This window comes from Aquabacterium sp. (assembly GCF_036279655.1).
Lineage (GTDB): Bacteria > Pseudomonadota > Gammaproteobacteria > Burkholderiales > Burkholderiaceae_C > Aquabacterium.
The window spans coordinates 1-48,471 of record NZ_DASUIT010000003.1; the positions used below are offsets into that span (position 1 = coordinate 1).

Annotated in this window: 45 protein-coding genes and 1 pseudogene; 19 read left to right on the top strand and 27 right to left on the bottom strand. The window is 66.0% G+C overall.

Going from position 1 to position 48,471, the window contains the following annotated elements:
* A partial coding sequence (locus tag VFW84_RS00145; RefSeq protein ID WP_329678395.1) for an NUDIX domain-containing protein occupies positions 1-374 on the top strand: 374 nt, incomplete at its 5' end.
* Between the two features lie 28 nt (positions 375-402).
* Here the strand turns inward: VFW84_RS00145 and xth are convergent.
* The 3 genes from xth to VFW84_RS00160 all read right to left on the bottom strand — a co-directional run bounded on the left by xth (position 403) and on the right by VFW84_RS00160 (position 4,126).
* Positions 403-1,170 (bottom strand): exodeoxyribonuclease III, encoded by a 768-nt coding sequence (xth, locus tag VFW84_RS00150; RefSeq protein WP_329678396.1) that lies wholly within the window; start codon positions 1,168-1,170, stop codon positions 403-405.
* Positions 1,171-1,412: 242 nt separating this feature from the next.
* The gene (gene cueR, locus VFW84_RS00155) at positions 1,413-1,859 is read right to left on the bottom strand and encodes a Cu(I)-responsive transcriptional regulator (protein WP_329678436.1); all 447 of its coding nucleotides are present in this window, start codon (positions 1,857-1,859) and stop codon (positions 1,413-1,415) included.
* A gap of 8 nt (positions 1,860-1,867) precedes the next feature.
* A complete protein-coding gene (locus VFW84_RS00160; RefSeq protein WP_329678397.1) occupies positions 1,868-4,126 on the bottom strand; it encodes a heavy metal translocating P-type ATPase in 2,259 nt (752 codons plus the stop codon).
* A gap of 177 nt (positions 4,127-4,303) precedes the next feature.
* Between VFW84_RS00160 and VFW84_RS00165 the strand changes: the two genes are divergently transcribed.
* Positions 4,304-4,558, top strand: coding sequence for a heavy-metal-associated domain-containing protein (locus tag VFW84_RS00165; protein ID WP_329678398.1), 255 nt, complete (start codon positions 4,304-4,306; stop codon positions 4,556-4,558).
* 95 nt (positions 4,559-4,653) lie between these two features.
* On the opposite strand, the gene VFW84_RS00170 is transcribed toward VFW84_RS00165, so the two are convergent.
* The 6 genes from VFW84_RS00170 to VFW84_RS00195 form a co-directional block, all read right to left on the bottom strand.
* Complete coding sequence (locus VFW84_RS00170) at positions 4,654-5,577, bottom strand: alpha/beta fold hydrolase (protein ID WP_329678399.1); 924 nt, start codon at positions 5,575-5,577, stop codon at positions 4,654-4,656.
* 116 nt (positions 5,578-5,693) lie between these two features.
* Positions 5,694-6,455, bottom strand: coding sequence for a TerC family protein (locus VFW84_RS00175; RefSeq protein ID WP_329678400.1), 762 nt, complete (start codon positions 6,453-6,455; stop codon positions 5,694-5,696).
* Positions 6,456-6,576: 121 nt separating this feature from the next.
* Positions 6,577-7,062 (bottom strand): dihydrofolate reductase, encoded by a 486-nt coding sequence (locus tag VFW84_RS00180; RefSeq protein WP_329678401.1) that lies wholly within the window; start codon positions 7,060-7,062, stop codon positions 6,577-6,579.
* A 12-nt stretch (positions 7,063-7,074) separates the two neighbouring features.
* Positions 7,075-7,905 (bottom strand): thymidylate synthase, encoded by an 831-nt coding sequence (locus VFW84_RS00185; RefSeq protein WP_329678402.1) that lies wholly within the window; start codon positions 7,903-7,905, stop codon positions 7,075-7,077.
* Positions 7,906-7,984: 79 nt separating this feature from the next.
* A complete protein-coding gene (locus tag VFW84_RS00190) occupies positions 7,985-8,641 on the bottom strand; it encodes an OmpA family protein (protein ID WP_329678403.1) in 657 nt (218 codons plus the stop codon).
* Positions 8,642-8,721: 80 nt separating this feature from the next.
* Complete coding sequence (locus VFW84_RS00195) at positions 8,722-10,554, bottom strand: ABC transporter transmembrane domain-containing protein (protein WP_329678404.1); 1,833 nt, start codon at positions 10,552-10,554, stop codon at positions 8,722-8,724.
* An 85-nt stretch (positions 10,555-10,639) separates the two neighbouring features.
* On the opposite strand from VFW84_RS00195, the gene VFW84_RS00200 reads away from it, so the two are divergent.
* Genes VFW84_RS00200 through VFW84_RS00215 form a run of 4 tightly spaced genes read left to right on the top strand, consistent with a single transcriptional unit; the run spans position 10,640 to position 15,479 of the window.
* Positions 10,640-11,170, top strand: a complete 531-nt coding sequence (locus VFW84_RS00200; RefSeq protein ID WP_329678405.1) for a MarR family transcriptional regulator — start codon at positions 10,640-10,642, stop codon at positions 11,168-11,170.
* Positions 11,167-12,582: an efflux transporter outer membrane subunit gene (locus VFW84_RS00205; RefSeq protein WP_329678406.1), complete on the top strand. Its 1,416-nt coding sequence runs from the start codon at positions 11,167-11,169 to the stop codon at positions 12,580-12,582. Before VFW84_RS00200 ends, VFW84_RS00205 begins: the two co-directional genes overlap by 4 nt.
* Positions 12,583-12,639: 57 nt before the next feature.
* Positions 12,640-13,875, top strand: a complete 1,236-nt coding sequence (locus tag VFW84_RS00210; protein ID WP_329678407.1) for an efflux RND transporter periplasmic adaptor subunit — start codon at positions 12,640-12,642, stop codon at positions 13,873-13,875.
* 2 nt (positions 13,876-13,877) lie between these two features.
* Positions 13,878-15,479, top strand: coding sequence for a DHA2 family efflux MFS transporter permease subunit (locus VFW84_RS00215; protein ID WP_414638837.1), 1,602 nt, complete (start codon positions 13,878-13,880; stop codon positions 15,477-15,479).
* A gap of 29 nt (positions 15,480-15,508) precedes the next feature.
* Here the strand turns inward: VFW84_RS00215 and miaA are convergent, their stop codons facing one another.
* Genes miaA through mutL form a run of 4 tightly spaced genes read right to left on the bottom strand, consistent with a single transcriptional unit; the run spans position 15,509 to position 20,814 of the window.
* The gene (miaA, locus tag VFW84_RS00220) at positions 15,509-16,516 is read right to left on the bottom strand and encodes a tRNA (adenosine(37)-N6)-dimethylallyltransferase MiaA (RefSeq protein ID WP_329678408.1); all 1,008 of its coding nucleotides are present in this window, start codon (positions 16,514-16,516) and stop codon (positions 15,509-15,511) included.
* Positions 16,513-17,775, bottom strand: coding sequence for a multidrug effflux MFS transporter (locus VFW84_RS00225; protein WP_329678409.1), 1,263 nt, complete (start codon positions 17,773-17,775; stop codon positions 16,513-16,515). Before VFW84_RS00225 ends, miaA begins: the two co-directional genes overlap by 4 nt.
* 4 nt (positions 17,776-17,779) lie before the next feature.
* On the bottom strand, positions 17,780-18,781 hold the full coding sequence (locus VFW84_RS00230; RefSeq protein ID WP_414638838.1) for a pseudouridine synthase: 1,002 nt from the start codon (positions 18,779-18,781) through the stop codon (positions 17,780-17,782).
* 26 nt (positions 18,782-18,807) lie between these two features.
* On the bottom strand, positions 18,808-20,814 hold the full coding sequence (mutL, locus tag VFW84_RS00235; protein WP_329678410.1) for a DNA mismatch repair endonuclease MutL: 2,007 nt from the start codon (positions 20,812-20,814) through the stop codon (positions 18,808-18,810).
* Between the two features lie 11 nt (positions 20,815-20,825).
* Between mutL and VFW84_RS00240 the strand changes: the two genes are divergently transcribed.
* A complete protein-coding gene (locus VFW84_RS00240) occupies positions 20,826-21,473 on the top strand; it encodes a DedA family protein (RefSeq protein ID WP_329678411.1) in 648 nt (215 codons plus the stop codon).
* A gap of 6 nt (positions 21,474-21,479) precedes the next feature.
* Here the strand turns inward: VFW84_RS00240 and VFW84_RS00245 are convergent, their stop codons facing one another.
* Both VFW84_RS00245 and tsaE read right to left on the bottom strand, forming a co-directional pair.
* A complete protein-coding gene (locus tag VFW84_RS00245; protein WP_329678412.1) occupies positions 21,480-23,072 on the bottom strand; it encodes an N-acetylmuramoyl-L-alanine amidase in 1,593 nt (530 codons plus the stop codon).
* Positions 23,069-23,671, bottom strand: a complete 603-nt coding sequence (gene tsaE / locus VFW84_RS00250) for a tRNA (adenosine(37)-N6)-threonylcarbamoyltransferase complex ATPase subunit type 1 TsaE (protein ID WP_329678413.1) — start codon at positions 23,669-23,671, stop codon at positions 23,069-23,071. The genes VFW84_RS00245 and tsaE overlap by 4 nt, the downstream gene beginning before the upstream one ends.
* On the opposite strand from tsaE, the gene queG reads away from it, so the two are divergent.
* Positions 23,666-24,820, top strand: coding sequence for a tRNA epoxyqueuosine(34) reductase QueG (gene queG / locus VFW84_RS00255; protein WP_414638839.1), 1,155 nt, complete (start codon positions 23,666-23,668; stop codon positions 24,818-24,820). The genes tsaE and queG overlap by 6 nt on opposite strands.
* Here queG and VFW84_RS00260 read toward each other — a convergent pair whose 3' ends face one another.
* Positions 24,821-25,798: an NADPH:quinone oxidoreductase family protein gene (locus VFW84_RS00260; protein WP_329678414.1), complete on the bottom strand. Its 978-nt coding sequence runs from the start codon at positions 25,796-25,798 to the stop codon at positions 24,821-24,823.
* Positions 25,799-25,848: 50 nt separating this feature from the next.
* Complete coding sequence (gene ypfJ / locus VFW84_RS00265) at positions 25,849-26,736, bottom strand: KPN_02809 family neutral zinc metallopeptidase (RefSeq protein ID WP_329678415.1); 888 nt, start codon at positions 26,734-26,736, stop codon at positions 25,849-25,851.
* A 91-nt stretch (positions 26,737-26,827) separates the two neighbouring features.
* Here ypfJ and nadB point away from each other — a divergent pair, with 91 nt between their 5' ends.
* Together nadB and VFW84_RS00275 are read left to right on the top strand one after the other, a co-directional pair.
* Positions 26,828-28,468 (top strand): L-aspartate oxidase, encoded by a 1,641-nt coding sequence (gene nadB, locus VFW84_RS00270; RefSeq protein WP_329678416.1) that lies wholly within the window; start codon positions 26,828-26,830, stop codon positions 28,466-28,468.
* A gap of 143 nt (positions 28,469-28,611) precedes the next feature.
* Positions 28,612-29,355, top strand: coding sequence for a hypothetical protein (locus tag VFW84_RS00275; protein ID WP_329678417.1), 744 nt, complete (start codon positions 28,612-28,614; stop codon positions 29,353-29,355).
* Here VFW84_RS00275 and VFW84_RS00280 read toward each other — a convergent pair.
* From VFW84_RS00280 to VFW84_RS00310, 7 genes are all read right to left on the bottom strand, one after another.
* A complete protein-coding gene (locus tag VFW84_RS00280; protein WP_329678418.1) occupies positions 29,331-29,615 on the bottom strand; it encodes a late competence development ComFB family protein in 285 nt (94 codons plus the stop codon). The genes VFW84_RS00275 and VFW84_RS00280 overlap by 25 nt on opposite strands.
* A gap of 83 nt (positions 29,616-29,698) precedes the next feature.
* Positions 29,699-30,604 (bottom strand): carboxylating nicotinate-nucleotide diphosphorylase, encoded by a 906-nt coding sequence (gene nadC, locus VFW84_RS00285; protein WP_329678419.1) that lies wholly within the window; start codon positions 30,602-30,604, stop codon positions 29,699-29,701.
* A gap of 23 nt (positions 30,605-30,627) precedes the next feature.
* On the bottom strand, positions 30,628-31,746 hold the full coding sequence (gene nadA / locus VFW84_RS00290; RefSeq protein WP_329678420.1) for a quinolinate synthase NadA: 1,119 nt from the start codon (positions 31,744-31,746) through the stop codon (positions 30,628-30,630).
* A 67-nt stretch (positions 31,747-31,813) separates the two neighbouring features.
* Positions 31,814-32,584: a phosphatase PAP2 family protein gene (locus tag VFW84_RS00295; protein WP_329678421.1), complete on the bottom strand. Its 771-nt coding sequence runs from the start codon at positions 32,582-32,584 to the stop codon at positions 31,814-31,816.
* The gene (locus VFW84_RS00300) at positions 32,581-34,434 is read right to left on the bottom strand and encodes a glycosyltransferase family 39 protein (RefSeq protein WP_329678422.1); all 1,854 of its coding nucleotides are present in this window, start codon (positions 34,432-34,434) and stop codon (positions 32,581-32,583) included. The genes VFW84_RS00295 and VFW84_RS00300 overlap by 4 nt, the downstream gene beginning before the upstream one ends.
* 21 nt (positions 34,435-34,455) lie before the next feature.
* Positions 34,456-35,472, bottom strand: a complete 1,017-nt coding sequence (locus tag VFW84_RS00305; RefSeq protein WP_329678423.1) for a glycosyltransferase family 2 protein — start codon at positions 35,470-35,472, stop codon at positions 34,456-34,458.
* Between the two features lie 50 nt (positions 35,473-35,522).
* A complete protein-coding gene (locus VFW84_RS00310; RefSeq protein ID WP_329678424.1) occupies positions 35,523-36,524 on the bottom strand; it encodes a lysylphosphatidylglycerol synthase domain-containing protein in 1,002 nt (333 codons plus the stop codon).
* Positions 36,525-36,671: 147 nt separating this feature from the next.
* Here VFW84_RS00310 and rraA point away from each other — a divergent pair, with 147 nt between their 5' ends.
* Both rraA and VFW84_RS00320 read left to right on the top strand, forming a co-directional pair.
* Positions 36,672-37,166 (top strand): ribonuclease E activity regulator RraA, encoded by a 495-nt coding sequence (rraA, locus tag VFW84_RS00315; RefSeq protein ID WP_329678425.1) that lies wholly within the window; start codon positions 36,672-36,674, stop codon positions 37,164-37,166.
* Positions 37,167-37,277: 111 nt separating this feature from the next.
* Entirely contained in the window at positions 37,278-38,144 is an 867-nt protein-coding gene (locus VFW84_RS00320; RefSeq protein WP_329678426.1) for an HDOD domain-containing protein, read from the top strand.
* 14 nt (positions 38,145-38,158) lie between these two features.
* Here the strand turns inward: VFW84_RS00320 and serB are convergent, their stop codons facing one another.
* Positions 38,159-38,857: a phosphoserine phosphatase SerB gene (gene serB, locus VFW84_RS00325; RefSeq protein WP_329678427.1), complete on the bottom strand. Its 699-nt coding sequence runs from the start codon at positions 38,855-38,857 to the stop codon at positions 38,159-38,161.
* A gap of 70 nt (positions 38,858-38,927) precedes the next feature.
* On the opposite strand from serB, the gene VFW84_RS00330 reads away from it, so the two are divergent.
* Positions 38,928-39,296 (top strand): hypothetical protein, encoded by a 369-nt coding sequence (locus VFW84_RS00330; RefSeq protein ID WP_329678428.1) that lies wholly within the window; start codon positions 38,928-38,930, stop codon positions 39,294-39,296.
* A 21-nt stretch (positions 39,297-39,317) separates the two neighbouring features.
* Here VFW84_RS00330 and VFW84_RS00335 read toward each other — a convergent pair whose 3' ends face one another.
* Positions 39,318-40,016 carry a Bax inhibitor-1/YccA family protein gene (locus VFW84_RS00335; protein WP_329678429.1) on the bottom strand — a complete coding sequence of 233 codons (699 nt, stop codon included), beginning with the start codon at positions 40,014-40,016 and terminating at the stop codon, positions 39,318-39,320.
* A gap of 100 nt (positions 40,017-40,116) precedes the next feature.
* Between VFW84_RS00335 and VFW84_RS00340 the strand changes: the two genes are divergently transcribed.
* The 6 genes and pseudogenes from VFW84_RS00340 to VFW84_RS00365 all read left to right on the top strand — a co-directional run.
* Complete coding sequence (locus tag VFW84_RS00340) at positions 40,117-41,022, top strand: LysR family transcriptional regulator (protein WP_329678430.1); 906 nt, start codon at positions 40,117-40,119, stop codon at positions 41,020-41,022.
* Positions 41,023-41,072: 50 nt separating this feature from the next.
* On the top strand, positions 41,073-41,999 hold the full coding sequence (locus tag VFW84_RS00345; RefSeq protein ID WP_329678431.1) for a histone deacetylase family protein: 927 nt from the start codon (positions 41,073-41,075) through the stop codon (positions 41,997-41,999).
* A 5-nt stretch (positions 42,000-42,004) separates the two neighbouring features.
* Positions 42,005-44,698: a bifunctional acetate--CoA ligase family protein/GNAT family N-acetyltransferase gene (locus VFW84_RS00350; protein ID WP_329678432.1), complete on the top strand. Its 2,694-nt coding sequence runs from the start codon at positions 42,005-42,007 to the stop codon at positions 44,696-44,698.
* A 66-nt stretch (positions 44,699-44,764) separates the two neighbouring features.
* Positions 44,765-44,932, top strand: a complete 168-nt coding sequence (locus VFW84_RS00355) for a hypothetical protein (protein WP_329678433.1) — start codon at positions 44,765-44,767, stop codon at positions 44,930-44,932.
* A gap of 46 nt (positions 44,933-44,978) precedes the next feature.
* On the top strand, positions 44,979-46,649 hold the full coding sequence (locus VFW84_RS00360) for an NAD(P)/FAD-dependent oxidoreductase (protein ID WP_329678434.1): 1,671 nt from the start codon (positions 44,979-44,981) through the stop codon (positions 46,647-46,649).
* Positions 46,650-47,254: 605 nt separating this feature from the next.
* Positions 47,255-47,548: pseudogene (locus tag VFW84_RS00365) on the top strand (transposase); the annotation flags it as partial.
* 13 nt (positions 47,549-47,561) lie between these two features.
* Here VFW84_RS00365 and VFW84_RS00370 read toward each other — a convergent pair.
* Positions 47,562-48,377, bottom strand: a complete 816-nt coding sequence (locus VFW84_RS00370) for a DUF4399 domain-containing protein (RefSeq protein ID WP_329678435.1) — start codon at positions 48,375-48,377, stop codon at positions 47,562-47,564.
* Positions 48,378-48,471: the final 94 nt, after the last annotated feature.

Consider the following 48,471-nt stretch of genomic DNA (forward strand, 5'->3'; position numbering starts at 1 on the left):
GCCAGCGTGAGAACTGGTGGCTGTGGCTGGAGCACGAGGGGCACATCTGGCTGACACAGCGCCCCGAGACCGGGGTGTGGGCGGGTTTGTGGACCTTGCCTTTGCTGGAAGACGAAGCTGCGGTCTCACGGGTGGTGTCGGCCCTGGGGGCGGTGCAGATCGAAGTGCAGCCGGCCATCAAGCATGTGCTGACGCATCTGGATTGGCATCTGCACCCCCGGCGGGTGATGCTGGCGGTGCGGCCTGACCCGGTGGTCTTGCCCGGGGTGGATGGGGCACTGCCGCAGGGCGGCGAGGCCCATGGCCGATGGGTGCCGATCGGTCAACTGACGGCATGGGGTCTGCCAGCGCCGCTGAGGCGTCTGTTGCCCTGAGCTTTGGGCTTGAGTGTGGGCGGGGCGCTCAATCGCCCAGCGTCACCACCACCGGTGCATGGTCGCTGGGCCGCTCGTTTTTGCGCGGGGTCTTGTCGATCACGCAGGCGCTGACCTGGGGCTTGAGGGCGTCGCTGACCAGGATGTGGTCGATGCGCAGGCCCTGGTTCTTGCGGAAGGCCAGGTTGCGGTAATCCCACCAGCTCCAGGGCTTGGGTGGCTGCTCGAACAGGCGGAAGGCATCGTGCAGGCCCAGGCCGCACAACTGCTGGAAGTGGGCCCGCTCTTGTGGGGTGCAGTGGATCTGGTCCTTCCAGGCCACCGGGTCGTAGACATCGGCATCGGTGGGGGCGATGTTGAAGTCGCCCATCAGTACCAGCCTGGGGTGGCGGGTGAGTTCGTCCTTCACCCAGGCCTGCAGGGCATCGAGCCAGCTCATCTTGTAGACGAACTTGTCGCTGTCGGGCGCCTGTCCGTTGGGGAAGTAGGCGCCGATCACGCGCACACCGTCCACGGTGCCGGCAATCACGCGGGCTTGCTCGTCGGCCAGGCCGGGGATGTTGCGGACGATGTCGGTGCTGGGTGTGCGGCTGAGCAAGGCCACGCCGTTGTACGTCTTCTGGCCAAACCAGGCCGAGTGGTAGCCGGCCGCTTCCAGGTCAGCCTGAGGGAACTTGTCATCCGTGAGCTTGGTTTCCTGAAGCACCAGGGCATCGACCGGGTTGGCGGCCAGCCAGTCGAGCAACTGGGGCAGACGGACGGACAGGGAGTTGACGTTCCAGGTGGCGAGTTTCATGGCTTTTCCAGCACGTTGACTTGATGGATGTTTTGGGGAGTGTGGCTGATTTGTGCAGTTGGCCACCCACTTGGCTACCCAAATATTCCTTGCATCGCGAGGTGCTCATCGGGTCCCAACGGGCGACTGCATTATCTCGTCGGGAAGTGCCGGTCATCTGGGTGTCAGCAGCGGTCCCCCGTCGGCGGTCGTCACGTGCAGGAGTGGGGCGCGATGGAGCGCACTCCTGGCCGGTCAGATGGTCAACGTGTTCGGCCAGAGCGTAGCCCGCTCCTCGATGGCGTCTTCTCGGCTTGGGTATGCGGAGCTGCCAAAATGTCGAGGATGGGGCAGTCCGGTCTGTCGTCGCCATGGCAGCAATGAACGAGGTGTTCAAGGGTGGCCTTCATGGCAAGCAGTTCCTGGAGCTTCTGATTGAGCTCCTGCAGATGAGCCTGGGCCAGAGCTTTCACCTGGCGGCTTGGGCGTCGACGGTCTAGCCAAAGTCCCAGCAGTTCGCGGATCTGATCTAGCGAGAACCCGAGGTCTCTGGCTTGCCGAATGAAGCGCAATGTGCTGACCTCCTTGTCGGTGTACTGGCGGTAACCAGCATCGGTTCGCAAAGCGCCAGGGAAGAGCCCTACGCTTTCATAGTGTCGGATCATCTTGGCTGAGACGCCTGAGGCCTTGGCGGCGTCCCCGATGTTCATGTGTTTGCTCATCCAGCGGCTCCTTGTGGGTCGACAGTGATAGGCTTGGTTTGCTGTGGCAAATCGCTTTCCATCACACCCCGCCAGCGGCGCAGCAAGAGCGCATTGGCGACGACGCTGAGGCTGCTCAGTGCCATGGCGGCGCCCGCGATGACCGGGTTGAGCATGCCCAGTGCTGCCAGTGGGATGCCCAGGACGTTATAGGCAAAGGCCCAGAACAGACCCTGCTTGATCTTGGCATAGGTTCGCCGTGACACGTCCAGGGCGTCGGCCACCAGCCTGGGATCGCCGCGCATCAGCGTGACGCCTGCGGTCTCGGTCGCCACGTCGGCGCCGCCGGCCATCGCAAAACCGCAAGATGCCGCAGCCAGTGCTGGACCATCGTTCAAGCCATCGCCCACGAAGGCCACCACTTCACCGCTGGCGCGCAATGCCTGTACGATCGCCGCTTTGTCGCCCGGCAGGACCTCGGCTCGCACATCAGGAATACCCAAGGTCTGCGCTACCGCATCTGCACTGCCCCGATTGTCGCCGGTCAGCATCAGGGTTCTGATTCCCAGTTGGTGCAGCTTCCTCACCGCGTCAGCTGCTGTTGGCTTGACGGTGTCCCCGAAGGCCATCAGCCCCAAGAGGTGAAAGCCGCTGGCATCTTGTTGCACAAGCCATGACAAGGTTCGTCCTTGCCGCTCCAGTACCGCGGCTTGCGTGCCGAGCGCACCTGCATCCACCCCCAGTTCGTTCAGGAGTCTGGTATGGCCCAGCATCAGCTTGGTGCCTTTCACCATGCCCTGCACGCCGCGACCTGCCAGTGCCTTGGCGTCTTGCACGGGCGGGATCATGAGGCCGGCATCGCGGGCATGGGTCGTGACTGCCAGCGCCAGCGGATGGCTGCTCACTTGTTGCAACGCTGCTGCCAGAGTGACGACGTCGTCACTGACGGTACCTTCGACCGGTACAACGGTGACCAGCGTCGGTTTGCCTTCTGTCAGTGTGCCTGTCTTGTCGAACGCCACGACGGTCACCGAGTGCGCGATCTCCAGTGCCTGAGCATCCTTGATGAGGATGCCTCGGCGTGCGGCGGCCCCCGTTCCGACCATGATCGCCGTGGGTGTGGCCAGGCCCAGTGCACATGGGCAGGCGATCACCAGGACGGACACAGCGTTGATCAGTGCATGCTCCCAGTCTCCGTGGATGCCAAGCCAAGCCAGGAAGGTGAGCAGCGCGATCCCCAACACCACGGGAACGAACACGGCGCTGACACGGTCCACGATGCGCTGAATGGGCGCCTTGCCCGCCTGGGCCGACTCGACCATTCGGATGATGCGTGCCAGGGTTGTTTCGGCTCCGACAGCCTGCGTCCTGACAATCAGCATGCCCTCGGCGTTGATGGCCCCGCCGGTCACCTGATCGCCCACTTGTTTGGTCACGGGCAGGCTTTCGCCGGTGATGAGCGATTCGTCCACGTGGCTGCGCCCCTCCATGATTTCGCCATCGACGGGCACGCGGTCACCCGGGCGTATGCACACCAGGTCACCGACCCTCACGCTGGTCACGGGCACTTCGACGTCAACGCCATCGCGCCGTACCCGAGCCGTGCTTGGCCGCAAGGCGTTGAGAGCGCGAATCGCGTCGGTGGTCTGTCGCTTTGCGCGATCCTCCAGCCACTTGCCCAGCAGGACGAGCGTGATCACGGCAGCCGAGGCTTCGAAGTACAGGTGTGGCGTACCGTGCTGTGAGTGCTGAAGCTGCAGGTAGACGGACAGGCCAAAGGCCGCGGAGGTGCCAAGCGCAACCAGCAGGTCCATGTTGCCGGCCTTGGCCTTGACGGCCCGCCATCCTGCGCGGTAGAAGCGCCAACCAAGCCAGAATTGCACGGGCGTGGCCAGTGCGAGTTGCAGCCAGCCATTGAGCACCCAGTCGATCCCCACCAACTGCAGCACCATGGGAAACACCAGAGGCAAGGTTAAAACGGACGCAATGGCCACAGGCCGCCATGTGGGCCGAGTGTCGGGCCGTGCTGGCTCGGCTTCCTGCTTCCATTGGGTCACATAGCCTGCCTTGGTGATCGCTGCAACGAGAGATGCAGGGGGGACGGTGGAGAGTGCACGCACGGTGGCCTGTTCGGTTGCCAGGTTGACAGAGGCCGACAAAACGCCGGGAATCGTCAGCAAGGCTTTTTCTATGCGGTTGACGCAAGAGGCGCACGTCATCCCGGAGATGGGGATGTCGATTCGCAACGAGGCAGGCTGCTTTGGCGAGGAGATCATGGTGTGCTCACGGAAGGTGGTGATGTGTGCCGTTGATCCTCAAGCTTCCTATCGTGGGAATGTAAAGCCATCCCGAAATTGGGCGTGTCAATAGCGTGGTTATTGAAAGCAGGGCCTTGACCTTCCCACTGTGGGAGGCTTGAAAGTGGACTGATCTCAAACCAACCGGAGTGTCTGATGATCACTTTTGAAGTCAAGGACATGACTTGCGGCCATTGCGTCAGCACCATCGTCCAGGCGGTTCGGGCAGTCGATAGAGGGGCCGACGTACGAATCGAGTTGCAGTCGCACCAAGTCCAGATCGACCCCACCGAGGCAGATACAGATGAACTTCGCGACGCCATCCAGGAGGCAGGCTACACGCCTGTGGTCGTGACAACAGGATCGCTCAAACCCGACGGGGTCATGCGAAGTGACGGTTGTTGCGGATGACCTTGCATCTGCAAATTCGAGTCGACAACCGCAGGATTCGATGCTGACCCAATCGCGAGAGCAGCGATCATCGATCATCGATGACGGTGTGGCGATCAGTAGTTCTCAGGCACCCGATCATGGTGCCCGCGCAGCCAGTGCAGCAGCAACTGGAAATGCTCCTGCGCGGCATCGGGGTGGGTGAGCAGGCTGATGTGATCGTAGTCGTGACGGTAGCCCGTGCGGCGGCCCAGCAGGTGCACGCGCGAGACGTGGGGCCCCGATTCGTCCCGGAAGCGCTTGACGTCGTGCGGGTGGCCGCGGCAGGGGTCGTTCTGGGCTGCCAGGTACAAGGCTGGGGGCAGGCGGGTATGGCGTGCGGCCGCGCCATAGTCGAAGCCGTCATCGCTGTCGATCCAGGGGCTGGCCTTGGCCCAGCGCTTGATCTGCCAGTGGGTCTTGTTGGTTTCGTTGTCCGCGCCGAACTTCAGGCGTCGGGCTGGCAGATAGCCGACCCGGCGGGTGACGCCGCGCAGCACCCAGTTCCACATCAGATCGATTTCAATCAGCTTGTGGATGTTGCGCACCTGCACGCTGCGTTTGGCGGCAAAGTGGACCAGGCTGGCCACCTGATCGATCAACTCCGGGTAGCGCAAGAGGGTGCTGTTGAGCAGCACACCACCCCAGGAGTGCGACATCCAGTGCACCGGCTGGTCTCCGCTCAGGCGCCGCACGGTGGCGTGCAGGGCGGGCAGATCCTCGCAGATCATCTCGGTCTGGCCATGGCGCGCATCGGCATCGATGCGGGGCGTGCTTTTGCCCTTGCCCCGCAGGTCGGCCACGAACACGTCATAACCCTGGCGAGCCAGGAAGTGGGCCAGGCCCTTGCCGCCGTGGCTGTAGAACACCCGGCCGTTGGACATCATGCCGTGGATCATGAGCACGGGCGGCCCCTGGCGCTCGGCATGTCGGATGCGCTTGAGGAAGAGGGTGTCTCGGTCGTTGATCGGGACCCGAAGGTCTTCCTGACGGTTGCTCATCACATCCTGCGGGCCTGTGCGCCGTGATGGCAGGGATCACGCGCGGGAGGTGATTCTAGTGCGACGCCTGGTCAGCAGGCCGAGGCGTCTCGGACGCACTCGGCCGCCACCGGGGTTCAGGCCTGAGTGGCCTGTTGCTTGGCGGCCAGCCGCTTGGCCCGCGAGCGGATGTTGAGCGCCTCGACCGACAGCGAGAAGGCCATGGCGGCGTAGATGTAGCCTTTGGGCACATGCATGTCCAGCGCTTCGGCGGTCAGGGCCATGCCCACCATCACCAGGAAGGCCAGGGCGAGCACCTTGACGGAGGGGTGGCGGTCGACGAAATCACCAATGGGCTTGGCCGCGAACAGCATCACAGCCACCGAGGTGATCACGGCGGCGATCATCACGCCCAACTGGTCGACCATGCCCACGGCCGTGATGACCGAGTCCAGCGAGAACACGATGTCGATGATGGCGATCTGACCGATGATGCCCCAGAACAGGCGATTGCCGGCGGACTTGAGCAGGGCCGGGTCGGTCTCGGGGGCGTGGTCGTCCTCGCGCGCTTCGACTTCAACGAAGATCTCGTGCGAGGCCTTCCACAGCAGGAAGAGGCCGCCGAAGAGCAGCACCAGGTCACGACCGCTGATGCCCAGGTTGAACACGTGGAACAGGTCGGCCTTGAGACCCATGACCCAGCTCAGCGAGAAGAGCAGCAGCAGGCGCGAGACCATGGCAAAGCCCAGGCCCAGGCGGCGGGCCTTGTCGCGCACATCGGCAGGCAGGCGGCCCACCAGGAGGGAGATGAAGATGATGTTGTCCACGCCCAGGACGATTTCCAGGGCGGTGAGCATCGCGAAGGCGATCCAGAGATTGGGGTCGAAGAGGAAGTCCATGGGGCGGTGCGGTGTTCGATGGCGTGACACCGTTTGAAAGGCTGAATCGCGGACGATACCGCCTTTAAACGCCCCCGTAAAGACAGCTTTCAGGGATGAATACTTCCAAAAAACAGAAGTATCAGGCCTTCTTGCGCTTGTAGATCACGAAGTGATAGGCCCAACCTGCGTCGGCTTGATGGGTTTCGCGGCTGTGCTCGACATAGGCCTGCCGGTCCCACGGTGGGAAGAAGGTGTCGCCCTCGAAGTCGGCGTCGACCTCGGTCAGGATCAGCTCGTCCGCCCGGGGCAGGGCCTGGGCATAAAGCTCGCCCCCCCCGATCACGAAGATGCGGTCTTGGGGCCCGACTTGCGCCAGAGCGTCGTCCAGCGAGTGGGCGACGTCGACCCCCTCGTGTTGCCAGGCGGTGTTGCGGGTGATGACGATGTTGCGGCGACCCGGCAGGGGGCGCCCGATGGACTCGAAGGTCTTGCGGCCCATGAGGACCGGACAGCCCAGGGTGGTGCGCTTGAAGAACTTGAGGTCTTCGGGCAGGCGCCACAGCAGGGCGTTGTCCTTGCCGATGGCGCCATTGCGGGCCACGGCGGCGATCAGGATCAAGGGCATGGGGGTGCTCGGTCAGACGGCCACGGGGGCCTTGATGGGGGCGTGGTGCTGGTACTCCAGGACCTCGAAGTCTTCGTACTCGTAGTCGAAGATCGACTCCGGGCGGCGCTTGATGTGGAGCACCGGGTAGGGATAGGGAGCGCGGCTGAGCTGCAACTCGACCTGTTCGGTGTGGTTGCTGTAGATGTGGCAGTCGCCGCCTGTCCAGACAAAGTCGCCCACGTCCAGGTCGCATTGCTGGGCCAGCATGTGGGTGAGCAGGGCGTAGGAGGCGATGTTGAAGGGCACGCCCAGGAAGATGTCGGCACTGCGCTGGTAGAGCTGGCAGCTCAGCTTGGGGCGCGCACCCTCGGTCTGGGGCGGGGCGACGTAGAACTGGAAGAAGGCGTGGCAGGGCGGCAGGGCCATCTGATCGATCAGGCCGGGGTTCCAGGCACTGACGATGATGCGGCGCGAATCCGGGCTGGTCTTGAGCTGCTTGACCACGTCGGCGATCTGGTCGACGTGGGTGCCATCGGGCTTGGGCCAGTTGCGCCATTGCACGCCATAGACGGGGCCGAGCGAGCCGTCTTCGCGGGCCCACTCGTCCCAGATCGTCACGCCGCGCTCTTGCAGCCACTGGACGTTGTCGTCGCCGCGCAGGAACCACAGCAACTCGACGATGATGGACTTGAGGTGGACCTTCTTGGTGGTCACCAGCGGGAAGCCCTCGCTCAGGTCGAAACGCATCTGGTGGCCGAAGACGCTGCGCGTGCCCGTGCCGGTGCGGTCGGTCTTGAGCACGCCGTGCGTGTGGACGTGGCGCATGAAGTCTTCGTACTGGCTGCGAATGGGACGGGTCACCGTGAGGCCTTCCAGAAAAAACAGTTCAGCCGGGATTATCCCGGCTGAATGACACCAATTTCAGGTGAAGGGTTGACGCTCAGCGCGGTTCGCGCAGGAAGATCTCCACGCGACGGTTGCGGCTGCGACCTTGCTCGGTGTCATTGCTGGCCACGGGTTCGCGCGAACCGCGTCCGACGGTCTCGACGCGGCTGCTGGGCACGCCCCGGTCTTCCAGGAAACCCTTGACCGTGTCGGCACGGCGCTGGGACAGCGGATCGTTGATGGCGTCGCTGCCGGTGCTGTCGGTGTGGCCCACGATGCGCACCAGCATGCCCGGGTTGTCCGTCAGGCCTTTGGCGAAGGTGCTCAGCACCTCGCGCAGGTCGGGCTTGAGGGTGGCGCTGTTGGTGTCGAAGGAGATGTCGCTGGGGATCTGCAGCTTGAGCTGGTTGTCCGGGGTGCGGGTGACCTCGACGCCCGTGCCTTGTGTGGCCTGCTCCATGGTCTTTTTCTGCTCTTCGAGGCGGCGGGACCAGACATTGCCGATGACGGCGCCGGCCACGCCACCCACGACGGCCCCGGTGCCCGCATCGTTGCCGGTGACTTCGCTCAGTACGGCACCGGCCACGGCACCGATGGCCGCGCCTGTGGCTGTGCGCCGTTCGGTGTCGTTCATGTTGGCACAGCCGGCCAGCAAGGCGGCGGCCAGGGTGCTCAGGGTCAGAAGACGCGTGCCGCGTGCTGGGGTGTTCATGATGTGCTTCTCCAGGGTTGGGGGAATGGACAAGCCTACTCCCTCCAAGCATGGCAGCGCCAGCCCCCGGGGAATGTGTTTCATGGTTCGAGCTGTGCCGAGGCCAGCCGCTGGTAGAGCGCGCAGCGCGACAACAGCTCGGCGTGGGTGCCCACATCCACCAGTTGGCCTTGGTCGAGCACGGCGATGCGGTGGGCATTGATGACGGTGCTCAGGCGGTGCGCGATGATCAGGGTCGTGCGGCCTTTCATGGCCTCTTCGAGGGCGGCCTGCACGGCGCGCTCGCTCTCGGTGTCCAGGGCGCTGGTGGCCTCGTCGAGCAGCAGCAGCGGGGCGTTCTTGAGGATGGCGCGTGCGATGCTGATGCGCTGGCGCTGGCCGCCTGACAGACGCACGCCGCGCTCGCCCAGGAAGGTGTCATAGCCTTCGGGCAGCTTCAGCAGGAAGTCGTGGGCATGGGCGGCCTTGGCGGCCGCGATGACCTCGTCGTCGGTGGCGTCGGGGCGGCCATAGCGGATGTTGTCCATGGCGCTGGCCGAGAACACCGAGCTGTCCTGGGGGACCACGCCGATGCGCTCGCGCAGGGCATGCAGGCTCAGTTGTCGAATGGGCGTGCCGTCCAGCAGGACGCGGCCTGACTGCGGATCATAGAAACGCTGCAGCAGTTGGAAGACCGTGGTCTTGCCTGCGCCGCTGGGGCCCACCAGCGCGATGGTTTCGCCTGGCTGGATGGTCAGGCTCAGGTCCTGCAAGGCCGCCTGCCTGGGGCGCGAGGGGTAGTGAAAGCCGATGTGCTCCAGCTCGATCAAGGCACCGCCCGTGCTGGCGGGCAGGCTGAGCGGCTGGGCCGGGTTGTCGATGGATGAGCGGCTGTGCAGCAGCTCGATCAGGCGCTCGGTGGCACCGGCGGCGCGCAGGATCTCGCCGTAGATTTCAGACAGGGCGGCCGTCGAGCTGATCAGCAAGATCACGTAGACCACCGTCTGGCCCATGTGGCCTGCGCTGATGCGGCCTTCCACCACGGCCTGGGTGCCCTGGTAGAGCCCCCAGAGCAGAGCGCTGGCGATGCCGCTGATCACGAAAGCCACGAGAGCGGCGCGCACGCGGGCGCGGCGCACGCTGGTGCCAAAGGCGTTCTCGGTGGCCTGGCCGAAGCGAGCGGCCTCGCGGCCTTCGGCGGTGTAGCTTTGCACCACGGGGATGGCGTTGAGGGTCTCGGCCGCGATGGCGCTGGAGTCGGCCACGCGGTCCTGGCTGTCACGCGAAAGGCGGCGCACACGGCGGCCGGCCAAGATGGCGGGCACCAGCACCAGCACGATGAAGCCCAGCACGGAGGCCATCACCTTGGGGTTGGTGACGACGAGCATCACCAGGGCACCGATGCCCATGATGGCATTGCGCAGGCCCATGGAGAGGCTGGAGCCCACCACCGACTGGATCAGGGTGGTGTCGGCGGTCAGGCGCGAGAGCACCTCGCCGGTCTGGGTGGTTTCGAAGAACTGAGGGCTCTGGCGCAGCACATGGCTGTAGACGGCACTCTTGAGATCGGCGGCGAGGCGCTCACCCAGCCAGGTCACGCAGTAGTAGCGCGAGGCCGAGAACACACCCAGGGCCACACCGACCAGGCCCAGCGCCAGGAAATGCTCACGCAGGGCCATGACCCGCTCACCGGGGTCCGCTGGCAGGAAGCCCTGATCAATCAGGTTGCGCAAGGCCAGGGGCAGCATCAGGGTGGTCAGGGCGGCCAGCACCAGGAAGACAAGCGCGGCAGCGATGCGACCTCGGTAGGGTCGCAGGAAGGGCGCCAGTGATCGCAGTGCTCCCGGCGAGGCCTTGACAGTGGCCGCTGTGTCAGTGTCCCCCGGGGGGGACGGGTCTGAGGGCAAGGCAGGGGCCGAGGTGGTCGACGACATGGGGTGTGAAATGGCAGCGCTTGGTGCGGTATGTCGTCATTATCCTGTCTTGACAATATTTGTGCAGGCAAATAATATTATTTGCATGAGCAAGCATCCAGCACGTCCCGCGTCAGACCCGAACCCCTCCGCCGAGGATCTTTCCGAGTTGGTGTTCTACAGGGCTGACAGCTATTGCAGCGACGATTCCATGGGCTTCCTGATGCGACGCATCATGCTCAGCCTGATCAACGATGTGGATCGTCGCCTGGAGAGTCAGGGTCTGACCCATGCGCAGTGGACGCCACTGTTCATGCTCTACAAGGGGCGTGCCTCGACGCTGGCGGAGCTGGCGCGCGAGTTGCAGATCGACCCGGGGGCTCTGACACGCACGCTGGATCGGCTGGAAGCCAAGGGCCTGTGCCGTCGCGAGCGCTCGACCGAGGACCGGCGGGTGTCCCATCTGACCCTGACCGAAACCGGTCTGGCCGCTGCCGCGCGCGTGCCCCATGTGCTCTCGGAGGTGCAGAACGCCTACCTGAAAGGCTTCACCCGGGATGAGTGGCAGCAATTGCTGGCCATGTTGCGCCGCTTGCTGGTCAATGCGGAAGCCATGAAGGACAAGGAACATTCATGAGTCGGGTTGGCGCATGGGGCCACATGGCGTGTGTGGCGGGCGTGGTCGTGCTGGCGGGCTGTGCCGCGCAGAACGATCTTCAGAATCAGCTCAAGCCGGTGGCGGCCGAGCGCTGGGGCCTGGCTGCCAGCGCCCCTGACGGTGTGAGCGCGGCTCAGGCCTGGTGGACACAGTGGCATGACCCGACCCTGAACGCTCTGATCGAGCAGGCCTTGCACGAGCATCCCGGCATGCAGGGGGCTGCGGCACGAGTGCGTCTTGCGCAGGCGGCTCTGGGCCATGCCGAGGCGGCCGACACCCCGCAGATTCAGGCGCGTGCGGCGGTCGATCGTCAGCACTTCACCGAACACGGGCTCTACCCCCATCCCGTGGCGGGTGCCAGCCTGAGTTCCGGCACGCTGCAGCTGGAGGGCCGTTGGGAGGCAGACCTGTTCGGGCGTCAGCGCGCGCAACTGCAGGCCGCGGTGGGGCAGCACAAGGCGGCCATTGCCGATGAGCAGGCGGCGCGCGTGCTGCTGTCGGCTCAGGTGGCCCGTGCCTATGTGCAATTGGGGCGCCTGCAGGCACAGCGTGCGGTGCTGACCCGTGCACTGGCCCAACGCCAGGAGGTGCTGAACCTGATTCAACAGCGCGTTCAGGCGGGCATCGACACCCTGGTCGAGCAGCGTCAGGGCGAAGGGGCTCTGCCCGATGCCCGCCAGCAGATCGCGTCCCTGGACGAGCAGATCGTGCTGACCCGCCATCAATTGGCGGCCCTCACGGCGCAAGCCATGGATGCCTTGAACAGGCTGGAGCCCGCCTGGTCCACCCTCCAGGTGTCCGCCGCGCCTGCCGTGGTGCCCATGAACCTGCTGGGGCAGCGGGCGGATGTCATGGCACTGCGCTGGCGTGCCGAGGCGGCGGGCGCACAGTCCGACGCGGCCCGCACCCTGTTCTATCCCAACCTCAATATCCAGGCCTATCTGGGGCTCAATGCGATCGGGCTGGATCGCCTGTTCCAGTCGGGATCGCAGCAATGGGGCTTGATGCCCGCCATCGATCTGCCTTTGTTCGACGGCGATCGTCGCCGGGCCAATCTGAAGAGCCATCTGGCCGAGCAGGACGCCGCGGTCGCCAGCTACAACCAGGCGGTGATCGATGCCGTGCGCGAGGTGGCCGACCAGGTCGGCAGCGTGCAGTCGATCGACCGTCAGCAGCAGGAGCAGGCCCAGGCGCAACAGGCCGCCGAGTCGGCCTACGACGTGGCCGTGCAGCGCTACCGGGCCGGGCTGGGGCCCTATCTGAGCGTCTTGTCGGCCGAGGCCGCTGTGCTCAACCAGCGTCGCCTGGCTGTGGACCTCAAGGCACGGGCGTTGGACGCTCGTGTGGGCCTGATCCGATCCCTGGGGGGCCACTGGCCTGCTCAACCTTGAGCGTTGAGCGCGCCGTGGCTGATCCCTTGCAATGCATTCTCTGAAAGCACCGACCTCATGAGCACTTCGCCCAACCCCCAGCGCGCCAAGGCTCTGCGCGCCATCGCTGTGACTGTCCTTGTGGTGGGCGGTGGCTCACTGGCGTACTGGGCCCTGTTCAGCCGCCATGTCGAGCACACAGACAACGCGTATGTGCAAGCCAATGTGGTGCAGGTCACGCCTCAGATCGCCGGGACGGTGGTGGCCATCCAGGCCGACGACACCGATGTGGTCAAGGCCGGGCAGACGCTGATCCGCCTGGATCCTGCCGATGCCCGCGTGGCGCTGGACCAGGCCGAGGCCCAACTGGCCCAGACCGTGCGCGAGGTGCGCACCCTGTTCGCCAACAACGCCACGGCGGCCGCACAACTGTCCTTGCGTCAGGCGGAGGTGCAGCGCTTGCAAGGCGACGTGGCGCGGGCGCAGGACGATGTCAGTCGCCGGGCGCCCCTGGTGGCGACGGGCGCCGTGGGGCGCGAAGAGTTCAACCATGTGACGGCGCAACTGAATTCCGCACGCAGCGCATTGGAGGCGGCGCAGTCCGCCATGGCGGCTGCGCGTGAGCAACTGGGTGCGAGTCAGGCGCTCACCGACGGCACGGCGGTCGAACAGCATCCACAGGTGCTGCGGGCGGCGGCCAGGGTGCGCGAGGCCTTCCTGGCGCTGCGCCGGGTCGATCTGCTGGCGCCGGTGGATGGCACCGTGGCCAAGCGCAGTGTGCAGTTGGGCCAGCGCGTGCAGGCGGGTGCGCCGCTGATGTCGGTGGTCACGCTCGATCAGGTCTGGGTGGATGCCAACTTCAAGGAAAGCCAGTTGCAGCGCATCCGCATCGGGCAAGCGGTGGACCTCACCGCCGATGTCTATGGCAAGAAGGTGCACTACCGTGGCACGGTGGCCGGACTGGGCGCGGGCACGGGCGCCGCCTTTGCCTTGCTGCCGGCGCAGAACGCGACAGGCAACTGGATCAAGGTGGTGCAGCGCATCCCGGTGCGCGTGGCCATCCATCGTGAGGACGTGAAGGCCCACCCCTTGCGCGTGGGGCTGTCCATGGAGGCCGAGGTCGATGTCAGTCAAGAAGAGGGTGAGCCCCTGGCCTCGTCCGCCGCCCATCAGCCGGTGGCGCGCACGGCGGTGTTCGACCACCTGAGCCAGGATGCGGATGCCCGTGTGGCGCAGATCATCGCCGCCCACGCTGGGCACCGGGTGCGTCCTGCGTCCGTGAGCGCAGCACCTCGGTCCTTGCCTGGAGCCTGAGCATGAGCGCCGACACCACGGCGGAGGCGGCTGGCGGCCAGGGCGAGTCCGTCACACCTGCGGCCAGCCATCGGCACCCGCCCCTGACTGGGGGCTCGCTCGTGATGGGCACGCTGGCCTTGTCGCTGGCGACTTTCATGAATGTGCTGGACACCTCGATTGCCAATGTGTCCCTGCCAGCCATCGCTGGCAACCTGGGGGTGAGCCCGCAGCAGGGCACCTGGGTGATCACCAGCTTCGGGGTGGCCAATGCCATCTCCGTGCCCCTGACGGGCTGGCTCACGCAGCGCTTTGGTTCGGCGCGGCTGTTCGTCACCAGCGTGCTGCTCTTTGTGCTGGCCTCCTGGTTGTGCGGCCTGGCGCCGTCACTGGAGGTGCTGATCGCCGCCCGTGTGCTGCAGGGGCTGGTGGCAGGGCCGATGATCCCCTTGTCGCAGACCTTGTTGCTGACCAGTTATCCGCCACAGCGAGCGGGCATGGCGCTGGCCATGTGGGCCATGACGACCCTGATCGCGCCCGTGACCGGGCCCTTGCTGGGGGGCTGGATCACGGACAACCTCTCATGGCCCTGGATCTTCTACATCAACATCCCGGTGGGTCTGGGCGCGGCCCTGGTGGCCTGGCGCATCTATCGACCCAGAGAAACACCGACCCGCCAGTTGCCCATCGACTCGATCGGGCTGGGGCTGCTGGTGCTGTGGGTCGGCGCCTTGCAGATCATGCTGGACAAGGGCAAGGAGCTGGAGTGGTTCGAGAGCGGCCAGATCGTGGCCCTGGGCGTGATCGCCCTGGTCGGCTTTGCGGTGTTCGTGGCCTGGGAGCTCACCGAGGAGCATCCGGTGGTGGATCTGCGCTTGTTTGCCCGGCGCAACTTCCTGGTGGGCACCGTGGCCCTGGCCGCTGCCTATGCACTGTTCTTCGGCAACATCGTGCTGCTGCCCATGTGGCTGCAGCAATACATGGGCTACACCGCCACCTACGCCGGCTTTGCCATGGCGCCGGTGGGGCTGCTGGCCATCCTGCTGTCGCCCTATGTGGGCAAGAACGTCACACGGGTGGATCCGAGGCGCTTCACCACTGTGGCGTTCCTGGTGTTCGCGCTGGTGCTGTGGATGCGTTCGCACTTCACGGTCCAGACAGATCTGGGCCACATCATGATCCCCACCATCATTCAGGGGGCGGCGCTGGCATTTTTCTTCATCCCGCTGAGCGCCATCACGCTGTCGGGCCTGTCGATCGAACAACGCCCTGCCGCCTCGGGCCTGAGCAACTTTGCGCGCATCACGGCCGGCTCCATGGGGACCTCCATTGCCACGACCTTGTGGGATGACCGGGCCACCATGCACCATGCCCACCTGACAGAAAAGCTCACGCAGGGCGACGCGGCCTTCCATGAGGCCCTGGGGGGGCTGAGCCGTGCGGGACTCAGCATGGAACAAGCCGCGGCCCAGATCAACCGCCTGATCGATCAGCAGGCGTTCACACGCGCTGCCGATGACATCTTTCTGGGCTCGGTGTGGCTGTTTCTGCTGCTGATTCCGCTGGTCTGGATGGCCCGTCCTGCCAGGGATGCCGAAAGCGTGGACGCGGGCGGCGCCCACTGAACAGGGCTGGCCCGACGCTGGTGCGGCACTCAGGGGCGCATGCGTGCCAGCGCCTGCTCGAAGGCGTCTTGCGGCGATGTGGTGTCGCAGGCGATCACATGCCGCCAGGGCATGCTGCGCAGCCAGGTGATCTGACGTTTGGCCAACTGGCGTGTGGCGGCTGCGCCGCGTTCGGCCACCGCTGCGCGCACCTCGGGCTGGCTCAGGTCCAGCCCTGCGTCCAGCGCCTCCCACACCTGGCGGTAGCCCACGCACCGGATCGAGGGCAGGTTCAGGTGCAGATCGGGGCGCTGACGCAAGCGCAGCACCTCCTCGATCAGGCCGTGCGCCATCATCTGCTCGAAGCGCAGATGGATGCGCTCGTGCAGCCAGCGGCGATCGGTGGGCTCCAGCGAGATCAGAACGACGTCATCGGGCACCACCGTGGCCGCAGGCTGGGACTCGCTGCCCACCTCGGGATCGACCGGGCTGACCGCATGCCGACGCTGGTAGGACGAGATGGGGCGCCCGGTGCTCAGCCACACCTCCAGCGCCCGCTGGATGCGCTGTGAATCATTGGGCGCCAGCCGCGCGGCCGTGAGTGGGTCCACCCGCATCAGCTCGGCATGCAGGGCGGGCCAGCCTTCACTCAAGGCGCGCTGATCCAGTTGCGCACGCACGTCAGGCGCGGCCGAAGGGATGTCGTCGATGCCCTCCACCAGCGCCTTGATGTAGAGCATGGTGCCTCCCACCAGCAGCGGCAGGCGGCCGCGTGCGCGGATCTCCGCCATCAGGCGGCGTGCATCGTTGACAAAGCGTGCAGCGCTGTAGCTCTCGGTGGGATCGAGGATGTCGATCAGGTGATGCGGGACGGTGGCGAGCTCCTGCGCGCTCGGCTTGGCCGTGCCGATATCCATGCCGCGGTAGATCAGGGCGGAGTCGACACTGATGATCTCTATGGGCAGGGCCTGGGCCAACTGCAACGCCAGCGCGGTCTTGCCCGAGGCGGTGGGGCCGGCCAGGATCAGGGTGCGGGCGTCGGCGGGGGCGGTGCTCATGAGGCGCTCGCGGTCGCAGGGTGACCGTCGCGTTGGACCAGGCTCAAGCCGATCCAGGCGGTGATGAAGCCGCCCAGACCCATGCCCAGGGTCAAGGGATAGATGGTGCCGGCCCATTGAGGGGCGCGCATCCACCAGCCCAGCAGGGCGCCAATGAGCACGGCCAGCGCACTCATGAGGAAGCCCGACAGCGCCGAGGCGGCCCCCGCTTGCGAAGGAAAGGGCGCCACGATGCCTGCCTGGCTGCACGGCTGGTGCAGGCCATGGCCCACGGCATAAAGCCACACCCCAGGCAGCAGGGACCAGATGGGTGGGGTGGTGCCGCTCAGCCACACGGTCAGCGTCAGGCCCACACACCACAAGCCGGAGGCCATGGAGAAGGCCGCACCCATGCGCACCGTGCCGGGCAGGCCACGCCGCACCAGCCAGCGTCGGCACAGCACGGTGCCCAGCAGGTAGGACAGCGACATCGAGGCCAGCAGCAAGCCATAGGCCTGCCGGCTGCCTTGCAGGATGTCGATGAAGACGAAGGACGAGGCCGCCAGAAAGACGTACAGGCCGCCGTAGGTCGAGCTGGTCAGGGCCGTGTAGGCGCGGAACATGGGATGAGCGAACACACTGCCCCACTGGCGCAGGTGCCAGGCGCCGCTCTGGCTGACTTGCCGACGCTCATGGGCCAGGCTTTCGGGCAGGGCCCAGGCGATGTAGAGCAGCCCGCACAGCGAGAAGAGACCGACCACTCCCAGCGTGGCACGCCAGCCCAAGTGGGCCGCGACCTGCCCGCCCAGGATGGGGCCGACCAGGGCGATGACACCCAGACCGCTCAGGCCTTTGGAGAGCACGCGCGCGCCCTCCTGAGGGTGGTAGAGATCGCGGATCATGGCGCGGCCACACACCACGGCCGCCGCCAGGCCCAGCCCTTGCGCGGCGCGTGCCACCAGCAGCACATCGAAGGTGGGGGCCCAGACCGTGAAGGCGCTGGCCAGCACGAACAGACTCAGGCCGGTGAGCAGGGCCGGCCGGCGTCCGATCCGGTCGGAGATGGGGCCCCACATCATCTGGCCCAGCCCGAAGGCCATGACCACGATGGACAGGGTCCATTGCACCGTGGTGGCGTTCACGCCCAGCGCGGCAGGCATCTGCGGCAGGGCGGGCAGATACAAGTCGGTGGCCACCGGTTGCAGTCCCAGCAGGAAGGACAGCGCCAGCACCACCGTCAGGGCGCTGGGGGGAGTCGCGGGGCGAAAGAGACGGAACACGCGCTCAGAAACGCTCGTCGGGCCGCAGGTAGCGCCACTGCCCCTGGGGCAGCTTGCCCAGCACCACCTGCCCCATGCGCACGCGCTTGAGGCCCACCACCTTCAGGCCGACGAGCTCGCACATGCGGCGGATCTGGCGCTTCTTGCCTTCGCGCAGCACAAAGCGCAACTGCTGCTCGTTCTGCCAGGAGACCTTGGCCGGCTTGAGGGGCTTGCCATCCAGCCAGAGGCCGTAGCGCAGTTGCTCCATGGCTTCTTCGGGCACCACGGCGGACACGTTCTCCGCCTCGGGCTGGGCCATGGACTGCACGCGCACCAGGTACTCCTTTTCGACCAGGGCGTCCTCGCCAATGAGGTGGCGCGCGATGCGGCCATCCTGTGTGAGCACCAGCAGGCCGGTGGAGTCGATGTCCAGGCGGCCGGCGGGGGCCAGTTTGTTGAGGTGCCCACGGGTGAACTGCCAGGGAGCGGTGTCGCCTTCCCAGCGGTTCTCGGGGCGCACCAGCACCACGGCCGGTTCGTAGCCGTCTTCGGCCTGACCACTCACATAGCCGATGGGCTTGTGCAGCAAGATGGTGACGCGCTGGGCCTGTTGGGCATGGGCCATCGGGTCGATGGTGATCTGCTGATGGGGCCACACGCGGGTGCCCAGCTCGGTCACGACTTCGCCGTCGACGCTGACCCAGCCTTGCTCGATCCAGTCGTCGGCCTCGCGGCGTGAGGACAGGCCTTGCTCGCTCATGAGCTTGGACAGGCGCACGCGGCCGTCCTCCGGTGCCTGACGCGGGGTGGGCACCGCACGGGCGTCTTGACGCGCACGCGTGGCGTCGCCCGGGGTGCCTCGCTCAGGCTGAGGGGCCCGCTCCGGGCGAGGTGCGCTGTCCTCGGCGGTGCGGACCCGGTTGCGTTTGACCGGCGCGTTGGGGCGCAGCGGCTTGCGGCGCGGGTCGGCGTCCGTGGAGGCAGGCTTGCCTGCGGGCAGGGTGATCTTGCGGCGTTCGCTCATGGCAGGGCTGTGGCGTGGTGGGGCGGTCAGCGTCCACGCATGAAGAGGTTGTCGAGTTCGGCCACGCTGAGTTGTCGCCAGGTGGGGCGGCCGTGGTTGCATTGGTCGGCGCGGTCGGTGGCTTCCATGTCGCGCAGCAGGGCGTTCATCTCGACCAGGGTCAGTCGGCGATTGGCACGCACGGCGCCGTGGCAGGCCATGGTGGCCAGCAGCTCGTGTTGTGCACGCTGGACCACCTGGCTGGATTCGAACCCCGCCAGTTCGGCCAGCACGGAGCGACTGAGCTCGACCAGATCGGCCTGATCCAGGGCCATGGGGCGTGAGCGCACGGCCAGGGTGCCCGGTCCCAGCGGGCCGATGTCCAGGCCCAGGGTGTGCAGGGCCTCGTGCTGGGTTTCGGCGGTGGCCAGCTCCTGGGGCGTGGCCGCGAAGGTCACCGGGATCAGCAGCGGTTGGGCGGGCAGTCGGTCATGGGCGAGCTGGCTCTTGAGTCGCTCGTAGACGATGCGCTCGTGTGCGGCATGCATGTCCACGATGACCAGGCCCTTGGCGTTTTCGGCCAGCACATAGATGCCGCCGATCTGACCGATGGCGCGGCCCAGGGGCCAGTCCTCCGGGGCATGGGCCGGGCTGGCATCGTTGCTGGCGGCCAAGGCTGCCGGTGCCAGGCTGCCGGGCGCGGTGCGGGGGGCCAGGCTCACGTCGGGTTGCCGCCAGCCGGTGTCGGCATCGCGTTCGGCGGCCATCAGGGCAGGGCGTGCTGCGCCAATCGCGGTCGAGGCCGCCCCTTCAGGCCAGGCGGCCCAGCGCTGCTCGGGCGCACGCACGGGCTCGCTCAGCATGCTCGGGGTGACCAGGGCGCCCCAGGGCAGGCGATCTTGCTGGCTGCTGGGCAGGGGGCGGGCCGTGTCGTCAGATCCGGAGGCTTGAGGCGTGGCGGCAGGCGCGGAGGCCAGGACGTCGGGCGCGGGGGATTCGCCCGCACGCGACACAGCCAGCGCGGCCTCCACGGCCTTGCGCACGGCCTGATGCACCTCGCGGCCATCACGGAAGCGCACCTCGATCTTGGTCGGGTGCACATTGACATCGACCAACTCGGGCGTGATGTTCAGGAACAGGGCATAGACCGGCTGACGCTGGCCGTGCAGCACATCTTCATAGGCCGATCGCACCCCATGGGACAGCAGCTTGTCGCGCACGAAGCGGCCATTGACATAGCAGTACTGCTGATCCGCGCGCGAACGGGCGGCGTCAGGGATGCCCGCGCGGCCCAGCACATGCACGGGCCCGATCTGCAGGTCCACCGGGCGGCTGTTGCGCACGAACTCATCGCCCAGCACGTCACGCAGGCGCTGCTCCTGGGAGGCGGCACGCCATTGTTCGACCAGCTTGCCTTCATGCCAGACCGTGAAGCCGACATCGGGGCGGGCCAGGGCATGGCGTCGCACGGCATCAATGCAGTGGGCCAGCTCGGTGGCTTCGGATTTGAGGAACTTGCGTCGTGCGGGGGTGTTGAAGAAGAGCTCGCGCACCTCGATGCTGGTGCCCACGCTGCGCGCGGACGGCGCCAGCTCGCCCGAGCGGGCGTCCAGGCGGTGGGCGTGGCTGGCATCGGGCGTGCGGCTGGCGATCGCCATCTCGGCCACCGAGGACACGGCCGCCAGGGCCTCACCCCGAAAACCCATGGTGTCCACGCGTTCCAGATCGTCGAGTGAGCGGATCTTGCTGGTGGCATGGCGCTTGAGCGCCAGGGGCAATTCCTCGACGGGGATGCCACAGCCATCGTCCTCGATCAGGATCTGGCGGATCCCGCCGGCCAGCAGCTTGACGGTGATCTGGCTGGCCCCGGCGTCCAGGGCGTTGTCGACCAGTTCGCGCACCACGGAGGCCGGGCGCTCGACCACCTCACCAGCGGCGATCTGGCTGATCAGCTCGTCCGGCAGTTCACGGATGGTCGGGCGGGGCGGTCGGTCAGCACTCATCCCCGGGATTGTAGAGGAGTGCCCCCCGGCATGGTCACAGAACGCGGCCATAATCGCGCGCCATGGACATCGCTCACTTTCTGCTGGACTTCATTCTCCACGTCGACAAGCACCTGGCCGAGTTCGTACAGATGTACGGCCCCTGGGTGTACGCCTTGTTGTTCCTGATTGTTTTTGTGGAGACGGGTCTGGTGGTCATGCCCTTTCTGCCGGGCGACTCCCTGCTGTTCGTGGTGGGGGCGCTGGCGGGCACCGGGGCCATGAGCCTGCCGCTGGCCATCGCGGTTTTGCTGGCGGCCGCCATCGCGGGCGACCAGTTGAACTACACGATCGGGCGCCACATCGGCCCCAAGGTCTTTCAGTGGGAGGACTCGCGCTGGTTCAACCGCAAGGCGTTTGATGCTGCTCATGCCTTCTATGAGAAGTACGGTGGCATCACCATCATCCTGGCGCGCTTCATGCCCTTCATCCGCACCTTCGCGCCCTTCGTGGCCGGTGTCGCGCAGATGAACCGTGCCACCTTCACGCTCTTCAACGTGATCGGCGCGGTGATCTGGGTGGTGGGCCTGACCGTGGTGGGCTACCTGTTCGGCAACCTGCCCTGGGTGCAGGCCAACCTCAGCAAGATCATCTGGGGCCTGATCCTGGTGCCGGGCTTGATCGCATTGTTTGGCGCCTGGCGTGCCGGGCGGAACGCCAAGCCTGCTTGAGGCCGTTCACAGGGCCCGGTTGCGGGCCAGCGGCGGGTTCTTGGCGAAGTAGCGGCTGATGCCAGCCTGCAGGGCATCGGCCAGCTCGCGCTGATAGCCTTCGTCCTGCAGCTTGCTCTCTTCTTCGGGGTTGGAGATGAACCCCGTCTCGACCAGGATGGACGGGATGTCCGGTGCCTTGAGCACGGCAAAGCCGGCCTGTTCGACACGCGGCTTGTGCAGTCGGCCGACCTTGCCCAGGTGGCCCAGCACGACGTGGCCCAGCTTGAGGCTGTCCTTGATCTGCGCGGTGGTCGACATGTCCAGCAAGGTGCGCATGACCTGGGCATCGCGCGCCTTGATGTTGACCCCCCCCACCATGTCGGAGGCGTTTTCGCGGTTGGCCATCCACCGGGCGGCCGCGCTGGTCGCGCCTCCCTCGGACAGGGCGAAGACGGAGGCGCCCCGCGCCTGCGGGTTCATGAAGGCATCGGCGTGGATGGACACGAACAGGTCGGCCTGCACGCGGCGTGCTTTGCGCACCCGTTCATGCAGGGGCACGAAGTAGTCGGCCTCGCGGGTCAGCATGGCGCGCATGCCCGGCTGGGCATTGATGCGCTCGCGCAGTTTCTGGGCGATCGACAGGGCCACGTCCTTTTCGTAGAGGCCATTGGGGCCGATGGCGCCGGGGTCCTCGCCCCCATGGCCCGGGTCGAGCGCCACGATCACCAGGCGCTGGGCACCCGCACGCAGCGCGGCGAGTTCGTCGGCTTCGTCCTTGCGCGGTTCGGCTCGGGCTTCAGCCCGTGGCTCGGTGCGTGCCTCTGTCTTGGGGGCTGCGCGATTGGCGGCCCGCTCTGCAGGGCGGCCGCGCAAATCGTCCAGGAACTCTCCCAGCGCATCGTTCATGGCCTCGGCCGCCTGATCCGACGAGGCCGAGCTGGATGACCCGCCTGGAGAGCCCTGTGCCACGCTGGATGCCGGCGTGGCCGGACTGCCCGGGGGGGCTGCGGATGACAGTTTGGCGGGCCCGGAGGCGGCTGAGGCCGAGGGCTGCGTGGCGGCGCTGCTGGCCGGGGCCGATGGGACCGGCGCAGCGCCTGACGCGGTCGGGGACTTGAGCGCCAGGGCGGGATCGCTCTCGGCCGTGGGATAGAGGTCGAACACCATGCGGTGCTGGTAGGCCGCCACAGGTGGCAGACCGAACACCTGCGGCTTGGTGCCCTGCTTGAGATCCAGCACGAGCCGGACCACGCGGGGCTGGTTCTGGCCGACGCGGATGCCACCAATGAAGGGATCGTCCGAGCGCACCTTGCGCACCAGATCGCGCAACTGTGGGCTGAGCTCCAGTCCATCGACATCGATCACCAGCCGAGGCGGGTTGCCCATCAGGAAGTGCTTGGCCGTCAGGGCGGTGTCGGATTCGATGGTGACACGGGTATAGGCCTTGGCGGGCCACACGCGCACGGCCAGCACCTGGGCACCCCAGGCCAGTTGGGCCGAGCCCAGGGAGAGCAGCAGGGTGCCTTGAGCGCCCAGGGCCAGGCCCTGGCTCAAAGCCTGGCGTCGCCCCGGATTGCTCAGGGACGGTGTGGGGTGGTGATGAGGCTTGCGCTTCATGAGGCCTCCTGCAGGCGTGGTGCATCGCCCTGTGCGGCGGGGTGATTCACCCAAGCCTGCACCAGGGCGCATCCCGCCTCAGTCTCACTGTGGCAGTTCACGAGGCGCCTGTCATCGGTATCGGTGTCGATGTCCAGGCAGATGTCGGCCGCAGGCAACAGACCGGCGGCCTTGTCGGGCCATTCGACCAGCTTGAGCCCGGGGCCCGAGAAGATGTCCCGAAAGCCCGCATCCTCCCACTCGCGCGGATCGGCAAAGCGATAGAAGTCGAAGTGCCACACCTGCAGCCCTTCGACATCGTAGGACTCGACCACGGCGTAACTGGGGCTCTTGATGCGACCTTGCACACCCAGGGCCCGCAGCAGGTGGCGCGTGAAGGTGGTCTTGCCGGCCCCCAGGGTGCCGCGCAGCTCGATCAGCACGCTGGACCCATGGCGCAGGGCCGGGGCCATCAGCCGGGCCAGGGCCTGGGCGCTGTTCGCACAGCCCGCCTCGTCGGGCCAGCACAGGCGCGACACCGCACCCCGCCCGCTCACGGGGGCCGGAGAAGCCGGGGGGGCCAGATCAGTCTGAGCTCTTGCTACGATCGTCACATGCATCAGGCGCCATCCCCTTCGACCCCTCCCACCTCCGAGACGCCATCCTGGGAGGGCGATGCGGAGCGGGCGGCGGAGGTGCTGACGCAATTGCGGCAATGGGCCGCGAAGCTGGGATTTTCACAGATTGGCATCGCCGATGTCGATCTGTCAAGTGCAGAGCCCGGTTTGCTGGCCTGGTTGGCGCGCGGTTTTCATGGCGAGATGCACTACATGGCGTCCCACGGACTCAAGCGCGCACGGCCTGCCGAGCTGGTGCCGGGCACGGTGCGGGTCATCACGGCGCGCATGGACTACCTGCCGGCCAGCGTGGGGGAGGGCTGGCAGCGCATCGAGTGGGACCGCCTGCAACGGCCGGATGCCGCCACGGTCTCGATGTATGCCCGGGGGCGGGACTATCACAAGGTGCTGCGTGCCCGGCTGCAGAAGCTGGCGGATCAGCTGGCCGCGCATCTGGGGCCTTTGGGTTACCGCGTGTTCACCGATTCGGCGCCGGTGCTGGAGGTGGAGCTGGCCAGTCGCAGCGGTCTGGGCTGGCGCGGCAAGCACACGCTGCTGCTCTCACGCGAGGCGGGCTCGGCCTTCTTCCTGGGCGAGATCTATGTGGATGTGGCCCTGCCAGTGACGGCGCCCGAGGCGGCCCATTGCGGCTCCTGCACGGCCTGCATCGATGTGTGCCCCACCCAGGCCATCGTGGGCGAGCAACAGGTGGACGCGCGGCGCTGCATCTCTTATCTGACCATCGAGCACCCCGGCGAGATCCCCGAGGCCTTGCGCCCGCTCATGGGCAATCACATCTATGGCTGCGACGACTGCCAGTTGATCTGCCCCTGGAACAAGTTCGCGGCCCGCGCCCAGATCCCGGATTTCGATGTGCGTGAGCCCCTGCGAGATCCCGATCTGCTGAGCCTGTGGGCCTGGGATGAGTCCACCTTTCTGAGGCTCACGGAGGGCAGCCCGATCCGTCGCATTGGCCTGGGGCGCTGGCAGCGCAACATTGCTGTGGCGCTGGGCAATGCCCGCCGTCGCACGGGCGATGAGGCGTTGGTCCAGCGTATCCAGCAGGTCCTGCAGGCCTGGCTGGCTCAGCCCACGGCAGGCACCGATGTTGCCCTGGTGGCGCCCCATGTGCACTGGGCGTTGCAGCCCTGATCAGGGGTTGCTCAGCACCAGTTTGCCGCGCACCTGACGCGAGCCCATCAGCGTGAAGGCCTCTTTGAGCTGAGACATGGGCAACTGGTGCTCGATCACGGGCTTGATCTTGCCTTCCATGTACCAGGCGGCCAGTTGCATCAGGCAGGCGGCATTGTTCTGGGGTTCGCGCTTGGCGAACTCCCCCCAGAACACGCCCATCACCGAGGCGCCTTTGAGCAGGGGCAGGTTCAGCGGCAAGGCGGGGATGGGGCCGTTGGCAAAGCCGATGACCAGGTAACGGCCGCGCCAGGCGATGGAGCGGAAGGCCGCCTCGGTCAGATCACCGCCCACGGGGTCGTAGACCACATCGGGGCCCTTGCCCTCAGTGAGCGTCTTGAGCTCGTCGCGCAGGTTCTGTGTCGTGTAGTTGATGGTGGCATCGGCGCCCAGCGTCTTGCACAGCGCGCATTTCTCGTCGCTGGAGGCAGCGGCGATCACCTTGGCGCCGGCCGCCTTGGCGATCTGGATGGCGGCCGTGCCGACACCGCCGGCGGCACCCAGCACCAGCACGGTCTCGCCTGCCTTGAGAGCCGCCCGGTCCATCAGGGCATGGTAGGAGGTGCCATAGGTGCACAAGAAGGCGGCGGCATCTTCAAAGCTGAAGGCCGGGGGCAGGGGCATGAGCACGGCGGCCGGGCACACGGCGTGCGTGCCGAAACCGCCGGTGCCGGCAAAGCCCGCCACGTGCGTGCCCACAGCCAGATGCCTGACCCCTTCACCGACGGCCTCGACCACCCCGGCGAACTCGGCGCCCGGCACGAAGGGCAGGGGGGGCTTCATCTGGTACTTGCCCTGCACGATCAGCAGATCAGGGAAGTTCAGGCTGGCGGCCTTGATGGCCACACGCACCTCGCCCTTGCCCGGCTCGGGCGTGGGGGCGTCTTTCCAGTTCAGGCCTTCCGGGCCGGTCGTTTCTTCGCAAAACCATGCCTGCATGGGGGGTCTCCGTGTGAGGTGGGGTGAGAGCGTGGTGGATGCCTGTGGCGTCACACCGGCTCGCGGGTGAAGGTGTTGCACTGAGCCATGTCGCCGCTTTCGAAGCCGCGCTTGAACCAGCGCATGCGCTGCTCGCTGGTGCCGTGGGTGAAGCTTTCAGGCACCACACGGCCCTGGGCCTTGTGCTGCAAGGCGTCGTCGCCGATCTGTGCCGCGGCGTTGAGGGCTTCTTCCAGGTCGCCTTGCTCCATCAGTTGCTTGGCGCTTTGCGTGTCATGGGCCCAGATGCCGGCATAACAGTCGGCCTGCAACTCCAGGCGCACACTCATGGCGTTGTATTGCGCTTCACTCATCTGACGACGCATCTGGTCGAGCTTGGCCGAGGTGCCTTGCAGGTTCTGCACGTGGTGGCCCACCTCATGGGCGATCACATAGGCCTGCGCAAAATCGCCGGGGGCGCCCAGGCGCTCGCGCAGGGTGTCGTAGAAGCCCAGATCGATGTAGACCTTCTGGTCGGCCGGGCAGTAGAAGGGGCCCATGGCCGCCTGGCCCTCGCCGCAGGCGGTGCTGGTGCTGCCTCGAAAGATCTGCAGGACGGGCTGCTGGTATTGGGCGCCACGCTGGGTGAACTGTGCATGCCAGACATCTTCGGTGGTGGCCAGCACCTGACGCACGAAGCGAGATGAGGGATCGGGCTGGCCCGATGGGGTGCCCTGATCGGGCGAGGGCAGGGGCGACTGGCTGACCGCAGCGCCACCACCGCTGAGCATGTTGAGCACCGTCAGCGGATTGACGCCCAGCACATAGCTGGCCACCAGGGCGATCACGATGGTGCCGATGCCCATGCCTCGGCCGCCCACCGGCAGGCGGCGCCCGCCGCCGCCCGTGCTGCGGACGTCCTCGACGTTGTCGCTTTCTCTTTGGCCGTCCAGTTTCACAGCGTGGTCTCCAGGCAGGAATGTCAAGGCGAAGGCCAGGGCATGCGCCGCTGGCGATGTTAGCAGCGCGGGCTGCCCATAAAATGGTCTCATGGTTGCAAACACTGCCGCGGCGCCTGCGCTGCCCATCGTCATCATCGGTGCGGGCCTGGCCGGCCTCACCGTTGCCCTGCATCTGGCCGAGACACAGCCGGTGATCGTGCTGGCCAAGCGTCACCTCGAAGAGGCGGCCACGGCCTGGGCACAGGGGGGCATCGTGGGCGTGCTGGGCAGCGACGACAGCATCGCATCGCACGTCAAGGACACCCAGGAGGCCGGTGCCGGGCTGGTGGACGAGCACACCGCCGAGTTCATTGCCCGCCACAGTGCGCAGGCCGTGGAATGGCTGGTTGCCCGTGGCGTGCCTTTTTCGCCTGACCCTGAGGGGCCGCTGGGCCTGCACCTCACCCGTGAAGGTGGGCATGCCGTGCGACGCATTGCCCATGCGGCCGATGCCACCGGCAAGGCCATTCACGATGTCCTGCTGGCCGAAGTCAAGCGCCACCCCAACATCAGCCTGCGTGAGCGCTGGATGGCGGTCGATCTGATCACCAACCATCACCTCAAGCGCAACGGGCTGGAGCGGCCCGCCGAACAGCGCTGCCATGGGGTGTATGCCCTGGACATCGACACCCACCGGGTCGAAACCCTGGCGGCCGCCGCGGTGGTGCTGGCCACGGGCGGCGCCGGCAAGGTCTACCGCTACACCACCAATCCTGAAACCTCGACGGGCGACGGCATCGCCATGGCCTGGCGGGCGGGGTGCCGGGTGGGCAATATGGAGTTCATCCAGTTCCACCCGACCTGCCTGTATCACCCCCAGGAGCGTAGCTTCCTGATCACCGAGGCCTTGCGCGGCGAAGGGGGCATCCTGCGTCTGCCCGATGGCACGCGCTTCATGCACGAGCATGACGAGCGGGGCGAGCTGGCCCCGCGCGACATCGTGGCCCGCGCCATCGACTTCGAGATGAAAAAGCACGGCGTGGACCATGTCTGGCTGGACGCGACGCACCTGGGCGAGGACTTCCTCAAAGAGCACTTCCCCACCATCCACGCGCGCTGCCTGTCCCTGGGCATCGACATCGCGCGGCAACCCATCCCGGTGGTGCCAGCAGCGCACTACACCTGCGGTGGGGTCGTGACCGATCTGCATGGACGCACGGATCTGCCTGGTCTGTACGCCGTGGGCGAGACCACCTACACCGGCCTGCATGGCGCCAACCGCCTGGCCAGTAACTCCCTGCTGGAGTGCGTGGTGCTGGGCCGCACCTGCGCCGACGACATCCAGACGCAGTTGCCCGTCGACACCCTGCGCCTGCCAGGCTGGGACGAATCCCAGGTGACCGATGCCGACGAAGAGGTCGTGATCGCCCACAACTGGGATGAATTGCGGCTGGTGATGTGGAACTACGTGGGCATCGTGCGCACCACGCGCCGCCTGGAGCGTGCCCTGCACCGCATCAAGCTCTTGCGCAGCGAGATCGATGACTACTATGCCAACTTCCGTGTCAGCCGCGACCTGCTGGAGTTGCGCAATCTGGTCGATTGTGCGGAGCTGATCGTGCGCTCGGCGCTGTCGCGTCAGGAAAGTCGCGGCCTGCATTTCAGCCGCGACTACCCCCGCACCTTGCCGGTGAGCTTCCCCACCATCTTGTGCAAGAAGCCCAAGAAGCGCGACGCCTGGCTGCCGTGATGCTCGGGGGGCTGCAAGCTCCTGATGAGAGGCCAAGATCTAGGGGGGGCGGAAAACCGCACTGCTCCCTAGAATCGGCCGACGATGAGGGCGGCGCACCCACAGGGTGGGCCCGAGTCGATCATTCAACGAAGGAGCTCACCATGAACCCACGATTCGCTCTGACCACTGCTCTGGCGCTGGCCTTCTGCACGTCTGTTGTACACGCCGCTGTCATCGACTTCGAATCCGTGCCCGGGGGCTCTCCTTCCGACCAGTTGGCGATCACCAGTCAGTACGAGCCTTTGTTCGGCGTCACCTTCAGCCTCTCTTCCGGTGACTCGCCTTACCTGGAGGCGGTGGGCGGGGCCGATGCCGGGGATGGCTTCGTGAACAATGCGCTCAATGCCGTCGATGTCGCTGCACCGGGCTTCGAGCCCCAACTGCAAGGGCATTTCTTGCGCATCGGTACGACGGGTCTGGCGGCGGTGCCGGTGCCCCGTTTGTTGATCAGCTACACCACCCCGGTGGCCGCTGCTTCGGCCCAGATCTGGGACATCGATGGCGATCCGTCCGCCACTGAGCAATGGCAGGTGGAGGCATTCAACAGCGGCGGTGCGCTCGTGGCCTCATTGCTGAGCCCTCTGGGGACCAGTTACGGGGTCAGCTCGCTGGATGGCAAGCCCTGGACCTGGTCATTCGATCGAGGCGGCGTGGCGGACATTGCCAGCATCTCGCTGACCTTCGTGGGCAGCAAGACGTCGGGCATCGGTCTGGCGTTCGATAATTTCTCGCCATCGTCTCCCGCGCCAGCTGTGCCCGAGCCCGGTGCGCTGGCCCTGGCGGTAGCGGGTGGGCTGACCGTGCTTGCCTGGGGTCGTCGTCAGCGCCGCGCCCGCATGGCATAGCGCGCCTGGACGAACTCGAAGGCATAGCGCACGGACTCATCGACCAGTTGCTGGTTTTCCGTGCGCTCTTTTTCTGTCAGATAAAAGGCCAGGTCGACTTCGTGGCGGATGTAGCGCGGCGGTAGCCGATTGAGGGCCACGCAGGCGACATCGGGCAACTGGGCTTCCTTGAGGAGCGGGTAGTGCTGGGCGTGTTCCAGGACGGACTCGACGACTTGTCGTTCGTAGTAGTTGCGCAGGGAGTGAAAGTCGGCGGGCATGGTGGGGCATCCTCAAACACACTGCAGGAGTGTGCTTGAACGGCCGCCTGTGCGGTGGCCGGATTAGGTGCCAAATTCACGGGCTAGACGATCCGCTCGAGCACCCGCAGCGAGAAGTCGACCGCCTTGACATCTTTGGTCAGCTTGCCGATCGAGATGCGATCCACGCCCGTGGCGGCAATGCCGCGCAGTTGGTCCAAGGTGACCCCACCCGAGGCTTCCAGCAGGGCAGCGCCTCCGGTGATCTGCTGATTGATGGCCACGGCCTCGCGCATCCGCGCTTCGTCGAAGTTGTCCAGCAGGATGCTGACGGCGCCAGCCGCCAGGGCCTCGCGCAACTGCTCCAGGGTTTCGACCTCGATCTGGATGCCGATGTCGTAGCCCTTGGGGGCAGCCTGCTCGGCCACCAGGGCCTGGGCCCGCTGCAGGGCGGCCGTCACGCTGCCGGCCGAGGCGATGTGGTTTTCCTTGATCAGGATGCCGTCGTACAGGGCCAGGCGCTGGTTGGCGCCGCCGCCCGTGCGCACGGCGTACTTCTGGGCCAGACGCAGCCCCGGCAGGGTCTTGCGGGTGTCGAGCACCACGCAACCGCGCGGGTTGGGCGAAGCACCTTCGATGGCCTTCATGTGCTGGTGCGTCAGGGTGGCCACGGCCGACAGGGTCTGCAGGAAGTTCAGGCCTGGGCGCTCGGCGGTGAGCAGCGCGCGGGCGTCGGCCTCAATGGCACACACCGGGGTGTTGGCCGCCATCAGGGCCCCCTCGTCGTAGGCCCAGTCGATGCGAGCGCTGGCGTCCAGGCCCAGCAGGCAGCCTTCGAACCATTCGCGGCCACACAGCACGGCCTGCTCGCGCACGATCAGGCGGGCTTTGACACGCTGGCCAGCGGCCACCAGGGCCGCGGTCCAGTCGCACACGCCCACGTCTTCAAAGAGCGCGTCGCGGATGTTGCGCGCGCGGGCCTCGGCCAGGGTTTCGTTGTGATCGAACATGAATGACAGACGTGAAAGGGGACTCAGGCGGCACCGATGTTTGGCACAAAGCCCTGGGCCGGTTTGGCGATGGCGGCCGGGTTCTGAGCCACGAAGCTGAGCATGCGGTCGATGCAGCCATGGGCCTTTACGCGGGTGGCTTCGTCCACGTGGATCTCTCCCGTGCCATGCTCCAGGCAGGACAGCACGCCCTGCAGCGCATTCATGGCCATCCAGGGGCAGTGAGCGCAGCTCTTGCAAGTGGCGCTGTTGCCTGCGGTGGGGGCCTCGATCAGCACCTTGCCCGGGGCCAACTGGCGCATGCGGTGCAAGATGCCGTTGTCGGTGGCCACGATGAAGGCGGGCGCATCGGACTCGACCACGGCCTTGAGCAATTGCGAGGTCGATCCCACGACATCCGCCTGAGCCACCACGCTTTCGGGGGACTCGGGGTGCACCAGCACCAGGGCGCCGGGGTGCTGCTGCTTGAGCAGGTCCAGCTCCAGCCCCTTGAACTCGTCGTGCACGATGCAGGCACCATTCCACATCAGCATGTCGGCACCCGTTTGCTGCTGGATGTAGCGACCCAGATGGCGGTCCGGGGCCCACAGGATTTTCTCGCCCTGGTCCTTGAGGTGCTTGACGATGGCCAGCGCGCACGAGCTCGTCACCATCCAGTCGGCGCGGGCTTTCACGGCGGCACTGGTGTTGGCGTAGACCACGACCTTGCGGTCCGGGTGGGCGTCGCAGAACTTGGCGAAGTCATCGGCCTCGCAACCCAGATCCAGGGAGCATGTGGCGTCCAGATCGGGCATCAGCACGCGCTTGTCGGGGCTGAGGATCTTGGCCGATTCGCCCATGAACTTCACACCAGCCACGATCAGGGTCTGCGCAGCGTGGTCGCGACCAAAGCGGGCCATCTCCAGGGAATCCGAGACACAGCCACCGGTCTCCAGCGCCAGATCCTGCAAGTCGCCATCCACGTAATAGTGGGCGATCAGGACGGCGTTGCGCTCTTTCAGGAGCGTCTTGATGCGCTCGCGGGTGGCAGCGCGCTCGGCCGCAGGCAGGGTGGGCGGCACCTTGGCCCAGGCATGGGCGGTGCAGCTCTCGCCAGTGGCGTCCTGGCGGGTGTAGTCGTAGACGACGGTGCTCGAGGTCATGGCTTTGGGAACATCAGTTGGAGGCGCGCGGCTGATGCACAGGCCCTCCGTGGTCAAGGCTCACATGCTAGCGCAGGGCGCGACGAGGACCCTTGCGGGCGGGGTGATGGGGCGGCAACTTGCGCAGATCCCATTGCCGCAGGCCATAGGCTATCAGCTCACAAGAGAGCCAGACCACATAGAAGGAAAAGACCACGTCGCTCAGGTAGTGCCCGCCCTGCATGATGCGGCCCAGGCCCACGATGCTGCCGGTGACCACACCGATGAGCAACCAGCGGCGGCGCCAGACTGCGCCGGCAGCCAGGCCGATGCTCATCAGAGAGAAGCCCGCTGCGGCGTGGCCGCTGACAAAACTGCGATGGCGATCCGGGGATGGACCGCGCTCGAACGCCGGGTGAAAGACCTCAGTGCCACCGAAATCGAGGGTCTGCACGGGGCGTGGGCGCCCCATGAAGTTCTTGAAACCCAGTTCCACGATCAGGCCGGAGCTGAGCACGGCCACCAGCAGGCAGCCGACAGCCGTGCGACGCCACAGCCCAGTCAGGCGCTCGGCCACCCCGGGCGCGTGCCAGCGGTTGGCCAGCCTGGCCAGCCAGGGCCCGCCCACTGCCACCACGGCGGCCAGCGCCAGCAGACCATGCCCGACCCTGGGGGTGTAGCGATACAGGGCTTGCACCACCGGGTTGTTGGCCTGGAAAAAGCCTTGATCAACCAGGTAGTAGCGCTGTGAGAACCACAGGTCCACATTGGGCACCTTGGAAAAAATGGCCAGGCTCAAGAACAAACCCGCCCAGAGCAGGCGGGTGTCGAGTGAGGAGGATTCGGTCTCCGTGGTCACGGTTTGGGTCGTTCGGTGAAAGGGGTGTCTTCCGACTGGTCGCCGGCGGTGCCACTTTGCTCCTCGTAGGTGGCGTTGTCATAGCCGACAAAACCACGGGCCAGGAAGAGGTGAAGTTCCAGTTGGCGATCCGAGCCGACGCTGACCACGGCACGCCCCAGTTCTCGTTTGAAGGCGAAGCGCGCCAGGATGGCATCGGGTTGGGGCGATTCTGACAGCACCAGCACGTCCTGGCCGACGGTGTTGGGCATGCTGTGCTGCAGTTGATAGTGGTCCTGACGCAAGCCTTTGGGGTTCCAGGCCATGATGGTGGGTTGATGGGCGCGCCAGTGATAGGCGGCCTGAGTCAGCAGCAGTCGCTTGTCGGCCACCACAGGCAGACCTTGAACGCGCGGATCGGCGAGCAGGGAATCGAGCTGCGCAAAGGCCGCTTCCCAGCCGCGCATGCGCACCAGCACATCGGCCTTGGAGGGCATGCGATCGCCCAGGATGTCGCGGGCGTGGATCACGGCGCCGGTGAGCAGCAGATTGGTCGCCATGGCGAACCACAGCCACTTGTTCGGACGGGGCACCGACAGTGGCACCAGCGGAGCGCTCATGCTGCTGGCCAGCAGCAGGAAGAGGCCGACGGTGGCGGGCGCGGCCCAGTTCAGGTGGGCATCCGCCACAAAGGCTTGGACCACGGCCACCAGCATCAGGGGCACGCTCAGCGCGACCAGAAAGCGATAGGACGTGACCGATGCCAGGTAGTAGGCCGAGGTGCGGGTGGCGCGGGCGCGCTGCTGTCGGGCGTCGGCCGACCCGAACTGGGTGCTGGGGGCGCCGCCCATCAAGGTGCTGGGTGCGGCGCTCGACGGGGCCCCTTGCTGCGTGCTGGCGGCCCACTGGCTGGGGGGCAGCATCTGGCTGGAGGCCGCCCACTGGCTGGCACCCGCCACTTCACGGGGTTCGTTGCGGGCCCGGCGGTACAGCCACAGGCCTGCCAGCACGGCGATCGGACCCAGCATCAGCACCTGCCCAAGCAGGAAGGTCAGCGCCGAGACCGGACCGCCATCCCGATCCGAGCGGGTGGTGATGTCAGCCGTGTGCTGCAGGGTGGGGAAGTCCATCTGGGCGTTCCACACCAGATTGGGGCTGAGGACGACCAGCGCGGCCGCGAGCGCGAGCCAGGGGCCGACACGCACCAGGCCACGCTTGGGCCCTTGCACGCCCCACAGCGTCCACAGAGCCGTCAAGGCAAAGGCGGCCATCGTGTACTTGCTGAGCATGCCCAGACCGCACAGGATGCCGCATATCAGCCACAAGCCGATGCGGTTGGTGACCTGCGCACGCCACAGGGCCCAGGCCGCCAGCGTCCAGAACAGCAGCAAGGGGGCATCGGTGCTGGCAAACATGCCCAGCAGGCCGACCATGGGGGCGGTGAGGAACAGGGCGCCCGCCACCACACCGGTGCGCACGCCACTGGTCGTGGGCCACAGGGCGCGGGCCAGGCCCACCATGGCCGCTGCGGTGGCGATGTAGCAGGCCATGCTCAGGAGCTTGACGCCTTCCACACTGTTGCCAAACAACATGGTGCTCAGTTTCACCAGGCCCGCAATCACCGGTGGCTTGGAGTAGTAGCCCCACTGCAGATCACGCGACCAGTCCCAGTACTGCGCCTCGTCGAAGAACAGCGAGATCCCGCTGTAGTGCACAACGCCGACCCGGTAGAGCAGCAAGACGATGCCCAGCGCCAGCAACATCCACATGCGGCGCCCCCACAGTCGCGGCCAGCGATGCACGGGGCGTTGTCCGTTGGTCGACGGGATCTTGGGTGTGTTCGTGCTGGAGGTCGTCGGGCTCGTGGTCATGGTGTGTGGTGCGAACAGCCCTCAGACGGGGCGATGCCAACCTTGCGCGTCGTCCGAGGGCGCGGTGGCGGAGGTGTGATAAGGCGCGGCTTCGCCACGCTCGTAGTAGATGCGGATGAGCAGCTCAGCCAGCACGCCGGTGGTGAGGAACTGCAAGCCCCCCAGCACACAGAAGAAGCCCAGCCATAGCAGTGGGCGCCCGCCGATGGATTCACCCAGCAGCTTGAGCACGGCCAGGTAGCTCAGGATGGCGCCACCCAGCATGCTCACGCCCAGGCCCAGGCCGCCAAAGAAGTGGCCAGGGCGACCGGCGAACTTCAGGAAGAAGTTGACGGCCAGCAGGTCCAGCACCACCCGCAGCGTGCGGGAGATGCCGTACTTGGATTCACCGCGCGTGCGGGCATGGTGGCTCACGGCCACTTCGGCCATGCGCGCGGGCGAGGTGACCGTGGCCATCCAGGCCGGGATGAAGCGATGCATCTCGCCGTAGAGCTTGATGCGCTTGAGCACGCTGGCGCGGTAGGCCTTGAGGCTGCAGCCCAGATCCTGGAACTCCAGGGTGGTGATGCGGCGGATCAGGCGGTTGGCGATGCGCGAGGGAATCTTGCGCAGCAGCATGCCGTCCTGACGGTTCTGCCGCCAGCCTGCGACGAGGTCCAGATCTTCGTTGATGAGCTTGTCCACCAGGGCCGGGATGTCCTTGGGGTCGTTCTGCAGGTCGCCATCCAGGGTGACGATGACCTCGCCGCGCGAGGCGTCGATGCCGGCCTGCATGGCCGCCGTCTGGCGGAAGTTGCGCCACAGGTGGATGGGGCGCACATGGGGGCCCCGCAGGCGGGCCTGTTCATCCAGCGCCTGTTGCGTGCCATCGCGGCTGCCATCGTTGACGATGATCAGCTCCCAGGGACGGTCGTAGTCCGCAAGCGCCTCATGGACGGCCGTGACGAAGGGCTCGACATTGTCGACCTCGTTGTACATCGGCACCACGATCGAGAGGCGTTGAAGTTTGGCTTGGGGGGAGGCAGCAGTGGCAACCATGGGCACAACAGTCATTGAGGAGGGGTTTTAACCGATTCGGCGCTTTTTCGTCAGTCGGGAAGACGAGGGGTCGACCAGCCGGGGGTGGCCCATGCCAGCGCGCCTGCGAGCACGGCGCAGACCAGAAAACACAGATGCAGGGCCAGCGCCGCAGGCACGGCGCGCAACAATGCAGGGGCCTGAGCAGGCAGGTTCACGGCAAAGCCGGCCCAGACGCCGGCCTCGTAGGTGCCGAAACCGGCCGGCCCTTGCAAGGGGACCACGGCCGCCAGCTCACCCCCGAGGGCCCCGGACCAGGCCACCAGCCCATCGGTGTGGGTGATGGTGGACATCAGCAAGGCGCCCGCGGCCAGCTTGATGGTCCAGTTGGCCCAGGTGAAGGCCCAGGCCGCCGGGCGATGGTGATGTGGCTCGATCAGCGCCGTGTGCAGTTTGCCCATCAGCGACGCCAGTTTGTTCGCGACAGGATGGCGTCGAGTGGTCCCTTGCGCCTGCACGACACCATGCAGTCGCTTGAGCGTCCACACACCGCCCATCCACAGACCGACCAGCAGACTCAGGGAGGCCATGCGCACGATGGGCGTCAGACCTGGCCAGAACATCAGGCCCAGGGCCAGCAGGACGGCCAGGTCCTGCAGCCGCATCCACAGCAGGCTGGCCACCGAGCGGTCCAGCGGCATGCCCAACTGACGCGAGGCCAGCCAGGGGAAACTCAGCTCACCCGCGCGCATGGGCAGCAGGTTCACGGCCGCGTTGTGCATCAGGATCACCCGCAGGGCATCCAGCCGCAGCCCGGCCAGACGCGGCCCGCCGTGGGTTGCATTCAGCCCCATCACCACCTGCAGCCGCGCTGCGCGCATCAGGTAACTGACGATCAGACCCAGCAAGGTCAGGGCCCAGATGCCTGCGCTGGGGGTGGCCAGCGCGCCACGCAGGGTGGCCATGGGTACATGCCACAGCAGCCAGGCCAGCAAGCCCATCCCGACCATCCAGACGAGCGCATGCTTCCAGCGTGCACGGCTGGTGACGGTCTCGACGGGTGAATCGCTCATGGGGGCAGGGGGCGGGAAATGACGCAAGGGCAAACCCGGCATTGTCCCCGATTCGCGGGGGTTCTCGGCGCGCAGGCGGGCTCGGGCCAAAATAGCGCCTGATGCGTGCTCCAGCGGCCGCCCCACAACCGGATGGAAAGGACTCCCATGACCGACTTTGTCACCTGCGACCTGTGTGATGCCCACAAGAACGACACCGACGGCGCCTTCCGCGTGCTGCCCCCTGTGTTCAGGGATTTCGGCAAACGATTGAAGTTTGCAGGCCCGGTGAGCACGGTCAAGTGCTTCGAGGACAACTCCCTGGTCAAGGCTGCGGTGGACTCTCCGGGCCACGGCCGGGTGCTGGTGGTCGATGGTGGTGCCTCCTTGCGCCGTGCCCTGGTGGGTGGCAACCTGGGCAAGGCCGCAGCCAAAAATGGCTGGGCTGGCGTGATCGTGGACGGCTGCGTGCGCGATGTGGCCGAGCTGGCCGAATGTGATGTGGGCATCCGCGCGCTGGCCTCCATGCCCCTGCCGACCGAAAAACGCAATGAAGGCCAAAGTGATGTGGCGGTGCAGATCCAGGGCGTCTGGGTGCGGCCGGGCGACTGGCTCTACGCGGATGAAGACGGCATCGTCGTGATGGACAAGCCCGCTGCCTGAGCAGGGCTAAAGCTGAACGAAGCTGAACTGATCTGAAACCTTGGGCCGAGACTCTCAGGTTCCCGGTGTGCCTTGTCGTTAAGCAGGGCATATCACCAGGGAGTCACGACCATGTTCGACATCGACGCGGTTGACAGGGACTTTGATGCGCCAGGACTCCGGGCGCTCATCAAGGACTTGCGCATCCCACCACGGCCCACGGCCCTGGTGGACATGCAGGCAGAAATCCGACGAGAAGACCCACGCATGCACGTGCTGGCTCAGATCGTCGCTTCGGATGTGGCCATGTCGGCCACCTTGCTGAAAGTGGCCAACTCGCCCTGGGCGGGTTTGTCACGGCAGGCCGAGACCGTGCAGCAGGCCTTCATGCTGCTGGGCCTGGCCCGCTGCGAGCACATCCTCACGGAGATCGCCTTGCGGCAGGTCCTTCCCACGGATGGGCCGGCCCTCTACCGATTCTGGGATGTCTCGTCCAAGCGCAGCCATGCCATGGCGGTGATGGCGGCTCGCGTCGGGGTCTCATCGTCTCAGGCGCAGACCTTCGGTCTGTTTGCCGATGTCGGGATCCCGCTGCTGGCGCATCGCTTCAGCGCACCGTCCTACATCGACACACTGGCCACCGCCAATGCAGATGAAGAGTCCCTGTTCACCGATGTCGAGCGCTCACGCCATCCGACCGATCACGCCATGGTCGGTGCGGTCCTGGCGCGATCCTGGGGCGTGTCTCAGACCGTGACCCTGGCCGTGAGGTTCCATCACGACTACTCGGTGTTCGAGGCGCGCATGCCGGACGATGTGCAGATCCTCATTGCCTTGTGCCTGGTGATCGAGCGTGTGATCCAGCGCTACCAAGGGCTCAATGCCCATGTCGAATGGACCAAGGGCGGTGAAGAGGCCATGCGCACCCTGGGGCTGACCTGCGATGACTACGATGACTGGTGCGACGAGTTGCACGAGCGCTTCGGTCAGGAGCACTGAGGCCCCCGCCGCGCTCAGCGCACCAGTTCAAGCACGCGATCGAGACCGCCCTCATGGATGGCGATCATGGCCTGCTCGCGCACCTTGGGCTTGGCATGGTAGGCCACGCTCAGGCCCGACACGCCCATCATCAGGAGGTCATTGGCGCCGTCGCCCACGGCGATGGACTGCCGCGGATCACAGCCGATGCGGGCGCACAGGGCCAGCAGGTGCTGCTTCTTTGCCTCACCATCGACGATGTCGCCCAGCACCTGGCCGGTCAGCAGGCCGCCCACGATTTCCAGGGTGTTGGAATGGGCTTCGTGCATGCCCAGGCGCTCGCGCACTCGGTCGGCAAAGAAGGTGAAGCCGCCTGACACCAGCAGCGTCTGCAGGCCGGCGGCCTTGGCAGCGTCGATCAGTTCGTGCGCGCCGGGGTTGATCTTGAGGCGTTGCTCGTAGACCTCTTGCAGGGCCTCGGCGGGCACGCCTTTGAGCAGGGCCACACGGCGGCGCAGGCTGTCCTTGAAATCGGTGATCTCGCCGCGCATGGCGGCTTCGGTGATGGCGGCCACCTCGGCCTTCTTGCCCACGGCATCGGCGATCTCGTCGATGCACTCGATGCTGATCAGCGTGGAGTCCATGTCGAAGGCGATGGCCTTGAAGTCTGCCAGCTTCAGGGGCGGCGTGAAGCGCTGGATGGTCAGGCCGGGGGCAAATTCAGTGGCGGACATGGCAACAATGGCGGGCAAACGGTTGAAAAAAGCCAGATCGCCATTATCCCCTTCGCTATGCTGGCGCCCCATGAGCTTGAAATATCTGGATTTCGATCACAGCGAAGACACCGATGGGTGCCACACCTTCGAGGCCATGGCCTCGACCGGGCCCGCGCAGGTGGATGCCGTGCGTGCAGAGGTGGTGGCGGTGCTGGCTTGGGCCCATGCCCAGTTTCCCGAGGGCCGCGGTCCGCTGGACGAGGGCTTTGACTGGGATGTCGACCTGCAGGGGCTGCAGGAGGTGGCGCGGGTCGAGTCCCTGGACTACGACCCGGCCAGCGGGGCCCTGGCAGTCAGCCTGGGGGCGCCCGGTGTGCCTCGGCACACGGTGACCCTGGCCCTCACGGGCAGTGACGCCTTTGCCGAGGCCTTTCGAACGCGCTTCCTTCTGGACTGAAGGAAGCATGGCTCAAGGCGCTCACTCGTCCGAGCCGCCCAGGCCCAGCAGGCTCATCAGGCTGGTGAACAGATTGAAGAGCGACACATACAGGCCCACGGTGGCCAGCACATAGTTGGTCTGGCCACCACGCACGATCTGCTGGGTTTCGAACAGGATCAGACCGGCCGACAACAGGGCCACCATGGCCGAGACGGCCAGGGACAGGGCCGGGATGGACAGCAGGGCGCCGGCCAGACCCGCGACCAGAGCGATGACCATGCCGGCGAACAGGAAGCCGCCCAGGAAGCTCAGGTCACGGCGTGTGGTCAATGCCCAGGCCGACATGGCCAGGAAGGTCACGCCCGTGGCGCCCAGGGCCAGGGTGATGGTGTCCGCGCCGCCGGGCAGGGACAGCACGCGTGTGAGCACCGGGCCCAGGGTGTAGCCCATGAAGCCCGTCAGCGCAAACACGGCGGGCAGCGACCAGGCGCTGTTTTGCAGCTTGTGGACGGCAAACAGCAGGCCGAAGTAGCCCACCAGCGTGATGATCAGGCCGGGCGCGGGCAGCGACCAGGCCACGCTGGCAGCGGCGACCAGCGCGCTGAAGATCAGCGTCATCGACAGCAGGGCGTAGGTGTTGCGCAGCACGCGGTTGACCGAGACGGACCGCGTGTCGGTGGTGCCGAAGGGCGTGGCCGTGGAGGCCACGGCCGAATGATGGCGATTGAGGTGTTCCATGGTGTGATCCGATGGTGGTGGACGATGCGCTGACCTTACGCGCACACGCGATTCCGAAAAAGAAGAGAATGCATGAGGATCACTTCGGAAAAAACTGATCATGAGCCTCACATACAGTTACCGGCACCTCTACTACTTCTGGGTGGTGGCCAAGGAGGGCGGCATGGCGCGCGCCGCCGATCGCCTGGGCATGGCGGTGCAGACCGTCAGCACGCAGGTGCGGGAGCTGGAGCGCGCCCTGGGCTGTGTCTTGCTCAAGCCTGCAGGTCGGGGTCTGGTGCTCACCGAGGCCGGTGAGACGGCACTGCGGCAGGCCGACCAGATCTTCCAGTTGGGCGAGCAGTTGCCCGACCTGGTGCGCGAGTCGGCCAGCGGTCGAGGCGTGCGTCTGGCCGTGGGCATCTCCGACAGCCTGCCCAAGCTGGTGGTGCGCCATCTGCTTCAGCCGGTCATCCACGAGACGGTGCTGCACCTGCTGTGTCATGAGGACAAGTTCGACGACCTGCTGGCCGATCTGGCCCTGCACCGTCTGGACGTGGTCCTGGCCGACCGCCAGGCGCCGTCGCACGCCAACCTCAAGCTCTACAGCCACGCCCTGGGTTCCTCGGCCCTGGCCTGGTATGCGCCGGCATCGCTCTACGATCAGGCACGGCAGGACTTTCCGCGCTCGCTGGCCCGGGTGCCCGTGCTGCTGCCCACCACACATGCCTCGGTGCGGGCGCGGCTGGACCAGTGGTTCGAGCGCGAGGGCATCCGCCCCCAGGTGGTGGGCGAGTTCCAGGACAGTGCCTTGCTGGCCACCTTTGGATCGGCGGGCATGGGCGTATTCCCAGCGGCCGAGTGGGTCAATGAAGAGCTGGCGTTGCGCCATGACGTCAGATGCCTGGGGCCTTGCACGGGCGTAGAGCAGCATTTTTACGCGATTGGCACGGAAAAGAAGGTCATGCACCCACTGGTGCAGCGTCTCTTGCCTGGTGTCATTCCCCCCGCCAGCGCTCCGGCGTAGACTGCAGCGAGCAACTGAACGACACCGCTGGATCACCCGAGGATCAGGATTTGCTCGCTGCTTACATCACCCATCCCGATTGCGCCCGCCATGAGATGGGCCCTCATCACCCGGAGTGCCCGGAGCGCCTGGCGGCGATCGCCGATCACCTGCTGATCAAGGGCTATCTGGACTACATGGTGGCCTATGAGGCACCGCTGGCCACCGAAGAACAACTGGCACGGGCGCACTCGGCCTTGTATGTGCGCGAGATCATCGACGCCTCGCCCACCGAGGGCTACCACGCGGTGGATCCGGACACCAGCATGAACCCCTACACGGTCCGCGCGGCCTTGCGCTCAGCGGGTGCGGCTGTGCTGGCCACGGACCTGGTGCTGTCGGGTGAGGTGCCCGCAGCCTTCTGTGGCGTGCGTCCCCCCGGGCACCATGCCGAGCGGTCTGCCGCGATGGGCTTTTGCTTCTTCAACAACGTCGTGGTGGGCATTCGCCATGCGCTGGACGTGCATGGCCTGCAGCGCGTGGCCCTGATCGACTTCGACGTGCACCATGGCAATGGCAGCGAGGACATCCTGCGCGGTGATGAGCGCGTGCTCATGTGCTCGATCTTTGAAAAAGGCCTCTATCCCTTCTCGGGCGACGACGCCACGGGCCCCAACATGGTCAATGTGGGCCTGCCCACACGCTCGGGCAGCGAGGCCTTCCGTGAGGCCGTGAGCACGCACTGGTTGCCGGCCCTGGAAGCGTTTGCGCCTCAGCTCATCTACATCTCGGCCGGCTTCGATGCCCACCGGGAAGACGACATGGGCAATCTGGGCCTGGTCGAAGCCGACTACGAGTGGGTCACCCAGCAGCTCATGGCGGTGGCCCGGCGCCACGGGCAGGGCCGCATCATCTCCTGCCTGGAAGGTGGCTATGTCCTGAGCCCCCTGGCGCGCAGCGCCGGGGCGCACATCAAGGTTCTCATCGGGGCGGACTGAACATCATGGACAAACATTACCTGACCTCCTTGTTCGCGCCTCGCTCGGTGGTGGTCTTTGCCGGCCCCTCGGATGAGCCCGACACGCTGGCGCCGCATGCGCAAGCCCTGCATGCGGCCCTGCGTGCACAGCGCTTCAGCGGCACGCTCCAATTCATGGACATCCACACCACGGGGGGCACCCTGGCTGATCTGGCGCAGGCGCGGGCCGATCTGGCCATCATCGCCTTGCCCTTCGAGGACATGGCGCCGGCCATCGAGCTGGCCGGGCGCATGGCCTGTCATTCCGTGCTGGTGATCTCCAGCGGCATCAGCGCCGAGCAGGCTGAACAGCTCAAGCAGGTGGCACGTCAGGCCGGGGTGCATCTGCTGGGGCCCAACAGCATGGGCTTTCAGCGGCCCCAGCTGCAGCTCAATGCCAGCGTGGCGGGGCCCCTGGCCAAGACCGGGTCGCTGGCGCTGGTGTCCCAGTCGGGCGCGCTGACCTCGTCCATGCTGGACTGGGCCAGCAACAATGGGGTGGGCTTTTCGTCGGTGGTGTCGGTGGGGCCGCAGACCGCGGTGGACATCGCCGATGTGCTGGACTTCCTGGCCAACGATGCCCAGACCCACAGCATCATTGTCTATGTGGAGGGCATCTCCCATGCCCGCCGCTTCATGAGTGCCCTGCGCTCGGCGGCCAATGCCAAACCCGTGGTGGTGCTCAAGGCCGGTCGCAAGCCTGCGGGCAACGAGGCTGCGCAAACGCACAGCGGGGCCATCGTCGGCAGCGATGATGTGTTCGATGCGGCCCTGCGCCGCGCCGGGGCCGTGCGGGTGCGCTCCTTCGTGCAGTTGTTCTCTGCGGCCAAGTGCCTGGCCTCGCGTTATCGACCGGTGGGCAAGCGCCTGGCCATCATCACCAATGGGGGCGGGCCGGGCGTGCTGGCCGCCGACTGGGTCAACGAGATCTTGTTGCAGTTGGGCAAGCTCTCGCCCGAGTCGGCTCGGGCGCTCAAGCCCTTGCTGCCACCGCTGGCGTCCCTGTCCGATCTGATGGACCTGTCGGAAGAGGCCGGGCCCGAGCACTTCCGCGCCGCCATCGAGGCGGCCAAGCGCGACCGTGACATCGATGGTGTGCTGGTGATTTTCTCACCCAAAGCCGGCTTGGATGCCACCGAGGTGGCACGGGTGCTGGCCGAGCTCAACCCGGCCATCGGGAAACCCTTGTTGACCTGCTGGATGGGCGACGCCTCGGTGCTGGCGGCGCGCAGCGTGCTCAAGGAGGCGGGCATTCCCAGCTTTCGCACGCCCGAGGCGGCCGTGGGGGCCTTTGGCAACATCGCGACCTTCTCGCAGAACCAGTTGTTGCTGCAGCAGACGCCACCGCCTCTGTCCACCCTGGCCAAGCCCGACATCGAGGGCGCCCGACTGGTCATCGAGAGCGTGCTGACCGAGCGCCGCAAGGTGCTCACCGAGATGGAGTCCAAGACGCTGCTGTCGTCCTTCCACATCCCGGTGACCGAGACCATGCTGGCACGCCATGCCAGCGAGGCCATGATGATCGCCCTGCAGATGGGCTTTCCGGTGGCGCTCAAGATCGATTCGCCCGACATCAGCCACAAGTCGGACGTGCTGGGCGTGGCCCTCAACATCATGAGCGGCACCGGCGTGCGCGATGCCTACAACGACATGATCGAGCGGGTGGCACGCCTGCGCCCCGATGCCCGTGTCAACGGCGTGACGGTGCAGAAGATGGCCCGCACGCGCCGGGGACGCGAGATCTACATCGGTCTGGTCACCGATGAGCCCTTCGGGCCGGTGGTGGTCTTCGGGGCGGGTGGCACCATGATCGAGCTGATCAATGACCGTGCCATGGAGCTGCCCCCGCTCAACCAGTTTCTGGCGCGTCGCCTGATCGACCGCTCTCGCGTGGCCGAGACCCTGGGGGAGTGGCGTGGCGCCCCGGCCGTCGACATGGAAGCCCTGGAGCAGGTGTTGCTGCGGGTGTCCGAGATGGTCTGCGAGTTGCCCCAGTTGCGCGAGATGGACATCAACCCCATCATCATCGACGAGTCGGGTGCCGTGGCGGTGGATGCGCGCATCGTCATCGACAACGCGCCGCAGGCGGTCAGTGGCCGTGGCAGCCACTACAACCACCTGGCCATCCTGCCTTACCCGGCGCGCTACGAGCAGGTCTGGCCCTTGCGTGGCGGGGGCGAGTACACCGTGCGGCCGATCCACCCGGACGATGCGCAGATGCTGCAGGACTTGGTGCAGGGCCTGTCGTCCGAGAGCCGCTACTTCCGCTTCGTGTCCGCCATGACGGAGCTGCCGCCTTCCATGCTGGCGCGCTTCACCCTGATCGACTACGACCGCGAGATGGCCCTGGTGGCCGTGCACAAGGAGCGCAGCGCCGGCGAGGACGGCGAGATGGTGGAGACCGCACGCATCATCGGTGTGTCGCGCTACATCACCAATCCGGACCAGTCCAGTTGCGAGTTCTCGCTGGTGGTGGCCGATGACTTCGCTGGCAAGGGGATCGGCTCACGCCTGATGGAGAGCATCATGGATGTGGCCCGCGAGAAGGGCCTGGCCGAGATGGAGGGGCTGGTTCTGACCAGCAATGGCGGCATGCTCAAGCTGATGCGCAGCCTGGGCTTCTCGGTCAAGGCCTTCCCGGAGGATCCTGATTTCCGGCTGGTCACTCACCGGCTGTGAGTGGCCTTCCGGTCGCCGGCGGCACGCTTTGTGGCCTAATAGGCGGCTTATTCACAGGAGCCATCCATGGGCAACAAAATCGTTACCGAAGCCGACCGCCTCGCCACCCCCCGTCCTGCCGCCCCCAAGGGCGTGACCTTCCCCCGCGCTGGCGGCCAGAAGCGCAGCCTGGAGCGTGGTTCGCACACCCGCAGCAAGAAGAACTGCGGCAAGCGCTGCCACAAGGGCGGTTGAGCCTGATCGGAGCGGAGGGCGCGGGTTCTGGTTGAAAATCGCGCCCATGCTCCGAATCACTGAACTCCGTCTTCCGCTGGACCACGACGAAGGCGCTCTGCGCCCGGCCATCGTGGCCCGGCTGGGCATCTCCGATGCCGATCTGATCCGATTCACCGTGTTCAAGCGCAGCTACGATGCGCGCAAGAAGACGGCGATTGTCCTGATCTACACCCTGGATTGCGCACTCGCGACCGATGCCCTGGAGGCATCGCTGCTGCAGCGCTTCGCGTCCGACCCCCACATCCGCGTCACACCTGACACGAGCTATCACTTCGTGGGGCATGCACCTGCCGATGTCCGGGCCGATGAGCGCCTGCGTCCTCTGGTGGTGGGTTTTGGCCCCTGTGGCCTGTTTGCCGCCCTGATCCTGGCCCAGATGGGCCTGCGCCCCATCGTGCTGGAGCGTGGCAAGGAGGTGCGTCAGCGCACCAAGGACACCTGGGGCCTGTGGCGCCAGGGCGTGCTCAATCCCGAGTCGAACGTGCAGTTTGGCGAGGGCGGGGCGGGCACCTTCTCGGACGGCAAGCTCTGGAGTCAGATCAGTGATCCGCGCCACCTCACGCGCAAGGTGCTGACCGAGTTCGTCAAGGCCGGTGCGCCGGAAGAGATCCTGTATGTGAGCAAGCCGCACATCGGCACCTTCCGTCTGGTCAGCATGATCGAGAAGATGCGGGCCGACATTGAGGCGCTGGGTGGCGAGATCCGTTTCCAGCACCACGTCACCGATGTGCTGATCGAGGGCCCCGAGGGGGATCGCCACATCCGGGGCGTGACCTTGTCCAGCGGCGAACAACTGCGCGCCGACCATGTGGTGATCGCGCTGGGGCACAGTGCCCGCGACACCTTCAAGATGCTGCACGAACGCGGTGTTTACATGGAGGCCAAGCCGTTCTCGATCGGCTACCGCATCGAACACCCGCAGAGCGTCATCGACAAGGCGCGCTTTGGCCCCAACGCGGGCCACCCCATCCTGGGCGCCGCCGACTACAAGCTGGTGCACCATGCCCGCAATGGCCGTGCCGTCTACAGCTTCTGCATGTGCCCGGGGGGCACGGTGGTGGCCGCCACCTCCGAGCCGGATCGCGTGGTCACCAATGGCATGAGCCAGTACTCGCGCAACGAGCGCAACGCCAATGCAGGCATCGTGGTGGGCATCTCGCCGCAGGATTACCGACAGGATGGCCGCACCGAGGGGCCGGTCAGCCCGCTCGATGGCATGGCCTTCCAGCGTTTCTGGGAGTCCCGCGCCTACGAGCTGGGCGGTGGTGGCTACATGGCCCCGGGCCAGTTGGTGGGTGATTTCATCAAAGGCCAGCGCAGCCGGGTGCTGGGCAGCGTCGAGCCCTCCTACAAGCCGGGCGTGACCCTGACGGACCTGGCCGAGCCCGGTCGTGGCAGCCTGCCGGACTACGCTCTGGAGGCCATCCGCGAGGCCTTGCCTGCCTTTGAAAAACAGATCAAGGGCTTCTCGATGCGCGATGCCATGCTGACGGGCGTGGAAACGCGCACCTCCTCACCCCTGCGCATCACGCGCGGCAAGGACTACCAGAGCCTGAATGTGCGGGGCCTGTACCCGGCCGGTGAGGGCGCGGGCTATGCGGGCGGCATCATGTCCGCCGGGGTCGATGGCATCGAGGTGGCCGAGGCGGTGGGAGCTGCCCTGCTGGGGGTGTGAATCAATGGCCGGAATTCAGAGGGGCGGCCACAACCCACTCGTTATCGACCCGCTTGAAGATGAGCTTTGACAAGGCGTGCGTATCGTTGAAGTCAAGCTGACTCATGATCTGCTGGAGTGACGCCCGTTGGGTATTTCCGCAGCCTGTTAAGCTCAGGAAACGGAAACGTCATATCCACCCCTTAAATAAAAACTATCAAAATAAACAAGAAAGAGAACAAAGTGACCTCGACCACAGTCACCAAAAAACTCATAAGCACGTTCTCGCTTGAGAAGAAGCGCCTACAAAGAAAAAAGCAAACCAACCAAATACCAAACTTCAAGACATCGTCAAGCAGTTGAACCTGAAAATAATAGTCACATAACGCTTGGGTCGCGCATCTTCTATTGCGGACTTCATTCATGAAGTACACATATAAGAGCAAGAACGGAACTACCATCAACAACTTTTCCGCATATCGAAGAAGCTTCTTAAGACGTTCAAAGATCATTAATCCCTCTACTTTCCGTCACGTGTCTCCGCACTAGGGAAGGTCTGCAAAACCCAGTCGCAGGGCGCGAGTCTTGCATGATGATGTCGTCAAGTTGATGTGTTGCTCAAGGACATGAAGCAAGTCAGCCTGGGATTGAATCTGTCGACCAAGAAGACGCGCAAGCGTGAGTTCTTGGAGCAGATGAACAAAGTGGTGCCGTGGGACGTGTTGGTCGGCGTGGTCGAGCCGCATTGGCCCAAGTCCAAGACGGGGCGCCCACCCTTTGCCATCGAGACCATGCTGCGGATCCACTACCTGCAGCAATGGTTCGGTCTGAGCGATCCAGCGATGGAAGAGGCCTTGCATGACATGCCGGTTTACCGCGAGTTTGCCAAGCTCGATGGCGTACTCGATCGCCTGCCCGACTAGAGCACGATTCTCAGCGCACGATCAGCGTCTGCTCCGCACTGCGCTGCCTGACCTGGCTGGTGCCATTGTGGACAAACTGCGTCTGCACCCGGTAGGTGCCTGCGGGGGGGCGCAGCCACAGCTCTGTCTGACCGCGCCGGAAGTCCACCGACTCGGTGGCGCCGTCCGAGGTCCGGCGGAACACCAGACGGAAGTGGCCGGCATCGTTGGCGGTGATCTTGTCGTGGCTGATGTTCAGCTGCGAGGCGTGCAGCCGCATCAGCACCGGGGCCTTGACCGTCTCGCCATCGCGGGGGGCCAGGATGCTGACCCCGGGCTTGAGCAGCGATTCAGGCTTGATGTCGCTGCGCTGGGCGGTGACCGTGATCGTGAGCTTGGGGCTGTAGATGAACAGCGGGATGTGCTTGTGGTCGGCCAGCAGCATGCGCAGGGTGTAGGTGCCGGGCTTGAGCGACAGCACCGTCTCCATCTGGCCCTTGCCAAAGTGGACGTAGTCCGTGGTGAAGGGCAGGGGCTTGGTGAAGTCCAGCGGCAGATCGCGGTTGATCAGCAGGTGGTGGTGACCCGTGCGCGGTACCGCCGCCGAAATGCCCGACAGGCCGTACTGGCTCAGACCGAAGCGCAGCACATAGGGCGTCTCGATCTTGTCACCATCCTTGAGGTTGGTGATGTAGTTCTCGGGCTCCAGCCCGCGTGGCGGGGCAGTGACCCAGGGGTGGCTGGGGGGCTCATTGGCAGTCGCGGCGCTGGCCATCCCCCAGGGCAGGGAGGCGGTGGCCAGCGTCAGCAAGCTTCGTGTCAGCAAGGATCGGAAATGCGTGTTCATGAAAATGAGTTCAGGATGAAATGGGCTGCCCTAATGCCCTGAGCAGATCCCGCACGTATTGCGCCCGGTCCTTGGGATCTGTCAGAGCTTTTTC

Excerpts from the sequence above, each read along its gene's own strand:
- xth (WP_329678396.1), bottom strand. The coding sequence starts at position 1,170 with ATGAAACTCGCCACCTGGAACGTCAACTCCCTGTCCGTCCGTCTGCCC.
- cueR (WP_329678436.1), bottom strand. The coding sequence starts at position 1,859 with ATGAACATCGGGGACGCCGCCAAGGCCTCAGGCGTCTCAGCCAAGATG.
- VFW84_RS00160 (WP_329678397.1), bottom strand. The coding sequence starts at position 4,126 with ATGATCTCCTCGCCAAAGCAGCCTGCCTCGTTGCGAATCGACATCCCC.
- VFW84_RS00165 (WP_329678398.1), top strand. The coding sequence starts at position 4,304 with ATGATCACTTTTGAAGTCAAGGACATGACTTGCGGCCATTGCGTCAGC.
- VFW84_RS00170 (WP_329678399.1), bottom strand. The coding sequence starts at position 5,577 with ATGAGCAACCGTCAGGAAGACCTTCGGGTCCCGATCAACGACCGAGAC.
- VFW84_RS00175 (WP_329678400.1), bottom strand. The coding sequence starts at position 6,455 with ATGGACTTCCTCTTCGACCCCAATCTCTGGATCGCCTTCGCGATGCTC.
- VFW84_RS00180 (WP_329678401.1), bottom strand. The coding sequence starts at position 7,062 with ATGCCCTTGATCCTGATCGCCGCCGTGGCCCGCAATGGCGCCATCGGC.
- VFW84_RS00190 (WP_329678403.1), bottom strand. The coding sequence starts at position 8,641 with ATGAACACCCCAGCACGCGGCACGCGTCTTCTGACCCTGAGCACCCTG.
- VFW84_RS00195 (WP_329678404.1), bottom strand. The coding sequence starts at position 10,554 with ATGTCGTCGACCACCTCGGCCCCTGCCTTGCCCTCAGACCCGTCCCCC.
- VFW84_RS00200 (WP_329678405.1), top strand. The coding sequence starts at position 10,640 with ATGAGCAAGCATCCAGCACGTCCCGCGTCAGACCCGAACCCCTCCGCC.
- VFW84_RS00205 (WP_329678406.1), top strand. The coding sequence starts at position 11,167 with ATGAGTCGGGTTGGCGCATGGGGCCACATGGCGTGTGTGGCGGGCGTG.
- VFW84_RS00210 (WP_329678407.1), top strand. The coding sequence starts at position 12,640 with ATGAGCACTTCGCCCAACCCCCAGCGCGCCAAGGCTCTGCGCGCCATC.
- VFW84_RS00215 (WP_414638837.1), top strand. The coding sequence starts at position 13,878 with ATGAGCGCCGACACCACGGCGGAGGCGGCTGGCGGCCAGGGCGAGTCC.
- miaA (WP_329678408.1), bottom strand. The coding sequence starts at position 16,516 with ATGAGCACCGCCCCCGCCGACGCCCGCACCCTGATCCTGGCCGGCCCC.
- VFW84_RS00230 (WP_414638838.1), bottom strand. The coding sequence starts at position 18,781 with ATGAGCGAACGCCGCAAGATCACCCTGCCCGCAGGCAAGCCTGCCTCC.
- mutL (WP_329678410.1), bottom strand. The coding sequence starts at position 20,814 with ATGGCCGCGTTCTGTGACCATGCCGGGGGGCACTCCTCTACAATCCCG.
- VFW84_RS00240 (WP_329678411.1), top strand. The coding sequence starts at position 20,826 with ATGGACATCGCTCACTTTCTGCTGGACTTCATTCTCCACGTCGACAAG.
- VFW84_RS00245 (WP_329678412.1), bottom strand. The coding sequence starts at position 23,072 with ATGAAGCGCAAGCCTCATCACCACCCCACACCGTCCCTGAGCAATCCG.
- queG (WP_414638839.1), top strand. The coding sequence starts at position 23,666 with ATGCATCAGGCGCCATCCCCTTCGACCCCTCCCACCTCCGAGACGCCA.
- tsaE (WP_329678413.1), bottom strand. The coding sequence starts at position 23,671 with ATGCATGTGACGATCGTAGCAAGAGCTCAGACTGATCTGGCCCCCCCG.
- VFW84_RS00260 (WP_329678414.1), bottom strand. The coding sequence starts at position 25,798 with ATGCAGGCATGGTTTTGCGAAGAAACGACCGGCCCGGAAGGCCTGAAC.
- nadB (WP_329678416.1), top strand. The coding sequence starts at position 26,828 with ATGGTTGCAAACACTGCCGCGGCGCCTGCGCTGCCCATCGTCATCATC.
- VFW84_RS00275 (WP_329678417.1), top strand. The coding sequence starts at position 28,612 with ATGAACCCACGATTCGCTCTGACCACTGCTCTGGCGCTGGCCTTCTGC.
- VFW84_RS00280 (WP_329678418.1), bottom strand. The coding sequence starts at position 29,615 with ATGCCCGCCGACTTTCACTCCCTGCGCAACTACTACGAACGACAAGTC.
- nadC (WP_329678419.1), bottom strand. The coding sequence starts at position 30,604 with ATGTTCGATCACAACGAAACCCTGGCCGAGGCCCGCGCGCGCAACATC.
- nadA (WP_329678420.1), bottom strand. The coding sequence starts at position 31,746 with ATGACCTCGAGCACCGTCGTCTACGACTACACCCGCCAGGACGCCACT.
- VFW84_RS00300 (WP_329678422.1), bottom strand. The coding sequence starts at position 34,434 with ATGACCACGAGCCCGACGACCTCCAGCACGAACACACCCAAGATCCCG.
- VFW84_RS00305 (WP_329678423.1), bottom strand. The coding sequence starts at position 35,472 with ATGGTTGCCACTGCTGCCTCCCCCCAAGCCAAACTTCAACGCCTCTCG.
- VFW84_RS00310 (WP_329678424.1), bottom strand. The coding sequence starts at position 36,524 with ATGAGCGATTCACCCGTCGAGACCGTCACCAGCCGTGCACGCTGGAAG.
- rraA (WP_329678425.1), top strand. The coding sequence starts at position 36,672 with ATGACCGACTTTGTCACCTGCGACCTGTGTGATGCCCACAAGAACGAC.
- VFW84_RS00320 (WP_329678426.1), top strand. The coding sequence starts at position 37,278 with ATGTTCGACATCGACGCGGTTGACAGGGACTTTGATGCGCCAGGACTC.
- serB (WP_329678427.1), bottom strand. The coding sequence starts at position 38,857 with ATGTCCGCCACTGAATTTGCCCCCGGCCTGACCATCCAGCGCTTCACG.
- VFW84_RS00330 (WP_329678428.1), top strand. The coding sequence starts at position 38,928 with ATGAGCTTGAAATATCTGGATTTCGATCACAGCGAAGACACCGATGGG.
- VFW84_RS00335 (WP_329678429.1), bottom strand. The coding sequence starts at position 40,016 with ATGGAACACCTCAATCGCCATCATTCGGCCGTGGCCTCCACGGCCACG.
- VFW84_RS00340 (WP_329678430.1), top strand. The coding sequence starts at position 40,117 with ATGAGCCTCACATACAGTTACCGGCACCTCTACTACTTCTGGGTGGTG.
- VFW84_RS00350 (WP_329678432.1), top strand. The coding sequence starts at position 42,005 with ATGGACAAACATTACCTGACCTCCTTGTTCGCGCCTCGCTCGGTGGTG.
- VFW84_RS00355 (WP_329678433.1), top strand. The coding sequence starts at position 44,765 with ATGGGCAACAAAATCGTTACCGAAGCCGACCGCCTCGCCACCCCCCGT.
- VFW84_RS00360 (WP_329678434.1), top strand. The coding sequence starts at position 44,979 with ATGCTCCGAATCACTGAACTCCGTCTTCCGCTGGACCACGACGAAGGC.
- VFW84_RS00370 (WP_329678435.1), bottom strand. The coding sequence starts at position 48,377 with ATGAACACGCATTTCCGATCCTTGCTGACACGAAGCTTGCTGACGCTG.